The organism is Chryseotalea sp. WA131a (assembly GCA_025370075.1).
Classification (GTDB): domain Bacteria; phylum Bacteroidota; class Bacteroidia; order Cytophagales; family Cyclobacteriaceae; genus ELB16-189.
The window spans coordinates 1,903,162-1,960,832 of sequence record CP073016.1; the positions used below are offsets into that span (position 1 = coordinate 1,903,162).

Below are 57,671 nucleotides of genomic sequence, written 5' to 3' on the forward strand. Positions count from 1 at the left end.
TTAAAATCCACTTCGATGGAATTAGTAGCAGACGTTCCTGTTAAGCCCGATGATAACGTCCAGCTATAGCTGCTCGCAAACGCAACTGGAGAAACAGAATAGACTTCGTCTTGTGTGTTAGGACAGACCACTGTATTGCCCACCATGGCAGCGGGTTTTGCGGGTGGCTTTCCAGTGATTTCAACCAACAATCGGGCGGGCTCTTCACTTTTGCCGCACGCATTGTTTGCATACACCAAAATAGAATTGCTCGTTCCCGTTCCAAAATCAATGGTTACTGTTCGGCTTATGGTTGTAACGGTTGTTTGGTTGGGGAACCCCGCCATGGATGTGCCCAATGGAATGTCCCACGTATAAGATGTAGCGCCTGGCACTTCATCAACGGTATATGATTGAACGGTAGAGCCGCTACATGCCAATGCATTACCGCTAATCATGGATGGATTGGATGGCCGTGCTTGAATAAAAATAGTAGTAGAGCTAATGATTCCTTTGAAAGAGGGGCTGCTCGATACAACGCGCACCTTATAATTTGTTCCTGCCAAAACATTAGTAGGAATTTTTCCAACAATCACTCCCGATGTTGTTCCGGCCAACGTGCCAATTACAATTGGCGCAGTGAAATTACCATCGCGGTTTGAAAGTTGCGCAGTGAAAATATTCCGCGTGTCAAAAGTTCCCGTTGCCGTGAACGGGACATTTATTTCACTTCCCGGACAATAAGAGCTAGTGGTTAAGGCCAGTGTTTCAACGGTCACATCGGTAGGGCAGCTATACGTTGCCCAACAGATTGCTTGCTCTAAGAGTTTAATACCATCTGTGGTTAAATCCAAAACACCTTCATTGCTCATATAAAAACCAACCCTTCTGGCAGGTGAGGTGAGCCCGAATAGGGCTGTGCCTTGCTCGTATCCTACAATAGAAATTTTTTCAGGTGTGCCTTTGATGGTAGCTATTACAATGCCTGCTGTTGCGGGCTTGCCCCAGTTTACCGAATGGGGATTGGTGTACACCGTCACATCTCCGGTGGTTAGTCCTTTACCAAGTTCGTGCGTGTTGTCAACCATGTTTAACTGCGTTTGGTTGAGCTGCGTGCCCAAATGAACATCGGTGGTGCCATTAGTAAGGCCGAGCTCATCAAACAAAGAACCCAAATAGGAAATGATGGGAACAGTTGCATTGAGAAGTTGGTAGTTGATTAAAAGCGGGTCGGATGAAGCCGAAATAATAATCATGGCGGCACAACTGCCATGCGCTTCGTTTATTTTTTCATCGGCAATAGGCAGCACAGAATATCCTAGTGTTTCTACTCTATTTTTAATGGATTGGTCACTTGCACTGAGCGTCTCATCACCCACCACCAATATGACCGTCTTTTCTGTGATGGGTATCACATTCACTGACTTTTGCTGCGGTGCGGTATTGCCACAGGGTGTTTTTGCCGCCACTGAAATCGTACCCGCTGCACTACCCCATGCCACTTCAATGGACGCACTGCCTTGCCCTTGCAAAATGGTTACTCCGGCTGGCACTGTCCAAGTATATTCATCTACACCAAATACAGGGTCAACACGATAGATTGCCTTTGTTCCGCTGCAGAGTAAATCAGGGCCCTGTATGGCAGCTAGTGCTTGGTCTGCCGGTAACACATTGATGTAATTATATTTTTGCTCGTAATCGCTCACGTTGGTTTTGAGCAGCACATTCAATTTTACGGTCTTCAAACCTGGTGTGGAGTAGCTTACCGTAAATGGGCCTTTTCCAAAAGTGTTAGGCGATAGCGAGGCACCCTCTCCAAAATTCCAAACCCAGTTGGTAGAATCGCCCACGGATGTATTCGTAAATGTTATCGAGCCCCCCACGCATGCTGTTGTGAAAGTGGCTTCAAAGTTTGCGCGGTAGTTCGCAGCTTCTTCATCGATTACGGGATTGCTATCAATCTTGCGCTCTTCCAGCGTGTCCTTCGGTGCCTGCCGCCAAACATCTTGGTACCATACCGCGAGGTAGGAATCATTCAATGGATTGGTGTCGGTCATATCCAAATTGAACGGTTCAGGGTTTAAGGCATTGCTTTTTTGAAAGTTTCCGTTGATTGTTCCACCTGTAATCATTTTGCCTTTGCTTGTTTCACCAATCGTGCTAATGATGTTGTCGCGAATACCGAAACCTCTTATCACACCCGTTCCCAATTCATCTGAAAATGTTCCCCAGAAAGTCCGAATGCTGTAATCAGGATTTACGATGAGCACTACCATATCTCCACCAGCATACTTGTCCACCAATATCCCATTCAAATGCTGTACATCACGGTCTGCAAACTGAGCGGCCGAAGCCCCGCCAATATATACATACCCTTTTTGGTCAGCATGGATGTAGCCATCTTTGATGCGGTAAGAGTTGCTGACACCACTTGACAAACGTGGAATAATGTATTGGCCGCGCTCTACTTCACCCGTGCGGGGATTTACTGTACAGAAAAAAGCAATGTGTGCCGATTTTGTATTGAAGGGCGTGTTGAAATTATCAAAGGTCACTAGTTTGGTTGGCGGGTTCGTGCACCCATTGTTGGCAATGGTTTCTTTTCCATTCCACCGAAATACGCTATTGCCACCGGCCGCCTCGCCAAGGAAATACAGTTTGCCATCTTTTCCAACATTGATTCGGTATCCCCGTGTATCAGCTTCATCTTTACCCAGTTCGCTTCCTGCAAAACCAAATGTTTTAAAGATAAAGCTTAGATTACCTGCTACTAATGCGTATGCTTTTATAAAAGCCGACTGCACGGGCAATCCATTGAACGGGTCGGCTAGGTCACAAGTGATGCCATCGAGCGTGCCATTATTAAAACCAGTCACATAAACGGAATCTCGTTTGATGGTAATGTCATTCACATAATTATCGGTGAGCGTAACCAATCCCGATAAGGAAACGCCATTGGCATTGAATACTTTAAATTGCTTGCTGCGAAGGACTACCACGTGACCGTTATCGTCAATATCAACATTGATTTCGCCCGAACCCCACAGACTGGATGGTGGAACATTCCATAGTTGATTCATACCTGTAGAATCCAAAACAGAAACCCCGAAATCGCCACCTACCACCATTCTGTACTGACCAAAATTCTGCACTTCATAATCATCAATCTGATTGCCCAAGTTGGTTACGCTGATGATGGTATCGCCAAACGTGTTGAAGTGAATCACGCGACCTCTACTACTGGCAGTTGCGCCATTAAAATTCTTGACGATAAATGGCCTCGGTGCTTTTACTTCACTAAAATTGCCGGCCACAAAAACATGGTGGCTGCCCGCGACACCGGTGTTAATAGGCGTGTTGTCTCCTGCACCACCCACGTAGGTAGCTGTTTCCACATGCAGGTTTCTTGTTTTGGCCGGTTTGTCGGGGTCGAACGTCAACCGATAGATGCCAAGCTGTGCGCTCTTGTCTGTTTGCCAATCGCATACCTGTGGGTCTTTCATTCCATCTTTTACCACATACAGCGTCTTGCCGTTATCAGGCGAGGTGAAATGGCGCAAAGTGTTGTGGACGCACGCCACATCAAAAAGTTCAGCTATGGGCACATTGGTGGTGGGGTTTAATTTTAATATCTCACCGCGTGGTAAAGTAAAAATGCCGTTGGCTGTTGGGTAAATGCCTGCATTGCCCCAGTAAGAGGCTATATAATAAAACTTGTCTCCCTCCCATCGATACACGCCTGTTTCAGATGAAGCATAGATATCGCGTTTGTCCCAACTGGCTGTCCATCCACCGCTCGGCCCCCAGTTGATAGGTGGCTTACTTGGATTGACACAGCTCTCGGGATTGCTGTTGCCGGTCATGTTTTTCCAGCTTACACCTTCCGAAACGTTCTCCCATTTTTGCGAGCGAGGGACCCATACCCACAGGTAGTTAGGGATACATTTCTCCTGCCCCCAGCGTGTATATGAAACAAAGTATTTGAAAATGCCACCGATGCGGTCGGCAAATACCAGCTTATAGCTCTTGATGTTTGACGCACTCATCAGTTGGTGCGGATAGGGACCAAATCTATCAAAAGTCCATTGACCTGAGACTGTACTGAACTTGCCAATTTGATTGTAATTCCAGCACCCCACTTTACCACTTTCCAATACTGTATAAATCGTGTCGCCAATGGCCTCTGAGTTTTGAAATTGATAGCCATCTGCAGGATTGCCTTCTGAACATGAACCGAACACGGATGATTTGGTAAGCTTGGCCGCGCTGATTTTTTTCCAGCCAGTAGGGTGGGCTGAATAATCTTTTGTAAATTCATATACCTCGCCTCTATCCAGCATGTAGAGGGTAGTGCCATTGGTAACCAACTGCAGACTATTGAGCGGCTTCTCTGCTACCTTAGTCCATTTGGCGCGCAACGTATCATGCCTGAATAGGCCACCGCTGCACGATGTAGTGTTGGACCCATTTAAACCATACTCGAGGGAGGCGTATACCTCGCCACGGAGATGAATCATGTTATTGACCTGAAAATCATCACGTTCCCAGCCAGCGTAGCCAGCACTTTGGCCGATCGCAGCACATTTGGCGAAGCCATCGTTCACTTCTACCCAAGTATCTTTTTGTGCGAATGAAACAGCGAATGGAATAACAAGCAGGAGACAAAAAACAAAAGCACGAATCATGAAATCAATTTAGCTTAAAAAACAAATGTAGTAACCTCCAGTCATCTATATCCAGTCCAGTCGATGAACAACCGCCTGCGCTAACTTGGGTAAAATGGAGATAGACAAGAAACGTGCAGAAAGTTCTAAATTCATGCCGCTTTTGTCATACGATTCATTACCCAAAAACAACTCATGTAATAAATGGAGCATACTTCCAATATTACTGCGACTAAAAAAAAAATCAATTCCGTTAAAGAAATTTTTGGTTTGAATCAATTGACCTATCAGCACTCGGTTACTTTTTCTCTGCGTCCTAAAAATCTTATCTCGAGTACTGATTGCCGTTCAACAACACCGATATACCTTTTGAACCCCAACGGGTACCAACGGATCATCCCCCAGCAACTGACACCTTGCGCTTTGGTGAATAACACCAACGCGGACGGAAATCCTTAATCGGAATTGAGATGAATCTCTTACCGTTGGAACAACTTGAATTTTCAATAGATAAAAGTATTGTCCATCGGTTGCGTTAAACTGAGTAAAATAGAAATCCGCCTGTTTAACAGGGTTTGCAAAAAAATTTTTATTCGTTAAGTCCAGTTTGGAAGTCACCCCTTATTCGATCACCAACTTAATCATCAATCGTTGCACGGGGTTAAACGGGTCAGTAGAGTAAATTGTAATCGCTTTGTTCTGTAAGCCTTCTCTACCTGTTGGATCGAAACTGATTTGCAATTGTGCCACTTCTCCAGGCTGCAGATTTTTGGCTTCAGGCTTAATCGTTAAACACGTACAGTTGCTTTGCATATGACGAATGATCAAAGGTTTTTTTCCACTATTGCGATACGAGATAGTAAGATTAGCAACAATACCCGGTTTAATTGTACCCATGTCAACCGAATAATTTTCTAACTTAAACGCAGCGGCTTTCGTCTGCTCATCGGGGGAAAGAGTAGGAAAAGCTTCTTCCACTGTGGCATACACCGAAAATGATTTATCCGGTTGCGATTCATCATTGGTTTTAAAAACAATGTTATCGGAAAGAAACCCGTATTGATTTTTTAGTTGCGCATCATAGGTGATTTTTATTTTCACTTGCGTGGAGGGAAAAACTTTAGCCGGAATTTGCACCTTGATATGTGTCGGGGCAATTACAGCTAAAATTTTGATGGTGTCTTTTCCTTTATTGAACGTTGGGAATTCGGCAGACATCGGTTCTTTGTTAATAAAAACTTTGCCCACATTAAAAGAGGTATTCCGAAAAAGCAAATGGCCATTCTCAATTAACAAATCGTATGGCGTATTGGTTGTTTTGGCTGTTACCACATTGCCCTTTATGCGAAGAATAATCGGACTGGCATCAAAATCTGTAGTGATGGAAAGGGTTTTATCAAAATATCCGGGGCGGTCTTTGGGGTTATAGCTTACACGAATAAAGCCTGTTTTTCCCGGAGGTGTTTGCTGCTTAGTCCAGTCGGGGATTGTGCAGCCACACGAAGGCTGTACGGTTAATATTTTTACTGGTCGCGTGGCACGGTTAGTGAATGTAAAATCAAAAACCGCCAAACCATTAACTTCTAGTATCTCACCAAAGTCGTGAACTTTCTCGATGAACTGAATGGGCTCTGCCAACTGCGACCATCCAAAAATGGGGCAAGCCACAATACACATCAACAACCATCTTTTCATCTTACCAGATTTACCCTATAATTCACAAATCTAAAATCTAAAATCACAAATCTAAAATCTATCTTTGCCCATATGTCTCGAATACTTACCGGAATACAAAGTAGTGGCAGGCCACATCTTGGTAACTTGCTGGGTGCCATCGTACCTGCTATTAAGCTTTCGCAACAAGCAGGCAACGAATCATTTTTCTTTATTGCCGATTTACACTCACTTACTTCTATAAAAGACGCGAAGCAACGGATTGATAACGTAAACGCAGTGGCATCCGCGTGGCTGGCGTTTGGATTTGATACGAAAAAAAACCTTCTCTATCGGCAGAGCCGCATCCCCGAAGTAACGGAACTGGCTTGGTATCTCAGTTGCTTTACGCCTTTCCCCATGTTGGCCAATGCACATTCGTTCAAAGACAAGTCAGAAAGGCTGGCGGATGTAAATGCCGGGTTGTTTACCTACCCCGTGCTGATGACCGCTGATATTATTTTATACGATGCCCATTTTGTGCCTGTTGGCAAAGATCAGCGACAACATTTGGAAATGGCCCGCGACATTGCCACGAGCTTCAATAACTTGTATGGCGAAATGTTTGTGGTGCCAGAAGCGCGCATTGAAGAAAGTGTAATGACCATACCTGGAACAGATGGACAAAAGATGAGTAAATCGTATGGCAACATCATCGACATCTTTTTGCCCGACAAAGAATTGCGCAAGCAGATTATGTCTATTGTTACGGACAGTACCTCGATGGAAGCGCCAAAAAATCCAGATACAGACAATGTATTTGGTATCTACAAATTAGTGGCTACACCTGAACAAACCGAAGTACTCAAACAAAAATACTTGGCCGGTAATTTTGGTTACGGTCATGCCAAGCAAGAGTTGTTTGATTTGATCATTGCCAAGTATGCTAAAGAGCGTGAGGCTTTTAACTTTTACATGAGCAATTTACCAGAGTTGGAGAAGAAATTAAAGACCAGTGAGGATAAAGCTAAAGTAATTGCTAACAAAGTGCTGACAAAGGTTAGAGGGAAGTTGGGGTTTAGTTAACTTACTTTCCTACCCACACCACCTGCTGCTTGTCTTTTAGATTTAATACAATTCGAAGCGGGTTGGGCACAATCACCAACTTAGTGTCTTTGCCTGGTAAAGAGTCAACCTCCACAAACACGCCTTCCGAGGTGGTTACTGAAAATTCATTTTTGTCGGTAACAGTATAGGCTTTGGCCATGTAGGCAATGGGTAGCAAAATATCCGTATCAGGGCAAAGTTTGTCGTGCACTTCTTGCAAAATCTTCTCCATTTCATCGCCATAATTATCCAGAAACTCATCTTCCAAGTCATGAAGTACTTCCTCAAGATCATCGTATTTGGGATTGTTATAGTCAATTTTCTTCAGTTCGTTGCGTTTGAGGGCAATCTCTAGTACTGCTTGGTCGAGAGCTTGGATGTCCATAGATGAAATTTTTGTCAAGATTGCCGAAAGTAAAAATAAAAACAAGGGAATTGCTAATTTTACCTAAGAAATGCTGTCAATCAAAGCAGCGAGGCATGCAGCATGAAGCCTTAAACCAGACACTAATATTTTATGTCACAAGACGACTTCCTCCCCATCAACGGCACAGACCACATTGAATTTTATGTAGGCAACGCCAAGCAAGCATCGCTCTTTTACCAACATTGCTTTGGTTTTGAATTGGTAGCCTATGCTGGCCCCGAAACTGGCGTGAGGGATCGTGCCTCCTATGTATTGAAGCAACACAAAATTCGCTTTGTGCTAACCTCCTCCTTGTTGCCGGACACCGAGATCAATCGTCATGTGCAAAAACATGGTGATGGTGTGAAAGTTTTGGCCCTGTGGGTAGAGGATGCCACCAAGTCATTTCAAGAAACGATTTTGCGCGGAGCAGAAGTTGCCGCTGAACCTAAAAAACTAAGTGACGAAAATGGTGAAGTGGTAATCTCTTCTATTAAAACCTATGGCGATACCATTCACACGTTCGTGGAGCGTAAAAACTACAAAGGTGTCTTTTTGCCGGGATACAAACCTGCAAAAAGTATTTTCAAGGCAATGCCTATTGGGCTGAAACATGTTGACCACTGCGTGGGAAACGTTGAGCTCGGCCACATGAATAAGTGGGTGAAATTTTACGAAGATGTGATGGGCTTTAAACTGCTCATCACCTTTGATGACAAAGATATTTCCACTGAGTATAGTTCTCTCATGAGCAAAGTGGTATCGAATGGAAATGGGTACATCAAATTCCCCATCAACGAACCAGCCAGCGGAAAAAAGAAATCGCAAATAGAAGAATACTTGGATTTTTACAAAGGCGCAGGGGTACAGCACATCGCCATCGCCACGGATGATATCATTTATACTGTAAGTGAATTGAAAAAACGAGGTGTAGAATTTCTGCACGTGCCCGAAGTCTATTACAACGATGTGAAAGAACGCGTTGGGCACATCAACGAAGATTGGAAGGAACTACAAAAACTCAACATCTTAATTGACCGAGATGAGGAGGGATATTTACTTCAGATATTCTCTAAGCCTGTGCAAGACAGGCCTACATTATTTTTTGAAATCATTGAGCGCAACGGAGCCAAATCATTTGGTAAAGGAAATTTTAAGGCATTATTTGAAGCCATCGAGCATGAGCAGGAATTGAGGGGGAATTTGTAATTTTGATTTATGGAAGCAATTAGAAAGAGAAGAGTAAAGAACTCAAACCAAACAATCACGGTTAATCTACCCAAATACTTTAACCCAAAAGAAGTGGATGTTATTATTCTTCCATCGGAAGAAGAATCTGTACAGGCTAAAGGCATTGACATTGATGAATGGCGTAAGGAGATTGCTGATTTCTATTCCAACTTTAATGTAGATTTATCGAACTACAAATTTAATCGCGATGAGCTCTACGACCGCCCGTAAGTGCTTCTTTGATAGTAATGTAGTCTTATATTTAGTAGGAGAAGATAAGGCTAAGAAAGAAAGGGCTGTTTCGCTGCTAAGCTTAGAATCAATCATTAGCACTCAAGTAGTTAATGAAAATGTAAACGTTTGCCTTAAGAAATTTAAATTCACAAAGGAAAAAACATTTTCTCATGCAAACTTTCTAATTAATCGATTAAACCTAGTTTTAATTGATGAAGCGACTATTACCACTTCGTTCGATATTTATTCAAAATATTCTATAAGCTACTGGGATAGTCTAATTGTTGCTTCTGCCCTAAATAGTGGTTGTGAAATCCTTTATTCCGAAGACATGCAGGACGGTCTAATCATTGAAGGCACACTTACCATAAAAAACCCCTTTACATGAATCACAATTTAAAAGACATACCCTCCAGAGAAGTCTTTCCAGGTTTTGTAGGCCAGTTCATCCACAGCGAACGAATGACATTTGCCTATTGGAAAATCAAAAAAGGAAGCGCTTTGCCGGAGCATTCTCATGTTCATGAACAAGTGGTGAACATGTTGGAGGGAGAATTTGAATTAACCGTGGAGGGGAAATCAAACATTCTAGCACCTGGTATGGTTTATACCATTCCATCCAATGTAAAGCACGCAGGGCGCGCCATTACTGATTGTAAAATATTAGATGTGTTCAATCCCCTCCGAGAAGATTATAAATAAGTTATGCTTTAATGACGAATGCCTTTGCGGCAAAATCAACCATGGATTTATTACAACAATCAAAACAAAAAGCTGAACGGTGGCTTTCGAGCACCGTCATCGATAACCACTCAAAAGAAGAAATCAAAAAACTATTGGGCGATAGCAACACCAAACATCTCATCGACAGTTTTTATAAGGACTTAGAATTTGGTACGGGTGGTTTGCGCGGCATCATGGGTGTAGGTGCCAACTGCATCAATCAATATACCATCGGTTCTGCTACACAAGGCCTTGCTAATTATCTTAAGAAAAGCGTTACCGACAATGAAATAAAAGTGGCCATCGCATATGACAGCCGAAATAACAGCCAGTACTTTGCACAAGTTACCGCCAATGTGTTTTCTGCTAATGGAATTACTGTTTATCTTTTTCCAGAACTGCGCCCTACTCCCCTTCTATCATTTGCCATCCGTTATTTGAAATGCCACTCAGGGGTGGTGATTACGGCATCGCACAATCCAAAAGAATACAACGGATACAAAGCCTATTGGAACGATGGTGCACAATTAGTGCCTCCACACGATAAAAATGTTATCAAAGAAGTAGAGGCTATTACCTCTTTTGAGCAAATAAAATTTGTTGCCAACACCAGTAAAATAAAATTCGTAGATGCTTCCGTAGAGAATGCATACTACCAAGAAGTAACGCAACTCATCCCCCAGAAAGAGAGCATCCAAAAACAGAAAAATATTTCACTGGTGTATTCCAGTATTCACGGAGCGGGCATCACCATGGTACCCGAATGTTTGAAGCGAATGGGTTTTGAAAACGTGAATGTGGTGGAGGAGCAACGCGAACCCAACGGAAACTTCCCTACGGTGCAATCGCCCAACCCTGAAGAGCACTCGGCAATGGAGTTGGCATTGAAAAAAGCACAACAACTAAATGCTGAACTGGTAATGGCTACTGACCCTGATACAGACCGAGTGGGTATTGGAATCAAAAATGATAAGAGAGAATTTTTTCTGTTGAATGGAAACCAGGCCTTTAGCTTGATGATGTGGTTTGTATTGAAAAATCTTTCGCAAAAGCAAAATGCCTACATCGCTAAAACAATTGTAACCACTGAACTGGTGGATGATATGGCCAAGCAGTTAGGTGTTGAGTGTTACAATACCTTAACGGGATTCAAATACATCGCGGAGTTGATGCGAGAACTGGATGGCAAGAAAAAATTCATTGCCGCAGGCGAAGAAAGTTATGGTTATATGGTGGGCGATTTTGTGCGCGATAAAGATGCCGTGAGTGCTTGTGCATTTTTTGCAGCCATGGCGGCAGCCGCTAAAGACGATGGCCAAACATTATATGGTTGGTTGCTTTCCATGTATGTGGAATTTGGTTTCTACAAAGAAGGGTTGATTAACCTCGTTCGCAAAGGCGCGGAAGGTGAGCAACAAATCAAAGACATGATGAAGAAATTTAGAGAAGCACCTCCTACTCAACTAGGGGGAGAAAAAGTGGTGCGCCTACTCGATTATAAAACCCGTGAAGAAAAGAATTTGTTGACAAACGAAAAGCATGCTATTTCACTTCCCTCGTCAGATGTACTTCAATTCTACACAGCCGATGGAACCAAAATTTCGGTTCGACCGTCTGGTACAGAGCCGAAGATTAAATTCTATGTGAGCGTTAAGTCAGTATTAAAGTCAAAATCGGATTTTGAAAGAGTGAGCAACGAGTTGGGTGCAAAGATTAAGATGATAGAGAAAGACTTGGTCGCTTAGTTGCTGCTAAGTACTGGATACTGGTTTCTAGGTACTGGTATCCAGAAACCAGTACCTAGAAACCATCTTCACCATTCAATCTCCTTCAACCCCTTACTCTTCAAATACTCGTTCACTTTACTAAAAGGTTTGCTACCGAAAAATCCTCGGTCAGCAGAAAAAGGTGAAGGGTGTGGCGACACGATCACTAAATGCTTGTTGCGGTCAATCACTTCCCCTTTCTTTTGGGCATACGCCCCCCACAAAACAAAAACCAAGTTCTTTTTCTGATCTGATAAAATTTTTATTGCCGCATCGGTAAAAGTTTCCCACCCTTTATTTTGGTGCGAACCAGGCGAAGAAGCACGAACCGTAAGCGTGGCATTCAGTAATAACACACCTTGACCTGCCCATCGCATCAAGTTACCCGAAGTTGGGATTGGTTTGCCTACGTCATTCTTAATCTCTTTGAAAACATTTACCAACGAGGGTGGCGGCTTAACTCCATCATTCACCGAAAAACACAATCCATTTGCCTGACCTTCTCCGTGATAAGGATCTTGACCAAGAATCACCACCTTCACCTCGTCAAACTTGCAATGGTCAAAGCACGCAAAAACATCCTTTGCCTTTGGGTAAATGGTATGACGGGCATATTCGCTTTTTACAAACTGGGTAAGTTCAACAAAGTAAGGCTTCTCAAACTCGTTGTTTAATCTTTCTTTCCACGAGGGGTCTATTTTTACATCCATTATTGCATCTGCTCTTTTATGCTAAAATTGCGAAGCTAACCCTACGGCTAAGTAAGGAAATTCTTTTCAGCACAAATTAGAAAAAAATCTTATTTTTGAAGTCATGGTAGCTGAAATTACCCAAGGCGTAAAAGTAATTGTGGAAACGGAGTATCAACCCTCCTACTCTAGTCCGAGCCAGCACCACTATGTCTTTACCTACAAAATTACCATCATCAACAATAGCGATTTTACCATTCAATTGATGCGAAGGCATTGGTTTATTCACGATGCAGGCTTCAACATGCGCGAAGTGGAAGGTGAAGGTGTGGTTGGATTACAACCGTTGTTGGAGCCGGGCGAATCGCACCAATATGTTTCTGGCTGCAATCTTAAATCCGGCCTTGGCAAAATGGTGGGCACCTACCAAATGGAACGTATTGTGGATGGGCATCACTTTCATGTTAACATACCTGAGTTTGTGATGGTTGCTCCGCTCCGGTTGAATTGAAGCCGTGAATTTCTTTCCCGTAAAATCATTTTTGCGTCATTGGCTTTTAAAAGTAGATGAACACTCCATTCACTCTCCATTTTTTTATGATTTTTATTTGAAAGTAATTAAAGGTGTTAGCCCCCATCAAAAGTTTGAAGAATTTGAACAAGTACGAACTAAATTACTTTCCAACAATGCAATCTTATCGGTAAATGATTTAGGTGCACGTTCAAGTCATTTCACAACCGCCCAGCGAACCATTGCGCAAGTGGCCAGCACTAGTTTGAGTCCTGCTTCGCTCTGCCAATTAATTGCTCGATTAATGGATTACATGGGCAGTCAAAAAGTAATTGAGTTGGGTACTTCCATGGGAATCCTTTCGTTATACATGGCCAGCAATGAGAATGTGCACCTGACCACCTTTGAAGGCAATCCCGATATGGTAAAAATTGCCCTAACGAATTTTGAATATTTTGATAAAAAAAATATCGATTTAGTGGAGGGTGCTATTGACGACACTCTACCCGCATTTTTACAATTGCCTACCAAAATTGATTTGGTGATTATGGATGCCAATCATCGATACCAACCCACCCTCCGTTATTTTGAATGGTTGATCAAACGCATGGCTGATAAAGGTGTAATGATTATCGATGACATCTACCATTCAGCCGAAATGGGCAAGGCATGGAAAGAGCTGAAAGCACACCAAACGGTATATGGCAGCATGGATCTATTTCGTTGTGGCATTCTTTTCTTTGATCCTGCCTTGAATAAACAGCACTTTGTTTGCTCTTATTCCTGAGAACGATTAATTCACTACATTTAGCTTTTATTTTAACTTATGTCAGCAAGTCCTGCCCCCAAAAAGTCTAGCAAGTCGGCCATTACCATTGTTATTTTGCTCATCATCATTGTGATCCAGAGCGTAAAAATTTATTTGGACTACCAAGAAAAGGTGCAAGTGAAGCAGCAACTGGTAACAACAGAAGAAGACCTAGCGGGCACGATGCAGCGGTTGAATGATGTAAAGGCCGAGCTTGATCAAAAAATTACGGAAATTCAAAAATTGGGTGGTGATGTGGAAGATTTAAAGAAGGCCAAAGCAGAAGTGGAAAAAGAATTGCGTAGAAGCAATGCCCGCAGTACCAAAGCACTCACTGAATTGAAAGACCGCTTGGAGGGATATGAAGAGTTACTGAAACTAAAAGACCAAGAAATAGAAAAGTTAAAAGAAGTAAACAAAGAATTGTTTACCGAAAACAAAACACTCAAAACCAAGCAAAATAAACTGAGCGACTCCATTGTATCGCTCGAAAAAAACAAAAAGGAATTGGCAAGCAAAGTAGCCATTGCTTCCCAGTTAAAGGCAGAAAACATTATTGTTAAAGCTCTCAACGAAAAAGGCAAAGAGCGTGATGCTCCATTTAAAAATCGGTGGTTCAAAAAACTTAAAGTGGAGTTTAACTTAGCGGATAACAAAGTAGCACCCATTGAAGGCAAAAAGATTTTGATCAGGGTGATAGATGCCAACAGTCAAGTAATTTTTGATGTGGCCCGAGGCAGTGGCACATTTATGCTCAACAACAAAGAAGAGTTTTATACTGCGGCACAAGAAATACTCTTCGATAACACCAAGCAGAAACTAACCTTCTTTTACGAAAAAGGAAGCGACTACGCAGAAGGAAACTACATCGTGGAAATATACGCGGAGGGATACAAAATTGGAACGGTTGGGTTTGAAGTCAAATAAATCCAATAGACGTTGAGAATGCATAAATCCCAGCAAACCAAAAACCTTTGCCATGAAAATCATACTCGTTGCTGCATTCTCTTTTATCGCCATTTTTTCTTTTGGCCAACCAAAATCTCCTTCGCACGAAATCTATGATCGATTACTAAAAAAGAATGTGACTGGGGATGGAAAGGTAAACTACAAAGCATTTATTAAAGATTCCACCGAGCTAAACAACTACCTGAAGCTACTTCAAGCAAACCCACCCGATGAAAAGACATGGTCGAAGTACGAACAAATGGCCTACTGGATGAATGCGTACAATGCCTTTACCATTAAGCTGATTACCAAATACTACCCTGTAAAAAGCATCAAGGATATTGGCAGCAAGGTTCAAATCCCTTTTGTAAATACTCCGTGGGATATCAAATTCATTTTTATCGGAAAAGATAAAATGGATTTGAACAATATTGAGCATGGTAAACTAAGAAAGCAATTTGAAGATCCACGTGTACACATGGCATTGGTATGCGCCAGCAAATCGTGCCCAATTTTATTGAATGAAGCCTACGATGCCAACCGCCTTGATGACCAATTGGCCAAACAGACCAAAGCCTTTCTCTCCGATCCGTTTCGAAACAAAATATCGGCAGATAAACCCCAGTTGAGCATGATATTCAAATGGTACGGCATGGATTTCAACAAAGGCGATGGCTCCGTTCGAAAATTCATCAATACGTATTCTACGATCAAAATCAAGCCTGAAGCTAAGATTTCGCATATCGATTATGATTGGAATTTGAACGAATAACTTTTGGGGTAAAATAGGCAGTAGGCAATTAGCAATACGCAAAATCAGCCCCAATCAAGTTTAACTATGGGCAATAATTAGGTTAAAAACAGCTTGTTAGCCTCCAGATTGGCTACTGCTGACTGCCTACTGCCTACTTTTTATATTTTGCCCATTGCCAATTCCCCAAATTTCCCTACCTTCGCGCCTCATTTTAAAACCATTTAACAACTCATGAAACATTACGAGACAGTATTCATTCTTAATCCCGTTTTGTCTGACGATCAGGCAAAGGATACTGTCGACAAGTTCGTGAAGGTGCTAACCAAGGCAAAGGCCAACGTTATCAATGTAGAACAATGGGGACTTAAGAAAATGGCTTACGAAATCCAGAAAAAGTCCACCGGTTTTTACAACCTCATCGAATTTTCGACAGAAGACACATCGCTCATCCACGCATTGGAGACCGAGTACAGACGCGATGAATCGATTATGCGATTTATCACTTTAGCACTTGACAAGCACTCGGTTTTATACAACGAGCGCAGACGCAAAGGAGAATTTAACAGAAACAAAAAGCAAGCAGCACGCAAGGAGGCGGCCACCACATGAGTACCAACCATCAAGCAACCACGCTCATGAACGAATCCGTGAAGCGTGCGGAAAACAAACCAAAGTATTGCCGTTTTAAGAAAAACGGTATCAAGTACATCGATTACAAGGATCCTGATTTCTTGTTGAAGTTCATCAATGAGCAAGGAAAAATCCTTCCTCGCAGATTGACTGGCAATAGCTGGAAATATCAAAATAAAGTAGCGCAGGCCGTAAAGCGTGCTCGCCACATGGCCATTCTACCTTACCTAGCTGACGGATTGAAATAACCTAACCCTGTATCAACCATGGAAATAATATTGAAACAAGACGTAACAGGACTCGGTTACAAGAATGACATCGTAAAAGTAAAGCCAGGGTATGGGAGAAATTACTTGATCCCCAATGGCGTGGCATTGATTGCCAATGAGTCGAATAAAAAAGTGGTAGCGGAAAACGTGCGCCAAGCTGCCCACAAAGCGGCTAAGGTGAAGTTAGATGCTGAAACCTTAGTGGCCAAGATTGGTGAACTTACCATCGAAATCGGAACGAAGGCTGGCGAAAGCGGCAAGATATTCGGTGCGGTTACAGCCGTGCAGGTATCCGATGCTTTAAAGGCAAAAGGTTTTGAGGTAGATCGTAAGAAAATCAGCTTCAAAGAGCAGCCTAAGCAATTAGGTACGTATACTGCCTATTTAGATTTACACAAAGAAGTAAAACATTCTATTACAGTGAATGTAGTGGGAGAGTAATCTCTCTTTGGTCAAAAAAAGGAAAGCCTCACAGCAATGTGGGGCTTTTTGTTTTTAGTTAATTCTACCCCGGATTCTACCCCGGTCTAGACTTTCTCAATCTTCACCACCAACTCCTCATACCACCCCTCTCCATACTTCCTAATCAACGGGTCTTTCAAAAACTTATACAGCGGTACTTGCAGCGATTTGCCTAACGAGCAAGCTGCCGAACAAATGCTCCACTTATGATAATTCACGGCTTCAAATCCTTTCTTGTTTTTGGTGATGCGGATGGGATACAGATGGCACGAAATAGGTTTGCGGTAAGTGATCTTTCCATCTAAATAGGCTTGCTCAATGCCGCACTTCAGTATCCCTTGTTCGTTGTAGTGTGCATAGGCACACTCTCGCCCTTCAATGGTGGGCGTAGAAAAATCGCCATCTTCATCTAAAATATAGGGGCCTTGAGCCTCAATGGCTTTCAATCCGTCTGCTGTGAGATAAGGCTTTACTTGTTCTTGAATGTCCTTCATCACTTGCAGTTCATCTTCTTCCAGTGGGGCGCCCAAATCGCCTTCTACACAACAGGCACCTTTGCATTTTTCTAAATGGCAGACAAACTCAACCTCTTTGATATCGTCTGAAACGAGTATCTCTCCTACTTTAATCATTTACACTAACTTAAGGTTTGACAAAAGCAAATTAGAAAATTCATCAATGGTAATTACAGATATGGCAGGAAATGGAATACTTTTTAAGATGTCAAAATGCCTATCATTCGTAACGAGATAAGATGATTGACTAGCAATGGCGCAATCACAATATTTGTTGTCGTCTTTGTCTACTTCTATTAAATTCCAGTTGTAGTATGGGTAAACAAACTTAACGTTGGGTAATTCTAACAAAACAGCTACAAGAGAATTTGCTGCCGTTACACTATACTTTTGTTGTAGAATTTCTTCGTATTCCAGTATAATCTCCGATGTAATGGCTAGATTAAATTTGTTAGCTATTAATGATTTGTAAATAAGATGATACGGGGAATGTGATGAAAAGCATCTAATTACAATGTTACAGTCCATTACAACTGTCATCCTATTTAGATTTGCGGAAATGTTCGTTCTTCCATGATTCAAAAACCTCAGGTGTATAGCCCTTTTCAACAAAAGCCTTATCTGCTTCTGCAACTGCCTTATTTGAAAGATAGTTAATCAATAAAGATTTTATTTCTTGAAGTTCCTCCTCCGATTGATTATTCCTGAACATTTTCAAGATTTCTAACTGGATGCTATTGAGTGCGGCCGGCATATTCTTTTTTTTCAAAGATAAGAATTATTGCTTTCTCCTAACGAATTCCAGTTTAGCCTCTTGGCTATCGCCCTTTTTCTTTTGATAATGATCTTTGTCGGCAATATAACACAGGCGCTCAATTTCAGCGTGAACCACTTGATCCTTGTCCACCCATTGAATCGTAAATGTTTTGGTGATTTCTGATTTTTCTTTGACGGATGCTTTTATCTCCTGCAAGTCTGTTTCTGCAAGTACGTACTTGGCATACAACGTCTGCTTGCCTGGTTTGCGAAAGCGTATGCTTGCCGATTTGTCCCACACTACATAGCGAGGGCCTAACGCTTTGAACAACATTAGCATATAAAACGGATCGGAGGCCGAAAACATGCTGCCCCCAAAGATGGTGCCCACATAGTTGTAGGTCCATATATTTAACCGCAGGCGCAAATGAACTTCGCTATGGTCTGCTGCCCAAAACAAAATCTTTCCGCCCGAGCCGAAATACATGGGATACCAATTCATGAGCGTGCGAAACTTCCATGTAGCGAATGATTCTTTCTTTGCAGTGGCTAAAAATGGAGGCATTATAAAAAGTACTTAAACCATTGGTTGAACAAGCTCAAAATTAAACTTAATTTCTTAACCTATTTCGACTAATCAACAGTAACTTGCCTTTTGATTTTATGGACAATTACTTACAAACCCTCAACGAACCCCAACTCGAAGCCGTTCTCAATACCGATGGCCCCTGCATGCTGATTGCAGGAGCTGGTTCGGGTAAAACACGTGTGCTTACCTACCGCATTGCCCATCTACTACAAGAACATCAAGTTGATCCTTTCAACATCATGTCGCTTACGTTCACCAACAAGGCCGCCAAAGAAATGCGCGACCGTATTGAGAAAGTAGTGGGTGCGGAAGCGCGCAATCTTTGGATGGGTACTTTTCACTCGGTGTTTGCTAGAATCCTTCGCGCGGAAGCACACCACATTGGCTACCCAAACAATTTTACCATTTACGATACCGATGACTCGAAGTCGCTCATCAAATCGATTGTGAAGGAGATGGGGCTCGATGAAACCCAATACAAAGCCAATACGGTTTACAACCGAATTTCTTCCGCTAAAAACAAGCTCATTTCCTGGCAAGATTATTTGGCCAACCCGATGGTGATGGGCGATGATGCGGCCAACATGCGGCCAGAGATTGGAAACATTTACAAAGCGTATGCGCTTCGCTGCTTCAAGTCGGGCGCAATGGATTTTGATGATCTGCTTTTCAATACCGACAAACTTTTCAAGGAACATTTAGAGGTGCTGAACAAATACCAGCAACGCTTCCGCTATGTGTTGGTAGATGAGTTTCAGGATACCAACCTGTGCCAATATTTTATCATTCGCAAACTGGCAGCCGTTCGTCAAAACATTTGTGTAGTGGGCGATGATGCGCAAAGTATTTATGCTTTCCGCGGAGCAGACATCAGCAACATCTTGAACTTCGAAAAAGATTACGAAGACTTAAGAATTATTAAGCTCGAACAAAATTACCGATCTACACAAACCATTGTGGAAGCAGCGAATTCCGTTATTGCAAAAAACAAAGCGCAATTACCCAAAAAAGTTTGGACGGCAAACGAAGAAGGCAATTTGGTAGAGTTGATCAAGTCGGTTTCGGATAATGAAGAAGGTAAATTGGTTGCTTCTTCCATCTTTGAAGAAAAGATGCAGCACCAATACAAGTTCAGCGATTTTGTGGTGCTCTACAGAACTAACAGCCAGTCACGCTCCATTGAAGAGGCCTTGAGGCGCATGAACATCAAATACAAAGTGGTGGGTGGTCTCTCCTTCTATCAACGGAAGGAGATCAAAGACTTATTGGCCTATTTGCGGTTTTCACTCAATCAGCAAGACGAGGCTTCCTTTCGCAGAATTATCAACTTACCCAAGCGCGGTATTGGCGATTCCACCATCGATAAAATCATTGTGGCGGCCAATGACCACGCCATCTCCATCTGGGAAGTAGTTCAAAATGCCAATTCGTTTTTGGGTGGTCGCGCTTCGGGACCAATTGATGACTTCGTCAATAAAATCAAACGCTTTGGGATTGAAATCCAAACCAAAGATGCCTACGAGGCTGCGGCCGAAATAGCAAAGTCATCTGGCTTATTGAAAGAATTGTACGAAGACAAGACGGCCGAAGGATTGAGCCGATACGAAAACGTGCAAGAGTTGCTCAACGCGATAAAAGAATATGTGGACGATCCCGAAAAGGAAGACAAAAGTTTAGGGGCTTTCTTGCAAGAAGTTTCGCTGATTACCGGCCAAGACGAAAACAAAGACAACGATCCCGACAAGGTAACACTGATGACCATTCACATGGCCAAAGGATTGGAATTCAAAAATGTGTACATCGTGGGCATGGAGGAAGATTTGTTTCCTTCGCAAATGATGCTAAGCAGTCGAGCGGAATTGGAAGAAGAGCGAAGGCTGTTTTATGTAGCGATTACGCGAGCACAAAAAAAACTTTTTCTGTCTTACGCACTTACTCGTTATCGCTTCGGTCGATTGAAGAATTGCGAACCCAGCCGCTTCTTAGATGACATCGATAAGCGTTACATCAAAACCAGCACCAAGTTTGGGGGCATGGATTCGGTAGCACCCAACCCCAACTATGCCAAAAGTTTTGTCACAGGCATGAAAAAGACAGTGAGTTCCCAGCCTGTGGCAAAGCCTACCGCTTACAAACCAGCGGCCGACTTTGTTCCTAGTGATACTAGAGGATTGGTAGCAGGCATGAAAGTCGAGCATCCTAAATTTGGCTTTGGCACGGTGGTACTATTGGAAGAAGTAGGCGCTGAACGCAAAGCCAAAATACATTTTGCTGATTTTGGGGAGAAGACATTATTACTTAGCTTTGCTAAGTTGAAGATACACTGAATTGCATTGCAAATGCGAAACCTTGCCGAGATAATGGATGATATAAATAAACTTTCTGCAAAAGAGAAAGTTTCAATCTATTCCCATCTTGACTCGACCTTAACCAAAAAAGAAAAAGCACTTGCGCTATTTGAAAGACTAGGAAAAAGGAAGCAAGGCACATGGGGTGAGGACGCACAGGAGTACGTAAATCGTTTGCGCGCTGATGATAGATTCTGAATTAATTTTTCTCGACACCGCTCCGATTATTTACATTGTCGAGAATAATCCGAACTACTACTCAAGAACTTCATCCTATTTTACGAAAATGATTCAGAATAACGCAAACTTTGTTACCAGCGTGATTTCAATTGCTGAATTTGGAGTAAAACCTAAGCGGATAAAAAAACTTGAGCTGATAGAGGAAATGGAGGAAATGCTAAAAGTCTTTGAGATACAAACTAAGGAGATCACCCGTTCAATAGCCGAACTCTCATCAACCATAAGAGCTAACTATCCTTTTTTACAAAATTTTGATGCACTTCAACTTGCGACAGCAGTTGAATTCAACTGCACTGTATTTCTTACCAATGACAAAAAACTCAAAAACATTAAGGATTTAAACGTTCAACTTTTAGAAGATTTATCTAACGATTACTAAATGATAGCAGAATACAACACCCAACGTGAAGGCATTATTCTAAAAGAGTACGGCCGCAACGTACAAAAACTCGTCAACTACATCCGCACCATTCCCGATAAGGAGAAGCGCACAAAAATGGCCACCACCTTGATCGAACTGATCAAACAATTGGCGCCCGTGGTAAAAGAAGCCCACGAAAACCCACAACGTATGTGGGACGACCTCTACATCATTGCTGACTTCAACTTAGACATCGATAATCCGTTTACCACACCCGATCGAACCATTCTGTTCAAGAAGCCTCGTAAGATGGAGTATCCACAGAGCGATGTTCGGTTTAAGCATTATGGCAAAAACGTAGAGCGTTTGGTGAAAGAAGCGATTAAAAAAGAAGACCCTCAAGAGCGCGAAGAAGCCACGATCTATTTGGGTAAGTTGATGAAGACTTTTTACAGTAACTGGAACAAAGAAACGCTCGATGATTCGGTGATTGTAAAAGATTTGCAAATCATGTCGCAAGGAAAATTGCAATTGAACTTGGACAAAGTACGTGAAGACAATTTATTTGAGAAATTATACCGCGATCGCAAAGGCCCACGTCCCGGCCCCAATGGCGATGCCCGCGAAAATGGCACACGCGATCGCAACCATCGCAATCAGCGATTCAACAAAAACAGACGCAACAATCCCCACCGCAGAAGAGATTCATGAGCTCGTTTAAAATCAAAGGCGGAATAAAATTAAAAGGAGAGATTATCCCGCAAGGTGCCAAAAACGAAGCCCTTCAAGTTATTTGCACGCCCCTACTCACGGCAGAGCCCGTTACTATTCATAATATTCCAACTATTGTTGATGTCAACAAACTGATTGAATTGGTGGGTGACTTGGGTTGTAAAGTAGAAAACCTAGGAAAGGGTTCGTATCGCTTTACAGCCGCTAACATCAATACCGATTTTCTAAAAACAGACACGTACAGAAAAAAAGCAGCGGCCCTGCGCGGCTCAGTTATGCTGCTCGGCCCCATTTTAGCAAGGTTTGGCGAAGCTAACATTCCAAAACCGGGTGGCGACAAAATCGGAAGAAGGAGATTAGACACGCACTTCATCGGCTTTCAAAATTTGGGCGCAAAATTCAATTACAATCCTGACGAAAATCTATACAACATCGATGCCTCGCACTTGCAAGGCTGCTACATGTTGCTGGATGAAGCTTCTGTAACCGGTACAGCCAACATTGTGATGGCTGCTGTATTGGCGAAAGGGACAACCACCATCTACAATGCTGCATGCGAACCCTATTTGCAACAGCTCTGCTCCATGCTCAACCGCATGGGTGCAAAAATAAGTGGCATCGGCTCAAACTTATTGACGATTGAAGGGGTAGAAAAATTAGGCGGAACAGAGCATACTATATTGCCCGACATGATTGAGATTGGCAGCTTCATTGGCCTCGCTGCCATGACGCAGTCGGAAATCACTATCAAAAATTGCCGAATTGATATGCTGGGGATCATTCCAGAAATATTCAGACGACTTGGAATTAAAATGGAATTCCGTGGGGATGATATTTACATACCCGCACAAGAGCGATACGAGATTGAAACATTTATTGATGGATCTATCCTTACCATCGCAGATGCTCCGTGGCCAGGTTTTACTCCCGATTTATTAAGTATTGTATTGGTGGTAGCAACACAAGCCAAAGGCAATGTGCTCATTCATCAAAAAATGTTTGAGAGCCGTTTGTTTTTTGTTGATAAGCTGATCGACATGGGTGCTCAAATTATATTGTGCGACCCACACCGCGCCAGCATCATGGGTTTAGATCGGAAGCAATCTTTACGCGGAATTAAAATGTCGTCACCTGATATTCGTGCGGGTGTTGCCTTGTTGATTGCTGCGTTATCTGCGTCAGGCGAAAGTGAAATTTCAAATGTAGAGCAAATTGACAGAGGGTATCAGGATATTGAAGGACGGTTGAAAAAATTAGGGGCGCAAATAGAGCGAGTTAGCTAGGCGATTTTAACACTTCTCAACTGATTGGGGCTTTCACAAAGGTGGCTATCGCTCGGGTTTAGGTTTGGCGCCTATCCGGTAGGCAGGTTAGGCTATTCATGGTTTCAGTTCTTCCCTGCAATGTTAGGGGGGGTTACCTCAGGCTTGCCTGCCGAAGCATTAAGATTTTAGTAAACAATGCTTGAATTACAAATTACGTCCACTTCCAAATAACCTATTTTTTGCTTGCAGTCCTACCTCCAAGGTGAAAAATCTGTTGGCACCAAAAACTCCGATTTGATGTCGGATGTGATTGGGCCGTTGGCCAATAGTTCTGATGCATCCTTCGCTTTCTTCCAACCTTCATCGGCCACAAAAGCGGTAAACGATGCTTTGGCCGCTTCCGCGGAAGCATGGCTTAAAAAGTAAGTCAGGTTGTTGTCTTTGCCAACGGGCGTCATATACAACAGGTTGGTCATGCCATATTTTGAAAACAATGCCAACGTGTGATTGCGAAAGCGCGCATTCAACAAGCCGAGGTTGTAGTGCGTGGTGGTGTATATCCTTAACTCGAACACGCGGCCAACTTGGCTGCTAAAATTCGCGGGCGAATAATCCGTCTCTAGAAAAAATGAAGATTCTATTTTGGTTACCAACCCACTTGGCTCCAACGCCAGTTTCGTTTTCTTCCATGCAGGATCTTTTCCCATGTTCTTCCAGGCGGTTTCTCGTGCCTCTACATTCGGGTAAGAAAACAAGCAAACCAACTTGCTCTCTTTGTTATCTGCTGGCACCCAATAGCCCACACTTTTGATGTGGTGCTTTTCTAAAAGTTTCACAATATTTTCCTGGTAGGCCTTTAACAAATCTGGCAACTTGCCCTCGGCCGCCCAGCAAACGCGCATTTCATAATAGGGCGTGTTTACTTTATGCTGTGCTTCCGCAAGTCGAGATGCGAATAGAGATACAAAGAATAAAAAGATCAAGTTCGTTTTCATCAGGTTATAAATTTATGTGAATTAATCTTCATTCCTTTTTTTCGCCTCTATGGCGGTGGCTTACTTAACTCTATCCTTAACTTTATAAAGATAATTTCTCTCTTAGTTATATTTCACCAACGCATCGTGGCCTAAAAGTAACCAGACTTTCTCGTTTTTTGCAAAACATAAATAAAGTCTGAGGCGAGATTCTTGGGACAATGATAGCTCTCCTTCATTTTAGAAGTACCATACAAGTCATTTAAAAAATCTTACCAGCACCATCTTTGGTGTCATTCAATACCGTATTTTTGAATCCTTATGAGGCTCAAACATTTCAATGTTGATTTAGGCGCACAGATTTTTTTGGCTGGCTCTGATACTTCGCGCTTGCGCATCCTCAACTTGATTATCAACAATGGTGAAATGTGCATCACCGACTTAGAACGAATTTTGGAGTTTACCCAAACCAAAACAAGTCGTCATCTACTCTACTTGAAAAATTCGGGCATCCTCACCGCGCGTAAAATCAACCAGTGGGCGTTTTACCAAATCAAAGACGAGGTGTTTGATATTGTAAAGCAACTCTTGCAATGGGTGAGTCGTGACCCCATTATGCAGCAAGACCAACAGATTTTTAAAAACATGTACAGCAACCGAGAGCTTTCCCTCAACAAATTAAATATCAAACCGCTTAGTATCTCGTAACATTATATTTCTAAATGCCCAACAAATACAAAGCCATCTTCTTCGATCTCGATCACACACTTTGGGATTTTGAAACCAATTCGGCTGAGGCTTTGCGAGAATTGCACCACGCGTATGAGCTTCGTCACAAAGGAGTTTCAATTGAAGATTTTTTGATCACTTTTAAGCGCATCAACACCGAGTTGTGGCATTTGTACGATACTGGTCAGATTCCGCAAGAGACCATTCGCACGCAGCGCTTCCACCGAATTTTGTTGGAACATAATGTGGATGAATATGAAATGTCGTTACAATTTTCAAAAGACTATGTGAGCGTATCGCCTAAAAAGAAGAACCTATTGCCACATGCCAAAGAGATTTTGGAATATCTTCATCCCCATTATCCAATGCATATCATTACAAATGGTTTCAGCGAGATACAGGCAATTAAAATGACAAGCTCGGGCATCCTGCATTATTTCACCAGCGTGGTTACTTCCGAAAAGGCCGGACATAAGAAGCCTGCAAAAGAAATCTTTGAATTTGCCTTAACAGAAAACGGTTTGCAGCCGCACGAGGTAGTCATGATTGGCGATAATTTGATAACGGATATCGGTGGTGCCAAAAATGCGGGATTAGATACAGTGTTTTATAATCCCCTCAAAATCAAACACGAAGCTACTGTTGATTTTGAAATTGAAGGACTGATTGAGCTAAGGAATATATTATAAATTAGACCCCTTTTGTAGCCACGTATTTAGAGACGCTGAACTCCATTAAAATCATTTCAATTTCACTAACTTCGCCCCTCGTTATAATCACAAATCACAAATCACAAATCACAAATCTTAATCTATAATCTAATATCTCTATATGTCTACTGGATTTTTCAACTTGCCCATTCCAAAAAACGAACCTGTATTATCGTATGCACCCGGCACCAAAGAACGAGCTGCATTAAAAAAAGCCCTGGCCGATGCGCGCGCCCAAGTGCTGGACATACCGATGTACATTGGCACTAGCGAAGTAAGAAATGGGAATAAAAAACCGCTGACTCCCCCACACGATCATCAACACGTTTTGGGTTACTATTACGAAGGCGACAAGCAGCATGTGGCACAAGCGATTGATGCTGCCATGGCCGCCAAAGAACTGTGGGCGAACCTGAGTTGGGAAAACCGGGCCAGCATTTTTTTGAAAGCCGCTGATTTGCTGGCAGGGCCATACCGTTACATCATGAATGCCGCCACCATGTTGGGGCAATCGAAAAATGCTTTCCAAGCAGAGATTGATTCAGCATGCGAGCTCATCGATTTCTTGCGCTACAATGTTCACTTCATGGGCGAAATCTACCGTGATCAACCTGAATCATCTCCGGGTGTGTGGAACCGGTTGGAGTACCGACCGCTGGAAGGATTTGTATTTGCATTGACACCTTTCAACTTTACGGCCATTGCTGGAAATCTTCCTACCAGTGCCGCGCTGATGGGCAATACGGTAGTTTGGAAACCCGCCAACTCTCAGATTTATGCTGCCAACGTGATCATGCAAATTTTAAAAGAAGCAGGATTGCCAGATGGTGTGATCAATTTGATTTATGTAACGGGCCCTGATGCTGGCGATGTGATTTTCTCGCACAAAGATTTTGGTGGCATTCACTTTACGGGAAGCACCGGTGTGTTTCAAAACATTTGGAAAACCATTGGTCAAAATATCCATCTCTACAAATCGTACCCACGCATTGTAGGCGAAACGGGCGGTAAAGATTTCATTATGGTGCACAAGAGTGCCGATGCCAAGCAGGTGGCTACAGCCATTGCGCGCGGTGCGTTCGAGTACCAAGGGCAAAAATGTTCGGCTGCTTCGCGATGCTACATCCCTTCTAACCTGTGGGAGGATGTGAAAAAATATTTGTTGGCCGATTTGGCCTCCATGAAAATGGGCGGCACGGAAGATTTTGGAAACTTCATCAATGCCGTGATTGACGAGAAAGCATTTAATTCCATCACTGGCTACATTGAAAAAGCGAGGCAAAACCCAATGAACGAAATTATTTCGGGTGGCAAGTACGACAAATCAAAAGGCTATTTTATTGAGCCAACGGTGGTGCTGACCAAAGACGCTTCGTCATTGACCATGTGCGAAGAAATATTTGGCCCTGTTGTAACCATTTATGTTTATCACGAAGAGAATTTTGAACAAACCTTGGAGCTTGTAGACAGAACATCGCCTTATGCGTTGACCGGGTCGATTCTAGCAAAAGATCGCTACGCGGTAGAAATGGCGACTAAAAAATTGGTTAACTCGGCCGGCAATTTCTATATCAACGATAAACCAACCGGTGCGGTAGTTGGGCAGCAACCTTTTGGTGGCGCAAGGGGAAGCGGCACCAACGACAAGGCCGGGGCAAAAGTAAATTTGCTGCGATGGGTATCCATGCGCACCATTAAAGAAACATTTGTGACGCCTACGGATTATAAATATCCTTTTTTGGAAAAGGAATAATTCAGTCAGCGAAACCTCTTTTAGAGGGTTTGGCATTACACCGCATTATCGTTTTTATTTACCTGAAAGGGAAGCCCTGCAAGGTGTTTACATCGCGCCTTTTCTTCGCTATCAAGATTTGAGCCTAGTTATTCTAACGGAACGCCTAAAGTTACTTCAGGAGCTGGTTCATTCACTACCAATGCTTTTGAAGGATTTGGCGTAAGAGCAGGCGTATGCTTTGGTTTCGCCTTCTAAAGGCTTATGATTGATTTTAAAAATAGGCCTTTTCGGTCTGTTTTTTTTGCTTCATAGAATTAAATCAGGTTTCACCCTCCTATCAAAGTAGTTTGCGGCAAGTGTTGGTGGGTGTTAAAACAATTTCGGGATAGAGCTAAAGCCCATTACGTGTGACCTACTACCGCTCGCCCATCGTGCGTTTGCTACTTCCCACAATTCTTATAATCTTCACGCAGAATCTAAATCTTTATGGCAGAAAATCGTGGACAATGGGGCTCAAAGTTTGGTTTTATCATGGCTGCGGCTGGCTCGGCCGTGGGCTTGGGCAATGTGTGGAGGTTTCCGTACCTCACAGGTGAAAACGGAGGGGCAGCCTTTGTGCTAGTGTACATCATTTGTGTGGTGCTGGTGGCGGTGCCCATGCTCATCAACGAAATTGCGCTCGGCCGACTGACAGGCAAAAATCCCGTGGGCGCCATTCAAACTTTGGGTGGAAATAAATTATGGATTTCGTTAGTGGGTGTATTGCCACTGATCGTAACATTTATCGTACTCAGTTATTACAGCACCATTGCCGGCTGGACGGTGGGCTACATTTTTACTTCGCTCTTTTCGATCAATATGCCGTTCACTAAATTTATTGCCACTCCAGAATATGTGATTCCACTAGGTGCGTTTGTAATTTTGGTTACGGCTTGGATTGTGTTAGGTGGGGTATCGGGCGGCATTGAAAAAGCGACCAAGATTTTGATGCCCATGCTTTTTGTTTTGTTGATCGTGGTGATTTTTAGAAGTGTAACCTTGCCGGGGGCAGGCAAAGGTATTGAGTATTACCTCGTGCCTGATTTTTCTAAAATCAATGGGCACGTGGTATTGGCAGCACTCACTCAAGCATTTTTCTCGTTAGGTGTGGGTTGGGGCATGATGATTACCTACGGCTCTTACTTGCCGAAAACACAAAACATTGTTTCATCTAGTTTGTGGGTGGGCGCAATGGATACTTCGGTAGCATTGCTCGCGGGCTTCATGGTTTTCCCTGCAGTGTTTGCGTTTAATCAATCGCCCACCGAAGGCCCCACATTGGTGTTCAATGTGCTCGCCAATATTTTTCAGCAGATGCCATTGGGCAACATTGCTGGTGCACTGTTCTTTTTGCTCTTGTTTTTTGCGGCCATCACGTCTACCATTTCAATGTTGGAAGCTCCATCGGCCTATTTTATGGATCAAAAGAAATGGAATAGAAAGAAAGCTGCTTGGACGGTAGCCATCGCAGCGTTTTTGTTCGGCATTCCTTCCGCACTGTCCACCGGAGCAATAGAAAGTTTATCAATCATGAAAGTGGATTTTTTAGGGGTTATCAAAACAGGCTTCATGGATGTGTTTGATTATCTCTTCGGGAGTTTGTTAATGATGCTCGTGGTGCTATCTACTTGTTTGTTCACTGGTTGGTTTATGAAAACAGAAAAATTGGTGGATGAAATTGAGCAAGGCATGCCATCCTTTAAAACAGGTAGTGTGTTGGGCATTGCTCCCTATAAAATCTGGCTCTTCATGGTTCGCTTTATCTGCCCAATCATTATTGGGATGGTGATCTTGAATATGTTTGGGGTGTTTGGGAATTAGAAGTTCGAAATTCGAAGTGAGACGTTCGAAGTTTAAGGTTAATCCAAAATCTCGGTAATCGGTTGCCCTGTACAGCCACTGGGGAATTTGATTTTCAACATTACCGAAAGCGTGGGGGCAATATCGGTAATGGTATGATAGGCAGAAGATTTTCCTTTTTTGATCCCTTTTCCGAAAAACAAAATCGGGACATGTGTATCGTACGAATAGGCTGAACCATGTGTGGTGCCTGTAGGATACGATGACGGAATCCACGAAGGCTCTAATTGAACCAACACATCTCCACTTCGCTTAAAATTGTAACCACGCACCATCATTCCTTTTACACCCGTCTCGTTGTAAATGCCTTGTTTGATGATTGACTTTGGGTACACTTGTGCGATGCCTTCCACGGATTGAAGAAAATTCACCGTCATTTCGGTGGCAATCAATAATTCAATGCCTGCACTTTTTGGGTCACCCGAAAACACATCATGATTGAAGTACACTTGCTCGTTGGTAATTTTATCAATCACCTTCTTGCCAGGAAATTGCTTTTGCAAATGTTCGGTCAACCCGGCCTCTACATTGCTCCACGAAAAATTACCTGCAGGCACTTTGTTGTCTTTCAGAAACTGAGGTACTTCTGCCACCGCATGATCGGCTGTTAAAAACACCACATAGTTGCTCTCACCAACTTCTTTATCCAATCGTTTCAATAAATCTTCCAGGTTTTTATCCAATCGCAAGTAGGTATCTTCCAGCTCTACAGAATTAGGCCCCATGGAGTGCCCCACATAATCAGGAGTCGAAAATGAGATAGCCAAGAAATCGGTAACATCATCTTTGCCCATCTGTTCGCCCATCAGTGCTGATTTTGCAAACTCAGTCAATAGGTCATCGCCAAAAGCAGTAACGCTAAGCAGATCGTAACCTCCGTTTTCTTTTTTAAGCTCTTTTAAGTGGTATGGAAAAACGGGTTTATCTTTGCCCTTAAACTTTCGTTCATAAGGTGAATCATCTGGGTTTGAATACTTTTCGATGGGTAACAAGGTTCTCCATTCTTGATTCAAATAATTATCTGCGAGTTTTAAATTATTAAAGTTGTCCACCCATTCTGGTAGGGTGTTCTTGTAATAGGTGCTGGTAATAAATTTTCCTGATTTGCTATCTAGCCAATACGCACCATCGGGCAAGTGGCCAGCAGGCAGCACCGCTCCACGGTCTTTGATCGAAAGTCCTACTACCTTCCCTTTTTTTTGCGTGCTGATTTTTAATTCATCGGTAATGGTAGAAGAAAGCAATCGCCACGGAGATACGTCTCCATTTCCTTCGGGGTTTCCCACCGGCTTGTAGCGGTCATCGTTAACACAGTTTACTTCTTTCTCTAAATTTTTGTCCCACCAATCATTGCCAATAATTCCATGCGTGGCAGGAGTTGTTCCTGAATAAATGGAAGCATGCCCGGGCCCGGTGTAGGTAGGCACGTAGTTGTAATGGGCATTGGTGAGAATAAATCCATTTCCCATCAATCGCTTAAAGCCACCCTCGCCAAACTTCGATTCGAAGCGATACAGATATTCTTGCCGCATTTGGTCAACCACAATGCCTACCACTAGTTTAGGCTGGGTGTTTTGAGCATAACTAAAATTCAAACAAAGCAATAGCAATGGAAACAGGTGTTTTTTCATAACTTAAATTGAATCGAAAAATAGCTAAAAAACAGATGGGGTTATGTTACTATTTTGTGAAGACCGCTCAGGATTATTATCCGTGTAATGGTCGTTAACCTACTGCTCACATGCTACCTGCTCAAACTCCTCGTCTTCATATACCTGCTTCCGCAAAAACTTTCCGTTTTGGTTATAGTAAATCACCACATGCACGCCTGCTTCTTCCACTTCTTTATCCGTAAAGTATAGAGGCACTTCATTACTTCCTACATTCAAAATCATTGAAAAAGTAGGTGGAATAATTACTCCTTTGGACGAACTAATTACTCCAAAGAAATTCTCCCGTTGAATACGATACAATTTTTCCGTCTCACCATCCAGCCATGTATCGAACCGTTTGATTCGATCGATAATCACTTTGCTCGTCACATAATCGAACAACGTCCAGCTAAAATTTTTCTTGACCCAAATCGTGTTTTCTTTCCAAGGCAAAATTTCGTCATACTCAAATTCGGTCACGGATTTGCCACTCCAATCCATCAATCCGTAAAAACCATCTTTAAAGACAATCAAAGTGCTTTTGTTTAAGATCGACAAACCTTTGGTGGATACTGGTTTAATTACTTGTCCGTTTTGCACATCCACCAATCCAAATTTCTTGTCTTTAAAGGTTGACCAATAGTGTGTTTGATTGAGTGCTACTGCTTCATATTCAACCAGTAATATAATTTTACCTGCCCGATTGATAATTCCTTTTTTTGATTTGCGCACAATCATAAACAAATCTCGGTTCAATGATTCGATGCCATCGCATTCAATGAGAAACAATTTTTTGCCATTCACCACTTCATAAACGGTTTTCTTTTGCTTGGCATCGGTAACAAAAAAAGCATGTACCGAATCGCGTGAAGGAATAATCGTGATTTTATTCTCACCAAAAAAAGAAAGCTCATTCGATGAGTTAAAGTAAACCGTGCTGGAATCTCCTCGCTTCGCAAACAACAACCCCGCAGCAAACCAACTGCTGTCATGCAAGGGCAAAAAACGCTTGGCGCGAGTATCCCATATTCGTTGGTTTGGATGGCTGTTCAACAAAAGCCATTGACGATTGAAACTGTAGTTTTTAAATTTTTGATTTGCTAATTGGAGGTCGACAGCATCCAACAGAAATTCGTTATTGATTTTGCGCACTAATCCAAATGATTCGAGCAGAAGAGTTTGTCGGCTGAGCGGAACGATGAATTGCTGTTGTGAATCGATCAAACCTTCCAGCGAACCGTTTCGTACCAGTAAACGTTCTTTGCCTACGGCCCGTACTTCGTCAAACACTTGTTGCTGCTCAAGCGCCTCACCCTTCACAATTTTTTCTAAAGCCGAAAGACTATACACTGTTTTTTTTTCCAAACGGGTCAACACCAGTACGTTTTCCAACCATTCAGCATCGTCCCACGTTTCAGACAGTAATTGCTTACCGTGTAGGGTGTAAATGACTCCGCCCAATTTCTTCACGACAAACAAAAATCGATTGCCAATCAGTTGAATGTCATTGAAACAATCTGAAATTACTTTTTCTCCGCTGGCATGTACCAACTTCAGGCAAGTGGAGTCGCCCACTTTCCAAAAGCCTAACCCCAGTGCTTGACGGATCGGTGTGAAATCAAAAATCTTTTTTCCGTTGCGCCCAAACAATCCTTCGCTGGTGCTTAACATGTCTGATTCCACCAAACCGCATTTGTATGTCGCTTCGACATCAGTAAATTGAGGAGGTATTACTTCTTCACCTGACGAATTGATAAATGCGTATTTTCCCTTCGCCAATACAGGCACCCAATAATCGTCATTTAACTTATGAACAGCCGCCAGCGAATCGGTCATCAACTTTTGTGGAAAAGGTTTTTCTATTTCTTGATAGAGATAATACAATCGGTCGATTGCTTTTTTCCGATAAGCGCTAGTGGGAAATCGTTGCAAAAAATTGAAGTAACTCGCAGTATCGCCCAATGCAGTGGATCGCTCATAAATTACAGCCTCCGCCATTTTTCGGAAAGGGCTGTTAGGATAGGCTTCGATAAATGAAATGTAACTGTTGAGTTTATCATCGCGTGTTTTGGCTTCAAATAACAATTTCTCATACCGATAGGTTGCCTCTGAAATCCGGTGCGATTGAGGGTAGCTCTGAATGTATTGTTGAAAACTTTGATATGAGTTTATCTTAAGGGCATCCAGAAATGCAACCTCATTGCGCAACTCAATAGCCATGCCCACTTCTTTGGCTGAAGGGTATTGATTGATAAAGTGATTGTATGCAACTTCAGAATTAATTTGCTTTGCGTTTACAAAAGCGAGGCTATCAATGCTACTTTCAAGCCGAGATAATATATTCTCGTCAATGCCCCACCGGTTGGCACGTTCGCGAAGCTTTATTGGCAATTGCTGGTAATAGGTTTTTGATTTATCTAAATAGTGTTTTGCAGAATCAATTTGATAGCCTGGGTTAACGGCCGATACATACCACTTCGTTATCAACAAATTCAACTGAAGGTTAGCTGAATCACGATGAAGTGCTTTTTGAAGAAGCTGCTTAGATGCCGACCAATTGGCCTTTTCAATTTTTGATTCAATTTGTCGCACCGATTGTGCCCAAGAGTTGAAATGGAGTACCCCTATAAGCCAACTGAGAACAATGATTTTACTGCCTCTCATTTATCTGATTATCAAATGTCCACACTCTTCAAAAGTTGATAAGAAAGTTCAACTAAAAAAAACTGAAGGAGTGTATTTCGTTAGTTGGACTTTAAAACACCATCCACCACACTCCAAAATTGAGTTGGCAGGCTGGGTGGATTTTCTTGCAGGTGTAAGCCATCAGTACCCTTGCCACTTCCAGCTCGGATAAAACATTTGATGGCTTTTCCACTGTTGTCCCATTTTAATTTCTTCTGAGGCTCGCATTGATCAGGCAACTGATCGGCAAACAAAAAATAAGCATTTCCGGTACCAAACACAGTAGAAGCACCCGTTTCTTCAATGGCAACTGCTGTTTTTTCGTCCACGCCAATTCCCATTCCTGCACGCACATCAAAGTCTTTCATCATTCTGGCCATGAATACAACATGCCGTCCTTGACGGTCTCGTTGAGCATAGTGTTGATCGGCAATGGCGTTCTGAAGAAAAGGGACTTGTATAAAATTTTTGGTGACGCTCACTTGTGGATCAAAGGGGTTTGCAAGTGCCGCCTCGGTAGTTACTGATCCATTTTTTGCATCAAAAATATACCCGCTCAAAATGGCGCAGCCTGCACTGGTTCCACCAATGGGTACTTTTTTTACATCAATCAAATATTGAATGGCTTTGGATGTTTCGCTATCTTTCCAAAACTGAACATAATTACTCTGATCGCCCCCGGCAATAAAAAGTGCCTCCGCATTCATAATTGTATTTCGGGTAGACTCTAGGTTTGCCTTTTCCTTGGAGTCAATGAGCAGTGTCTCAACTGAATTTAATTTCCCTAAGCCTTTGATGTAGTCATTGTAGCCGGTAGAGCCGGTGGCTCGAATGACCACAAAATCCCCGCCTCCGCTTTTGCGGATCATCCATTGGATTGCTTCATCTACATCGGTGCTACCACCCATCAAAACAGTACCTGCGGAGGTCGCTGTCTGAATATCCAATGATGCCCCTACTCGACCGATGCTTGCCTGAATGAGTGGAGAATTGGTGGGTTGAGCACAACATTCCTTGTTTTCTTTACAAGAGGTGGCCATTAAAATGACCATCGAAAACAAAAATAAGATACTCTTCATCAGTCTATTTTTACGATAATGTTGAGCTCTTTTAGCTGTTCATTCGATAGAGTGGCGGGTGTATCAATCATCATATCCCGACCCGAATTATTTTTAGGGAAGGCAATGAAATCGCGGATGGAGTCTGCTCCACCAAACAAAGAACACAACCGATCGAACCCAAACGCGATGCCACCGTGCGGAGGGGCACCAAAATCAAACGCATCCATCAAAAATCCAAATTGCTTTTTAGCTTCTTCTTCGCTAAAGCCGAGTTTGCTGAACATCAATTGCTGCGTGGCACGATCATGAATACGAATAGATCCACCGCCAATTTCTGTTCCGTTCAACACCATGTCGTACGCATTGGCACGCACCTTACCGGGGTCGCTATCCAACAAGTTCATGTCTTCTGGTTTGGGTGAGGTAAACGGATGGTGCATGGCGTGCCAGCGGCCTGCCTGTCCGGTAGGCAGGTTGGTTTCCTCATTCCATTCCAACAATGGAAAATCAACTACCCACAGTGGAGCAAATTTATTTTTATCGCGCAAGCCCAATTGATTGGCCACATGCAAGCGAAGTTCACCCAAGGCTTTCAAGGTTCTTTCTTTTTCTCCTGCCAGTATCAAAATTAAATCGCCTGCATCTGCATTGAATTTTTGTGCAAAGCGACTGAGCTCCATCTCATCAAAAAATTTATCGACCGATGATTTGAAGGTGCCGTTTGCTTCGCAACGCAGGTACACCAAACCTTTCGCACCGATTTGTGGCTTCTTTACAAAATCAGTAAGCTCATCAATTTGTTTGCGCGTATAACTTGCGCAACCTTTTGCACAAATTCCACCTACCAACTGTGCCTCTTCAAAAACCGTAAAGCCTTTTCCTTTTGCCACTTCTTGCAAGTCTACAATCTTCATATCAAAGCGTGTGTCGGGCTTATCAGAGCCATAGTGTGCCATGGCATCGGCATAACTCATGTGTGGCACCGAAGGCATGTCAATTCCTTTTACCGTTTTGAACAAGTGGCGCACCAAGCCTTCAAAGGTTTTTAAAATATCTTCTTGCGTAATGAAGGCCATCTCGCAGTCAATCTGTGTAAACTCGGGCTGACGATCGGCACGCAAGTCTTCATCGCGAAAGCATTTTACAATTTGATAATAGCGGTCGAAGCCACTCACCATCAGCAATTGTTTGAACGTTTGTGGCGATTGCGGCAGCGCATAAAATTCTCCGGGGTTCATGCGCGAAGGAACCACAAAATCGCGCGCGCCTTCGGGTGTTGACTTAATCAAGACCGGGGTTTCCACTTCAATGAAATTCAAGCTATCTAAATAGACGCGCGTTTGTTGCGCCATCTTGTGGCGAAGTTGCAGGCTTTCCCGCACGGGGGCTCTGCGCAAATCCAAGTAGCGGTACTTCATCCGTAAATCATCTCCCCCATCCGTTTGGTCTTCAATGGTGAACGGAGGTGTTTTAGAGCTATTCAATACGTCAATAGAAGTAACTTTTATTTCAATTTCACCTGTGGCCATTTTATCATTTTTCGACATCCTTTCAGCCACTGTGCCTTGTACCTTTACCACAAACTCGCGACCCAAACCACGCGCTGCTTTTAGCAAAGCCGCCTCTGATTTTCCTTCTTCCAAAAAAAGCTGGGTGATCCCATAGCGATCGCGCAAATCAATCCACAATAAACTGCCCTTATCACGCAGGCGCTGCACCCATCCCGTAAGGGTAACTTGTTTGTTTACATCCGTTATTCGCAATTCACCGCAGGTATGAGTTCGAAGCATAGAAAATAGTTAAATTTGGGATCGCAAGTTAGTAAGTAGAGTTGACAGTTGACAATCGATATGAAAAAAGTACTCCTACACTAATGAACAGAGGATAAATAGGCAAAGAAAGCTGACACTAAACAATAGCTATCCTGACGGCATCGTTAGGAATATATTCTAAATTTTTCTCCATGAAACCTGTAACATTCTGCCTTATCTTGATAGTAACCCTAACCGGCTTTGCTCCGCCCAAACTCACCAAAATAAAAATAAGTGATGGCGTTACCGTATCGATTCCAAAATCACTTTCGCTGATGACGCCCGAAGATATTGTGCAACGCTATCCGTCCGTCCGTTCGCCTTTGGCCGCGTTCACAAACAAAAATCGCTCGGCAGATTTCAGCGTAAATATTTCGGCCACGCAATGGCCTGATGGCAATATTGAACTGGCAAGAAAATTCTTTCGTGCGGGGATCACCAACTTATACGACCGTGTAGATTTTATAAGCGAGGGCATTCAAATTATTAATAAAAAAAAATTCATCTACTTCGAATTCCAATCGCGTGTAAACGGAAACAAAATGGCGTTGGGCGAGCAATCACCCGTCTATCGCTACACTTATATTCAATATTTTGTTGAGAAAGACAAAGCCTTGGTGTTTTCGTTCAATTGTCCTAAAGATTTAAAAGAAGAGTGGCAACCCACCGTTCATGCCATGATGAAGACAGTGAAGGTGAAGTGACTTTGGGATTTAGGTGTTAGGACTTGGGAGGGTAGGTGGTAAGTAGTATTAGTATTGATGTTCGGCAACCATTCTAACTTCTAAATTACAACTTCTGACTTCTTTTGCTTTGCTTAAGTAACAATGTCATCTAATGCACCTATTTCACTAATCAAACCTGACTATTTGGCCTAAACTTTTGCTGGTATGTTCATTGTTATGGTTGCGTTAAATTTTTAGGCAATGAGAACAAGAAAAGAAATACCAACCGAAATATTGCAATCCATCAATGCTTTGAATACGATTCACGGAGGAATCAGCGAGCCTTGGATTAATCTACAACAACTAAAAGATCATCGGCAAATAAATGCAAAAGTGCCGGGCGTGGATGTGCACGATATTCAAATTGAGGTAGTCAACAATGTGTTGAACATTTTCCACTTTTTTCCCATTAAAACGAATGGTCAAATTATGCAAACACCGCGCATATTTTATAGTAAACAAATACCATATTTTATTGATCAAGAAAACATAGAGGCTACTGTTGAGGATAATCAATTGAAGGTATTCCTTCCTTTTAACAATTTAGCACAGGGTTATAAACGCAAAATAGAGTTAAACTAACTCCGCCTAACTTATTTTTTGCGCAATTTGATTACTAGCTCTCATCCATTTGTCAAATACGAAGTTTCACCAGTTTCGTAACAAAGCCGCATACCATCTCTATGCCTGTGGCCTAAGTGACCCAGACAACAATGGTAGTCAATGCTTGGCTACACCCTGCCGATACATCGGCAAGTAACAGTTGTAAATCATTCACGGAAGAGACTTTTAACCAAGCATTGATGGAAAAATAGCGCTCTTTAAAACACTAACAGCATTAGCCTGACAAGCTATGCCGGATAGGAAAGGCGCAAAGCAGGCATTTGTTCCGTGGGTATGTTAAAAACCATTTTCACCCAAATACCATCTGTTCTGTAACTATCTCAACTTTATTTAGTTAATTTCCAGCTCCTAAACCGCGCACCTTGCATTACCTCATCGCTGTTGATATTGGCACGACTAGCGCAAAGGCATTGGCCGTCACACCTAATGGATCAGTATTGGCTTCTCATCAAGTTTTTTATCCCACTCACTATTCCACCAACGGGTTTGCAGAACAAAGCCCCATTGAAATTTTTGAAGCAGTGGTCACGCTGCTGAAAAAGACCCAACAAGCAAATAAGCATTATTTGCTGCAAGCAATTTCGTTCAGTGCCGCCATGCACAGTCTGATGGCAGTTGATGAAATGAATCAGCCCATCACATCTTTGTTGATTTGGGCGGACACGCGAAGCAGCGAGCAAACCAATAAAATAAAAGAATCGGGTGCGGCTACCCGCTTAACGCAAATCACAGGCACGCCCGTTCACCCCATGTCGCCTTTGTGCAAGTTGATGTGGTGGCAAGACCATCAACCCGATGTTATCGCGAAAGCAAAGAAGTTCATCTCGATCAAAGAGTATGTGGTTCATCAATTAACAAATCACTATTTGATTGATTATTCAACCGCTTCTGCCACCGGACTTTTTGATATTGAAAAATTGCAATGGAGCCAAGACGCAGCCCAATGGCACCGCATTCCATTTCGCAAATTCTCGCAGCCAGTTTCAATTTATTATTCTATCGAAATAACAGAAGAAGTTTCGCGCAAACTAGCATTACCAGCAAACACAAAACTGGTAGTGGGAGCCAGCGATGGGTGCAGTGCGCAATTGGGAAGCGGTGCGATAAAGCCAGGAGACGTTTCCATAACGGTAGGCACCAGTGCTGCTGCACGAATGGTGTCCTCATCCGGATTACACGATGCGGAAGGTCGGCTGTTTAATTATTTGCTTGACGAAAAAATGTTTGTGAGTGGCGGTGCTTCTAATAATGGCACTGCTCTTATCAACTGGTTTCAAAAACTTCATCCGCAAAGTGCAGAGGATATTTCTGAATTTGTAAAGGAGATAAGGAATATTTCTGCTGGTAGCGATGGCCTGTTGATGTTGCCGCTTTTGTTGGGAGAACGAACTCCCGTTTATGATGCAGAGGCTAGGGCTGCGTATCTAGGCATTTCGGTTAACCATACTCGTTTTCATTTTCAACGTGCTTTGTTGGAAGGTATTTGTTTTCAACTGAAAAGTATAGTGAACGTAGTAGAAGAAAATGCAGGGCGGGGTAATCGGATTTTGGTAAGTGGTGGAATTACCCGTTCGCCCGAGTGGGTGCAACTCATGAGCAACGTATTGCAACGTCAGTTACAGGTTTCTGATCAACCGGATGCTTCTGCCATGGGTGCAGCCATGATTGGATTCAAATCATTGGGTGGTAGTCTGGAATTTAATGAAACCCAACCAAAATTATTTTTGCCCGATGTTTCTGTCAAATCAGTTTACGAAAGGCAATTTTTGGTGTACGAAAATTTGTACAGTAAGTTGAAAGATGTTTTTTATGAGCTAAACCGAATGAAATTGTGATTGCCATGCGAGTCATTGTATTCTTCTAAAAAAAGTAAAATGCCTTTATTGATCGTTGCGCTTGGAGTTTTGGTGTTGTTAGCACTCATCCTGCTTAAAGTAAAACCATTGTACGCCTTGCTCCTCGTATCCGTTTTGGTTGGACTAGCGCAGGGTCTTTCGATTATCCAAACTTTTCAATCTTTAGGGTTGGGCATTTTCGATACGTTAAAAAATATAGCACTCGTTCTTTGCTTGGGCGCGATGCTGGGTAAAATGATTGAAACCAGTGGGGCTGCCCACCAAATCACCCATACATTATTAAAGTGGTTTGGTAGGGAAAATATTTCATGGGCCGTAATGCTTACCGGTCTGATTGTGGGCATACCGCTTTTTTACAATGCCGGTTTTGTCATTTTAATTCCACTGGTTTTTTCGATTGCCCTTTCGGCCAACGTACCGATTTTGTTGGTGGGCATTCCGATGGCGGCTTCGTTATCAGTAACACATGGATTTTTACCCCCGCATCCTGGCCCCACCGCCATTGCTGCTATTTTTCATGCCGATTTGAACAAGACTTTAATGTATGGATTGATCATCACAATTCCGTCCATCATTTTGGCGGGCCCTGTTTTTTCCAAAACTTTGAAAAGAGTAAAAGTATCACCCTCCATTTCAAAGCCACCACATGAGAAAATAGCCATGCCGATACCATCATTGAGTTTTTTTATTGCACTCTTTCCGGTGGCCCTCATTGCAGCGAGTGGGTTGTTGGGATACTGGTTTCCTTCATACGCTGGCGTTTTCAAATGGATCGGTCACCCCGGGGTGGCGTTAAGCATTGCCTTGGTGCTGGCAATTTATTTTTTTGCCGTCAAACAAAACCAATCCGTCCAATCGGTAGGCAAAGATTTAGTACAATCCATTAAAGACATAGTATTGATTGTATTGGTGATTGCTGCTGGCGGTGGTTTTAAACAAGTGCTGATTGACAGCGGAGTGGGTGGCTACATTAAAGAACTCACCACGGGCCTTATGCTTTCGCCACTTCTTTTGGCGTGGAGCGTAGCCGCTCTTTTGCGTGTTTCGCTGGGTTCGGCTACGGTGGCGGGGCTAACCGCATCTGGCATTGTGCTGCCATTTGCCATGCAAGCAGGCGTGCATCCTGAATTAATGGTATTGGCCGTTGGGGCAGGCAGCTTATTTTTTTCTCATGTAAACGATACAGGTTTCTGGATGTTTAAAGAATACTTTAATTTGTCCCTGAAACAAACCTTACTTTCTTGGACGATGATGGAGACCATTGTTTCATTAGCAGGATTGGGAGGCGTATTGATTTTAGATAAAGTGATTTAATTGAACTTAAAATGGATGTTTATACCCCATGAATAGACAAATCGCTATCGTGTTTGCCGTAACGGCCAGCGCCTTGACATATTCTTGTAATTTCAGACCAAATAAAAAAAATGAGAATACTGAAATTGAATCTAAGAAAGGAGTAAACCCAGTTGTATATTTTGAGATTCCAGTGAATGACCAAGAACGCGCCATGGAGTTTTATTCGGCAGTATTTGATTTCACTTTTGAGAGAAGCATCATTGATAAAAATGAAATGGCTTTGTTTCCATTCAAAGATGAAAACAGAGGGATTTCGGGGGCATTGGCAAGAGGAGAGATTTATAAGCCAACCAAAGATGGTGTTTTGATTTATTTCACCACCAATGACATTGATAGATGCCTTCAACTTGCAATAAAAAATGGCGGTAAACTTCTGTATCCTAAAACTTCGAATGGCGATTTGGGGTATGTGGCTGAATTTGAAGATAGTGAAGGCAATCGAATTGCTCTACATCAATCAGCTGAATCAAATTGATGAATTAAATACTACATTACCATATCAAACATAAAGAACTAAAAATGCAAATTGGATTGGTAGGACTAGGCAAAATGGGGTACAACCTCGCGCTGAATTTTAAAAGAAATGGCTTACAGGTGCATGCCTTTGACGTGAACAAAGCAGCGGGCGAAAAAATTTCCAAAGAAGGAGTGGCAACCTACTCGATGGTGAGTGATATGGCACTGGCGTTGGGCGGACGGAAAGTTATTTGGATAATGGTGCCTGCCGGGAATGTGGTGGATGTAATCCTTAACAACCTGAAGCAATACCTAAATCCCAACGACATAATTATTGATGGCGGAAATTCGCACTACAAGGACACACAAACCCGTGCGCGCGATTTGGAAAAAATGGGCGTTCACCTATTAGACAGCGGTACTAGTGGTGGCCCTTTGGGTGCATTGCACGGAGTCTGCACCATGATTGGTGGCAAACGTGAAGCATTTGATTATTGTGAGGCTATTTTTAAATCTATTTCTGTTGAGAGTGGATATCTCTATTGTGGTAAATCCGGAAGTGGTCATTTTACGAAGATGGTGCACAATGGAATTGAATACGGCATGATGCAATCCATTGCCGAAGGTCTAGAAGTTCTGAACAAATATGACGCTGAAATGGATTTGGCTAGCGTGAGCAAAGTTTGGAACCATGGATCGGTGGTGCGCAGTTGGCTGATGGAACTTACCCAGCGAGCTTTAGAGAAAGATAAAAACTTAGAGTCCATTATAGGTGTGATGAATAGTAGTGGCGAAGGCAAATGGACGGTAGAAACCGCCCTGGAATTAGGTGTGCCGACTCCAGTTATCACCATGTCGCTATTGATGCGCTATCGTTCACAGCAAGACGATACGTTTTCAGGCAAAGTTGTGGCCGCCCTTCGCAACGAGTTTGGTGGACATGAGGTAGAAAAAAAGTGATAAAATACCCCTACCCTATCTGCCCAATGATAGGATGAATGCCTTTTTCTTTATAAAGTTCGTGATTTTAAATCCTCCTTCATAGTAATTGAGTGAGTCTATATATTTAACTCTTCTTACTTCACTTTCGTGGTAATCAATCTGATATTCCTTATGTCCAAGAAGAAGTTGGGTATAAATCGGTGATAATGAGCCATGAGCGAAGCCGCTTTTTCGTATTGAATCATTTTTGACTGTAAACTCGATGTAAGGGGGAAAAAATGAATTAAACTCTTGGCTCCCTGATTTGACTACGCACTTGTAAGTAATATTCCCCTCGAAGAATTGAGCATTGACAAACCTAGCTGCAAAAACGAATGTGATACACAGGCAACAAAAAATCTTTTCTTTCATATCAAGTTTAGTTTCCCAACTATTTTGTTAGAAATGGGGTCTAAGAGAAAAAAACCAAAAGTCATGAAAAAATTTGTTTATATTCTATGTTCATTTTTTATACTGTCATGTGAAAAAAATAGCATTGATCCTTTGTTGGAAAAAGAAAAAGAGCAAAACGGACAATGTGTTACTGTTTCTTACCTCACTGGTATTTGCCGACAAGCTGTTCTTAAGATTGAAGATCCAGCCTTCTATGGTCTTGGTGAACAGTGGAATGACCATAAAAACGTTTTCTTTACGGTTTTAGGCTGCGAAATTGATGAAGCTAGTTTGAAGGGTAAGGTATTCAAAGTTACTATCAGCACCACAGATACTTCCAATAGAAATTGTGTTGTGTGCCAAGCGGCATTAGACTATAATGGCAGTAAGAAGTACTTTGTTACCCTGTGTGAATAAATTGAAGGCATCTCTTAAAAACCCATGGTTTATTAAGAACGTGAGTAAAGCGATCGATAGCTTCATATTTTTTATAAAACTCAGTTGGTTAGGTAGTTTCTAATCCATAGAACTAGAAACCAATTGAATAACAAATACTTACTGCAACGGAAAAAATCCTATTGCATTAATTTCGGTTCAACTTCAAAAACTATAATTTTCTCTCAGATTGTGAAGGTATCAACATGCGCAGCGTGCCTGGTTGAATGCTGATTTCAAATTTTTCTTCCGGCTCGTGGGGCTCACCATCGATGTGGTAAGGCATGGGATGCGAAAATTTTAATTCTACTTTTTGTGCTTTGATGATATCCACAAAAGCGGATTTGTTGAGATTGCCAGTGAACATTTTTTGCCCGAAGCCTACCGCTTGGGCAATCGGCACTTTTTTGATGAAACTAACATCCATCCACTCATCACACACAGATGCATGGGGAGCCACGCGCGCGTTATTGCCAAACTGCGATGAATTGGCTAGCGCAATGATGAACGATTTTCGTTGCTGCTCTTGACCATCTATTATCACCGAAAACGAAAATTCCTTGTACGATAAAAATTCCTTGAGCACCAACTTGGTGTAACCGATTAGTCCACGCTTTCCATTTTTTCCAAACATGCCCGCCACGTGCCCATCAAATCCTACACCCGATATGTTAACCGATAGTTTGCCATTTACAGATAGAGTATCCATGGCAAAGGAGTTAGATGAACCGATGAGGCCCAACGCTTTTTTAAAGTTTACCGGAATGCCCAAGTGACGCGCCAACCCATTGCCCGAACCTTTTGGCAAAATGCCCATGATCACTTGAGACCCCACCAAGCCTTGGGCCACTTCGTTTACTGTGCCATCGCCACCCACGGCAAACACCGTACTGAAATTATTTTCGATAACAGCCGACTTCGCTAACTCAATGGCATGACCACGGCCTTGTGTAAATTCAATAGAGCATTCTTTATTCAATAACAAACAGGTGTCGATAATGCGCCCTTCCAACTCGGGCCGATAACCACCGCCTGAGAATTTATTGATAATGAAAAGTATTCTGTTGGAGTCGGCCATTTCCTGATTGGTAAAATTAGGAATTTTAGACGAGCCGTTAATCTTATTGACTGCTTACTGCCAATTGCCTACTAACTTATTACTTCGGCTTTTCAATTGATCTGAATTTTTTCGGCTTGGTCTAAAACTTTGTTCACTGCCAATTGCCTTTTGACAAACTTACACCTGACCGTTGTTTATTACCCACCTTTTATCTCTTCAACTTACCCTCAATATAACTCACCGCCTGTCCAATGGTCTGCATTTTCTCGGCATCTTCATCGGGAATTTTGATGTCGAAGGTTTGCTCAAACTCCATCACCAACTCCGCATAGTCAAGCGAGTCGATTCCTAAATCCTTAACAAAGCTTGCGTCAGGTGTAATTTGCGAGTCGGGTACACCGAGTTTTTCGATGAGAATGCTGGTTACTTTCTTTTGTACGTCCGCCATGAGTATCCGTTATGTTTGTCAAATCTAAAAAACTTTTTTGATAATTTAGGTATTGGGACTTAGGACTTGGGCCGTTCCACCCAACACCTAATCCCTAGAATCTTAACACAAACTCAGTTCCTTCACCCATTTCCGACTTCACCGCGATGTTGCCCTCGTGCTGCCGCATAATTTGGCGTGAAAGACTGAGGCCAATGCCTGAACCTGTCTTTTTGGTGGAGAAGAAGGGGATGAATATTTTTTCCAACGCTTCAGGTTCAATGCCTGTCCCGTTGTCTTTTACCGAAATCAGCACATTGCCCGTTTCATTTAAATGCGCATACAGACTGATTTTCTTATCGGTCTTTTCGCCAAAAGCCTGGATGGCATTTTTGATAAGGTTGATAAGTACTTGTTCAATCAATGTTTTATCCGCCATCACCATCATGGTTTCAGGTTCTACCAAAACGGAAATCGCAATATTGTTATCGGCCAACTCTTTCTTGTGCAGCATGGCCAACTCATCCAGCAATGGCTTCACCGCCACCTGCAACACTTTTGGTTTGGGTATGTGCGTCAAGCTGCGGAATTCTTTCACGAATTTTATCAACCCTTCGCTGCGTTTGCTGATGGTTTGCACCGAAAGATGCATGTCTTCCGCTTCATCACGCTGCATACTCAAATGGTTGGTCTCCAATTTTTTTTGAAGTTCCTCTTCCACCACTCCCGCCAAGGAAGAAATGGGCGTTACCGAGTTCATGATCTCGTGCGTAAGCACGCGCACTAAATTTTGCCAGGCCTCCATTTCTTTTTCTTCCAACTCACTTTGAATGTTGCTCATGCTGATCAACTTCACCTCTTCTCCGCGAAGCGTAAGTTCAATGGCAAAAATGGAAAGCTGAATGGTTTCGTCTCCGGATTTTAACCGTATCAACTCACGCCCGCCAGTTTTTAATTTTAGGAAAGCTTCTACAAGCAGGTCGCTGGCCTCACGTAATTCGCTGATGCGCTCTACTTTATCTACACGCAGCAGCCGCTTGGCCGCATTGTTGATGATTTGAATGGCCCCATCTTTTTTAAACGTGAGAATGCCAATGCCCACGTGCTGCACAATGTTTTTGAAGAACTGATACTCGCTGTCTTTTTCTTTGCGGGCTACCTTTACTTTATTAAAGGCATCATTCATTTCTTTTTGAACTTTCAGCACCGCCTCCTCTTTGCTGTCTGTTTTAAAAGTTGTGGTCACTTCATCAAACCGAATCTGGTCAATGGGGGAATCTATTTTTACCATTGGGCCTTCCATTATTTTCACCAATTGCATTACCTGAAACCCAATCGCGCCAAGTAAGGCCAACAGCAAAATAAAACTTCTGTCTTTGTCTTGCAGTACAAAAACAAAAGCAAAAATGGTGAACACCAAAATTGCAATTCGTGTAACGATTGGCGAGCGCCAGTTAAATTCCATATTTCTCCATCCTGCGGTAGAGTGATGCACGCGTGAGGCCAAGTTCATCGGCAGCCTTTGATATGTTGCCGTTGTGTAGTTGAATCGCTTTTACCACAGCTGATTTTTCTACTTCATCCAAATTCAAGCTATCGCTCACCGGCTCACTGTTGCCTTTGCGGCTGAAGAGAAAATCGCTCTCTTGCAGTGTAGCCGAGTCGGCCATAATCAACGCACGTTCAATGGAGTGTTGTAATTCGCGCACGTTGCCCGGCCAGGCATATTTCTTCAACTTGTTCATGGCCTCGGGGGTAATTGAAAGCACTTCTTTGCGGTACTTTTTTGAGTAGTAATTCAAAAAGTGGTTGGCCAACATGGGTATGTCGTCAATGCGGTCGCTCAAAGGCGGAATATTTATTTCTACGGTGTTGATTCTGTACAACAAATCTTGACGAAATTTTCCTTCGGCCACCATTTGGTGCAAAGGCATGTTGGTGGCGCATATCAGCCGAATATCTACTTCCATCGGTTGGTTGGCACCAATGCGCGTTACTTGCCGTGATTGCAGTGCCGTCAATAATTTACTTTGCAGCGCCATGCTCAAGTTTCCAATCTCATCTAAAAACAAGGTGCCACCGTTGGCCAACTCAAATCTACCCGAGCGGTCTTCGCGCGCATCCGTGAACGAGCCCTTCTTGTGGCCAAACAGTTCACTCTCAAAAAGTGTTTCCGTTATCGCGCCCATATCTACCGATACAAAAGAGGCATCTTTGCGCAACGATTTTTGATGAATGGCCCGTGCCACCAATTCTTTACCTGTTCCGTTTTCGCCCAAAATCAAAATGTTGGCATCGGTCTTTGCTACTTTATCAATTAAGGCAAAAGTTTCTTTAATGGCCGAACTGCTCCCAATAATATCGCGAAAGGGTTGACTGATTTGCTCTTCCAACATTTCTTTTGCCTTGCGCAGCTTGTCCACTTCGTTGTACGATTTCTTCAACCGAATGGCCGTAGAGATAGTGGCAATCAATTTTTCATTTTGCCAAGGTTTTAGCACAAAATCCGTGGCACCTTCTTTCAGCGCGCGCACGGCCATCTCCACATCACCAAAGGCCGTAATCATAATCACCACCGCTTGTGGCTCGCGCTCTTTAATTACTTTCAACCACTCAAAACCTTCTTTTCCACTAGTGGTGTCTTTGCTGAAATTCATGTCCAGCAAAATCACATCATAGGTATCGTTGTTGAGCAAAAAAGGAATCTTGTTCGGGTTTTTTTCGATGATGACCTGATGATTGTTTTTTTTGAGGAGCATTTTGGCTGCCAACAGCACGTCCTCGTCATCATCTACCATTAAAATTTTGCCGCCTTCGTTCACGTAAGTTTAGGTTTAGTGTGTGTAGTACTAGGAAAAACTATGCCATTGCCAATACTGTTCGAAAATGCAGTTTTGGCGGTGTGGTTTGTTCTTTAACGTACAAAGATGTTCAAAAATGAACAGAGATGGAAGCGCAAATTGGCGATTGGTTGATTTATCATCCTCCTCTAGTTATTCCCAAACCATCCACTCACTTTTTTCGTACCTTTCGATAATGAAATTGAAGAAGAGATATTGGATATTCATTCTGGTGGTGGGCTGTGTGGTATTTGCCTTCACCCCTCCGGCCGACCGGTATTTTGAGATTGCGAAGAATCTCGAAATTTTTGCATCGATCTATAAAAACACAAACGAATTGTATGTAGATGAGGTGAGCCCCACCAAAATGATGCACAATAGTCTGGATGCCATGCTCAATTCGTTGGATCCCTACACCAATTATATTTCAGAAGATCAAGTAGAAGATTTCCGCACCATGAACACAGGGCAATACGGAGGCATTGGTGCGCTGACAAAAGTGTACAACAAGCGCACGGTGGTCACCATGGTGTACGAATCGTACCCTGCTTACAAAAATGGACTGCGCATTGGCGATGAAGTAATCAAAATGAACGATATCGAATTATCAAAACTGAGTTTAGAAGAAGCCAACCACTTGATGCGCGGCCAGGTTGGCACACCCGTAAAACTGTCGGTGAAGCGTTTTGGCACGGATAAACTCATCGAGTTGGAGTTTAAACGCGAGAAAATAAAAATCAGCAACGTGCCCTATTCGGGCATGATGGCCAACGATGTGGGCTACATTCAACTTACCGAGTTTACGAATGATGCCGGCAAAGAAGTAAAAAACGCATTGATTTCCTTAAAGGAAAAAGGTGCTAAGTATCTCATTTTGGATTTGCGCAGCAACCCGGGTGGGTTGCTCAACGAATCGGTGAACATCTGCAATATCTTTATCGCCAAAGACAAAAAAGTGGTGGACACCAAAGGGAAAATAGAAGAGTTCAACCAAACGTATGAAACCAAACAAGCACCCACCGATTTAGATATTCCAGTGGTGGTGCTCATCAACCGCAACAGTGCCTCTGCGTCTGAAATTGTTGCAGGCACCTTGCAAGATTATGACCGCGCAGTGATTGTGGGTGAAAAATCTTTTGGCAAAGGATTGGTACAGGTTTCTAAGCCCCTTCCGTATAATGCGTTGGTAAAATATACCACGGCCAAATATTACACCCCCTCAGGCCGATGCATTCAGGTGTTGGATTATTCGCACCGCAGGCCTGACGGCAGCGCAGGGCCCACACCCGATTCGGTAAAAAAAGAATTCAAAACCAAAAACGGAAGAACTGTTTATGATGGCGGGGGCGTTGACCCGGATATAAAATTGGAAGCAAAAGAAATGGCTTCGGTTACTGTTTCCCTGCTTTACAATGGTTATATTTTTGATTTTGCCTCCAAGTATTCGTTTGAACATAAAAGCATTGCTGAAGCGCGTAGCTTTTCGCTCACCGACCAAGAGTATGCCGAGTTTGTTCAATGGATGAAAGGCAAAAGTTATACGTACACATCCGAGTTGGAAAATGAATTGGCAGCGTTTGAAGAAGTGGCCAAACACGAAAAGTATTTGGGGGAATTGAAACCCCACGTGGAGCAAGTGCGTGCACGATTAAAAGATAGACGCAAAAACGATTTGATCCTTTTTAAAGACCAAATCAAAAAATTATTGGAAGAAGAAATTGCCTCTCGATACTATTTTGAGCGAGGCTATGTAGAGGCTGGTTTTAAGTACGATGAAGAAATCAAAAAAGCGGCCGACCTTTTGCACAATCCACAGCAATACAAAAAAATCTTGAACAACAAGTAAACCGATGGTGTGGAAAAAAAAGTACACCCGATGGATAGTTACCCTTTCCAGTTTCTTTGCTGTGTTGCTTCTGATGGATTCGTGCCTGCAATTCCGGATGAGCAAAAAAGAAGTGAATAAATTTTTTACCGATAAACCTCAGAAGGGAATTCTAGAATCGTACATCATCCATCAACAGAAAATAAATTACCTCACCGTTGGGCACGATTCGCTGCCACTGGTGATTTTTGTTCACGGTTCGCCCGGATCGCTGAGCGCCTTTATCGATTTCATGGCCGATACAGCATTGCTAAAAAGGGCCCAATTGATTTCGGTGGATCGCCCCGGCTTTGGTGATTCAAACTTTGGCTATGCTGAAAAATCCGTGAAGCAGCAAGCGGCCGTATTGAAACCAATTTTAGAAAACCATAAAAACCAACGGCCTATTATTTTGGTTGGGCATTCGCTGGGCGGCCCCGTCATTGCCCGGATGGCCATGGACTATCCTGAATTGGTGGATGGTTTGGTAATTGTAGCAGGCTCGATCGCTCCCGATTTAGAACCGCACGAATGGTTTCGTGGGCCGATGGCGTTGCCGTTTATTAAATGGATGATCCCGCGCTCTTTCCGCGCCAGCAACGATGAAATTTATCACCTGAAACCCGAACTGCAAGACATGCTCCCGCTGTGGAAAAACATTCGCGCCAATACGATTGTAATACAAGGCAAGAAAGATGTGCTGGTCGATCCAGGCAATGCAGCGTTCGCCAAAAAAATGATGACCAACGCAGACGTTACGTTGGTAGAAGTCGAGGGCATGAATCATTTTGTGCCGTGGAGCAACCCTGAATTGATCCGAAAGGCAGTGATCCAATTGGTAAGTCGAGAGAGGTAATTGGCGGTTGGTGATTGGTATTCGGTGGTTTTCCCCAATGCCTAATCCCCAATGCCCCAATCCCCAAATGCCATTGAATTATGGAGCCGGATTTAAAATCACTACTGCATTCAGCGGCTGCGGTGTAAAACAAAGAATGAAAATTAAGATGGTGAGCCACCCCAAAACAATGCGCGAAGTACTCAAAGGCTCTTCTATTTCGGATGGCGGATGCTGGATGCCTACAAATCTTCCCAAAATAAAAATAAATAACAACCAACCCGGATAACCGTGCAGGGTTGGGAAAAAATAAGTCAACGCATATTGGATTGTAAAAATGAGTAGTGCCGCCAAAATGTTATCGCGCAGGTTAAGGTGCAATCCTTTCAAAGCAAAAAACAAAAAACCAACATACAAGGGTATGTAGAGAAGCAAATCTTTTGCAGGTTGATAGGGGTTGATGTAACCCAGCCCAGCATAAAACAGAAAACCAATAAAAAAAAATGTGGCAATTCTCCGGTGCCATTTAAAACCTAGCAACCCATACACCACGTGGCCTCCATCCAATTGACCAATCGGCAGTAAATTCATGCTGGTAAAAACCAGGGAAAGAAATCCAGCAAGCAGATAGGGATAGTGCATCAACTCATGCACGTTGGGTACGCGAGCAGGATCACCCACAAACTTTTCAAAAAACAAGAGCAACAAATTTTTGCCTACCGTAATATCGAGCACATTTTTGGGCATGTTGTTTATGTCGTAAACATAATCGGCATACTCCAAGCCGTATTGCTGATACTCTGGGTAAAATTGAAAAACATATTCAGGAGGAGGCAAGTGTGTAAACCCATACCACAAAACACCAAGCGACACCACAAATCCCGCCAAGGGGCCGGCAATGCCAATGTCAAAATTTTCCTTCGTGGAACGGATGGGGCTTTTCATACGAATGAGTGCCCCAAGGGTACCTAACATAAACGGTGGCGGCAGCGGAATAAAATAGGGCAGCGTAACCTTTACTCGGTAATAGAGCGCAACAAAGTAGTGACCAAATTCATGTGCTGTTAAAATCAACAAAAACGGAACTGAATAATGCATCCCCACCAAAAAGTCTTGCCAATTGTATGCACCCGACAAAATGGATTTACCAGTTGTCCACTCGGTGCCAGCAAATGTGGTGGTAAGAAAGGTAATAGCAAACAAAGCAAAGTGAAGCAAATAAGTTTTGGTGCGTTGCATGAATGAGAGCAGGCGTAAAGATGAAAGTGATTTGAATATGTATATTAAGAAGGCCCAAAGATACTCAGAAACTCAATCGATAAAGCCTCAATAAGTGTTAGAAAATTAATTAAACGGTCATTTTGGGTTCGGGAATTTCTCCTATATTTACCATGTACCTAACCCATTTCTATGGAAACCATAGTCATTCTCGTATTTGTTGTAGGATACATAGCCATTGCGCTTGAGCATCCCATCAAAATAAATAAAACAGCATCGGCATTGCTTACGGGTGTGCTTTGCTGGACCATTCATGCCCTTACCTCGGCCGAAGGACCCGATAAGGTAGTAGGGCAACTCTCCCATCATTTGGCCAACGTTTCAGAAATACTTTTCTTCTTGATGGGCGCCATGACGATTGTGGAATTGGTAGATGCCTACCAAGGGTTTCGCCTCATCACCGACCGCATCAACACCAAAAACCCAAAAATTCTTTTGTGGCTTATTTGCTTTGTTACGTTTTTTCTTTCCTCTATCCTTGATAACCTCACCACTTCTATTGTGATGATTTCCCTCATTCGCAAACTCATTCCCAATAAAGAGATGCGGATGTTTTTTGCCGGCATGATCATCATTGCAGCCAATGCCGGTGGCGCATGGACACCGATTGGCGATGTTACTACCACCATGCTCTGGATTGGTGGACAGATCAGTACCTTCAATATTATGAAAGTTTTGTTTGTGCCCAGCATCATGTGCTTATTAGTGCCATTGATTTATTTAAGTTTTACACTAAAAGGTGAATTGGGTGAAGCACATAATACGGCACACATGCACACACATGGGCATGGAAACGAAAAAATAAAGGGCAGCACAGTGATGTTAATTTTAGGAGTTGGTGCGCTGGTTTTTGTTCCTGTGTTTAAAACCGTTACCCATTTGCCACCTTATATTGGCATGTTGTTAGGACTGGGTGTGCTGTGGGTAATTTCAGAAATGATCAACCCCCATGCAGATGAAGCTGCACGCAGGCCCTTTTCAGCCGCAGGTGCATTGTCTAGGATTGATTCTTCGAGCGTTCTTTTTTTCTTAGGAATTTTGTTGGCCGTGGGCGCATTGGAGTCGATGGAGATTTTGACCCACTTTGCTACTTTGTTAAATACAACTTTTGGGGACAATCGAATCATTGTTACACTCATCGGATTGCTTTCAGCCATTGTTGACAACGTGCCATTGGTGGCAGCCAGCATGGGCATGTATAGCTTAGAAATGTATCCACAAGATCATTTGATTTGGGAATACCTCGCCTATTGTGCTGGCACGGGCGGAAGTATATTAATTATTGGATCGGCTGCTGGGGTAGCTGTGATGGGCATGGAAAAAATCGACTTTATCTGGTACCTGAAAAAAATAAGTTTGATCGCCATGCTCGGCTACTTTGCCGGGGCTGCTTGCTATTTGGCAATCGATATTTTTATGGGGTATTGATTTAGCATCAGTCAATTTTGCTGTTCAGAATCTTGATGGATTTTTAGCTATTTTCATGGCTTGAATCCTTTTTAATGCCATTAAGCCTAAACGAAATTCGCAAGCGAGCTACAGAATTCTCCAAAGAATGGGAGAATGTGGTTGATGAGCGCGCAGAAGCACAATCTTTTTGGAATAGCTTTTTCAACATATTTGGTGTTGCGCGAAAACGGGTAGCAAATTTTGAGAAGCCCGTAAAAAAAGCAGATGGCCATCATGGCTTTATTGATCTCCTTTGGAAAGGGGTGGTGCTAGTTGAGCACAAAAGCAAAGGAAAAGATCTCCATTCTGCTTACCAACAAGCGAAAGACTATTTTCCTGGCCTCAAAGATGAAGAGCTTCCTCGATACATCATTGTTTCCAACTTTCAGGAGATCAAGCTCTTCGATTTAGAAAGCGAGACGGAGGCAGAGTTCAAACTGAAAGATCTTTACAAGAATATCAATTTGTTTGGTTTTCTCAGCGGCTACCAACAAAGGATTTACAAAGACCAGGAGCCTGTTAACATCAAGGCGGCAGAGTTAATGGGTGGTTTACACGATGCCCTGTTGGCGAATGGCTACCAAGGCCATGAGCTTGAGGTAATGTTAGTAAGACTCTTGTTCTGCCTTTTTGCAGAAGACACCACAATTTTTGAGAAGAGGCAGTTTACCGAATACATTGAGTTGCGAACCAAAGAAGATGGAAGTGATTTAGGAATTCATCTCGCTCAACTGTTTCAAACACTCAATACTTCCGAAGATAAGCGTCAAAAAAATTTAGACGAACAAGTTGCAGCATTTCCATACGTAAATGGTTTGCTGTTTGCTGAGCCGCTAAATCTTGCTTCCTTTAATAGCACCATGCGGAGCAAACTCTTAACTTGCTGTTACTTCGATTGGAGTGTAATATCTCCTGCCATTTTTGGATCCATGTTTCAAAGTGTGATGAATCCAAAGGAAAGGAGAAATCTAGGTGCGCACTATACAAGCGAAAAAAATATTCTAAAACTAATTCACGGCTTATTCTTAGATGAGTTACGTCAAGAGTTTGAATCTGTTAAAATCAATAAAAACAAACTTGAAAGGTTTCACGAAAAGATTTCCAAGTTGAAATTCTTGGATCCCGCATGCGGGAGCGGAAATTTTTTGATTATTACCTATCGCGAGTTGCGCTTGTTGGAGTTAGATATTCTCAAGATACTTTTCAAGGGGCAATTTGTAACTGACGTAAGTGCGCTAAGCAAAATTGATGTTGATGCGTTCTATGGAATTGAGTATGAAGAATTCCCAGCACAAATTGCAACGGTGGCTTTGTGGCTAATCGATCATCAAATGAATATGAAGCTTTCTTCTGAATTTGGAGAGTACTATAAAAGGCTTCCACTGAAGAAAAGTGCAACAATTGTACACGGCAACGCATTAAGGCTTGATTGGCAAAGTTTACTGAATCCCTTAAATAGTTATGACATAGAGGCCAATCATGTCAATATCTATGAGGTGAAAGAGCCTACCTTTCCATATGGCGAAGTCAATATTAAAGCGAAAAGCAGCACAGTTATCAAGGGCGAACGTCCGCCAACAAAAGAAGATGTTAAATTTGATTTTATTCTTGGCAATCCTCCGTTCATAGGTACGGCCTATCAAAATACAGAACAAAAGGCAGATATGATAAAAGTTTTTCAAGGTGTTAAATCATTTGGCATGCTTGACTACGTTTGCGCATGGTACATTACAGCTGCAAAATATATTCAGAACTCCAACACACAAGTAGCTTTTGTTTCAACTAACTCGATCTCGCAGGGAGAACAGCCAGCGATACTTTGGGCGGAATTATTCAAGTTAGGAATTAAGATTAAGTTTGGTCACAGAACATTTAGGTGGAACAATGAAGCGAAAGGAAATGCAGCTGTACATGTGGTTATTATTGGATTTCAAGTTGGCGATTACCAAAACAAATTCCTGTTTGAATATAATGATGTAAAAGGGCAGTCTCTTTCAAGGAAGGTAAAAAACATCAACCCTTATCTTGTTGCAGGAGATGATATCACCCTTTCATCCGTAAACAAACCGATTGTAAATGCTCCGGCAATGCAGTCAGGGAGCGCATTACGCGATGGTGGTTTCTTGATAATCTCTGATGAAGAAAGGAAAGCGTTTATAGAGAAACATCCTGAAGCAAAACGTATTATAAAGAAATTCTTTAGCGGAGATGAATTCATCAATGGCTTTCACAGATGGTGTTTGTGGCTTAAAGACGTGAGTCCATCCGACCTGAGGAAATACCCCGAAATCCTACTAAGGATTGAGGCTGTAAAGAAATTCCGAGAAGCAAGTACAAGAGAAAACACCAAAAAAATGGCTGCACTACCTTACCTGTTCGCTGAGGAACGTCAACCTACTTCTGATTTTCTGTTGATCCCAAAAGTCAGCTCTGAAAATCGAATTTACATACCCATCGGCTATATGGGAAAAGATGATATCATCACAGATAAAAACTTCTTTATACCAAAAGCATCGTTTTTTCATTTTGGCATCTTAACTTCTCTAATTCATATGACTTGGATGAGATATGCTTGTGGTCGGTTAGAAAGCAGATACAGTTATTCTAACACCATTGTATACAATAACTTCCCTTGGCCACAAAATTTACCTAAACAAAAAGTGATTGGTGTAGAGAAACTTGCTCAACAAGTTCTAAAAGTAAGGGAACGATACCCAAAAAGCACGTTAGCAGATCTGTATGATCCACTAACAATGCCTGCTGACCTGTTAAAGGCTCATAGGGACCTTGATAAATTTGTTGATAGCTGTTATCGTCCTCAGCCCTTCGAAAATGAAATGCAACGCATTGAGTTTTTGTTTGATCTATACAAACAATACACACAACCACTTTTTGGCTCTGAGAAGAAAAAGCGATCAAGAAAAAGTCAGTAAATCTCATTTAGACTATTTATTAAAAATTTCCGTCTATCCGTGTAACAATTTCACGGTTTTTACGCTTTACCTACGGGTTTCCTTAAACAATTCTATGCGACAGATCTTTACTGGCTTCTTTTTGCTGCTTTCTTTTGCCCTTTATGCCCAACCAACGGGCAAATTCACCATCAGTGGCTACATCAAAGATGTAGCAAACGGTGAGGCACTTATCGGTGCAACCGTTTACATCAAAGAAACGGGTACGGGAGCGATCACCAACGAATACGGCTTTTACTCCATCACGCTCCCCCCTGCCACCTACAATTTGAATTACAGCTACGTGGGCTACTCCAGTTTGCCCAAAATCCTTGAGCTCAATAAAAACGAGCGGCTAGATATAGAATTAACGGGCGATGCGCAGCAGTTGCAAGAGGTGGTGATTCAAGGTGAACTGGAGCAAGCCAACGTGCAAAACTTAGAAATGAGCACGAACAAATTAGAAATCAAAACCATTCAAAAGATCCCAGCCTTTTTGGGCGAGGTTGATATCATCAAAAGTTTGCAATTGTTGCCGGGAGTTAGCACCGTGGGGGAAGGAGCCAGCGGTTTCAACGTGCGGGGCGGTAGCGTAGGTCAGAATTTGATTTTGTTGGATGAAGCACCTGTTTACAATTCATCGCACCTGTTAGGTTTCTTTTCGGTGTTCAATCCAGATGCAGTAAAAGATGTGAAACTCTATAAAGGAGGAATCCCCGCTCGCTATGGCGGACGTTTATCTTCGTTGCTCGATGTGCGTATGAAAGAAGGCAACAGCAAAAAACCTGAAGTTACCGGTGGTATCGGAACGATTTTTAGCCGCATTGCTGTTGAAGCTCCCATTGTTAAAGACAAAGCTTCCTTCATTATTGCTTTGCGCAGATCGTATATCGATGTGTTGGCCAGGCCATTTGTAAAACTTTTGCAGGATGGCGGTGCATTGAATTTTTATGATATCACGTTAAAAGCTAACTATAATATCAATCCAAAAAACAGGGTGTACTTATCAGGCTACTTTGGTCGCGATAACTTTAAGTTTGATAGAGGCCAAGGTTTTAGCTGGGGAAATGCTACGGGCACGTTACGCTGGAATCATATCTTTAATGATCGGTTGTTCTCCAACTTTACTGCCGTGTACAGTAACTATGATTACAGCTTGCAATTTGGTCGCGATGAAAGAGATTCTTTCAAATGGAATTCACTCATCTCAAACTATATTTTAAAACCACAGTTCACTTATTTCATC

General features: G+C 42.6%; 54 protein-coding genes (2 of these 54 only partly in view). 34 read left to right on the top strand and 20 right to left on the bottom strand.

What is annotated here, in order from left to right:
- The 3 genes from KA713_08535 to KA713_08545 all read right to left on the bottom strand — a co-directional run.
- Window positions 1-4,664 carry the 5' portion of a gliding motility-associated C-terminal domain-containing protein gene (locus KA713_08535; GenBank protein UXE68600.1) on the bottom strand. 2,452 nt of this gene lie to the left of the window's left edge, so the window shows 4,664 of its 7,116 coding nt (coding positions 1-4,664); the start codon lies at window positions 4,662-4,664; its stop codon lies off the left edge, out of view.
- A gap of 45 nt (window positions 4,665-4,709) precedes the next feature.
- Window positions 4,710-4,856 carry a hypothetical protein gene (locus KA713_08540; GenBank protein UXE68601.1) on the bottom strand — a complete coding sequence of 49 codons (147 nt, stop codon included), beginning with the start codon at window positions 4,854-4,856 and terminating at the stop codon, window positions 4,710-4,712.
- Window positions 4,857-5,264: 408 nt separating this feature from the next.
- On the bottom strand, window positions 5,265-6,338 hold the full coding sequence (locus KA713_08545) for a DUF1573 domain-containing protein (GenBank protein UXE68602.1): 1,074 nt from the start codon (window positions 6,336-6,338) through the stop codon (window positions 5,265-5,267).
- Between the two features lie 72 nt (window positions 6,339-6,410).
- On the opposite strand from KA713_08545, the gene trpS reads away from it, so the two are divergent.
- The gene (trpS, locus tag KA713_08550) at window positions 6,411-7,382 is read left to right on the top strand and encodes a tryptophan--tRNA ligase (protein UXE68603.1); all 972 of its coding nucleotides are present in this window, start codon (window positions 6,411-6,413) and stop codon (window positions 7,380-7,382) included.
- A 1-nt stretch (window position 7,383) separates the two neighbouring features.
- Here trpS and KA713_08555 read toward each other — a convergent pair whose 3' ends face one another.
- Window positions 7,384-7,788, bottom strand: a complete 405-nt coding sequence (locus KA713_08555) for a hypothetical protein (GenBank protein ID UXE68604.1) — start codon at window positions 7,786-7,788, stop codon at window positions 7,384-7,386.
- A 132-nt stretch (window positions 7,789-7,920) separates the two neighbouring features.
- Here KA713_08555 and hppD point away from each other — a divergent pair, with 132 nt between their 5' ends.
- Genes hppD through KA713_08580 form a run of 5 tightly spaced genes read left to right on the top strand, consistent with a single transcriptional unit; the run spans window position 7,921 to window position 11,741 of the window.
- On the top strand, window positions 7,921-9,018 hold the full coding sequence (hppD, locus tag KA713_08560) for a 4-hydroxyphenylpyruvate dioxygenase (GenBank protein UXE68605.1): 1,098 nt from the start codon (window positions 7,921-7,923) through the stop codon (window positions 9,016-9,018).
- Between the two features lie 9 nt (window positions 9,019-9,027).
- Complete coding sequence (locus KA713_08565) at window positions 9,028-9,270, top strand: hypothetical protein (protein ID UXE68606.1); 243 nt, start codon at window positions 9,028-9,030, stop codon at window positions 9,268-9,270.
- Entirely contained in the window at window positions 9,248-9,661 is a 414-nt protein-coding gene (locus KA713_08570; GenBank protein UXE68607.1) for a PIN domain-containing protein, read from the top strand. Before KA713_08565 ends, KA713_08570 begins: the two co-directional genes overlap by 23 nt.
- A complete protein-coding gene (locus KA713_08575) occupies window positions 9,658-9,975 on the top strand; it encodes a cupin domain-containing protein (GenBank protein ID UXE68608.1) in 318 nt (105 codons plus the stop codon). Before KA713_08570 ends, KA713_08575 begins: the two co-directional genes overlap by 4 nt.
- Window positions 9,976-10,016: 41 nt before the next feature.
- Window positions 10,017-11,741 (top strand): phospho-sugar mutase, encoded by a 1,725-nt coding sequence (locus tag KA713_08580; protein UXE68609.1) that lies wholly within the window; start codon window positions 10,017-10,019, stop codon window positions 11,739-11,741.
- 68 nt (window positions 11,742-11,809) lie between these two features.
- On the opposite strand, the gene KA713_08585 is transcribed toward KA713_08580, so the two are convergent.
- Complete coding sequence (locus KA713_08585; protein ID UXE68610.1) at window positions 11,810-12,472, bottom strand: uracil-DNA glycosylase; 663 nt, start codon at window positions 12,470-12,472, stop codon at window positions 11,810-11,812.
- A gap of 103 nt (window positions 12,473-12,575) precedes the next feature.
- On the opposite strand from KA713_08585, the gene apaG reads away from it, so the two are divergent.
- The 7 genes from apaG to rplI all read left to right on the top strand — a co-directional run bounded on the left by apaG (window position 12,576) and on the right by rplI (window position 16,812).
- A complete protein-coding gene (gene apaG, locus KA713_08590; GenBank protein UXE68611.1) occupies window positions 12,576-12,962 on the top strand; it encodes a Co2+/Mg2+ efflux protein ApaG in 387 nt (128 codons plus the stop codon).
- A 4-nt stretch (window positions 12,963-12,966) separates the two neighbouring features.
- The gene (locus KA713_08595) at window positions 12,967-13,749 is read left to right on the top strand and encodes a class I SAM-dependent methyltransferase (GenBank protein ID UXE68612.1); all 783 of its coding nucleotides are present in this window, start codon (window positions 12,967-12,969) and stop codon (window positions 13,747-13,749) included.
- Window positions 13,750-13,788: 39 nt separating this feature from the next.
- Entirely contained in the window at window positions 13,789-14,697 is a 909-nt protein-coding gene (locus KA713_08600) for a chromosome segregation protein SMC (protein ID UXE68613.1), read from the top strand.
- A gap of 52 nt (window positions 14,698-14,749) precedes the next feature.
- The gene (locus tag KA713_08605) at window positions 14,750-15,490 is read left to right on the top strand and encodes a DUF547 domain-containing protein (GenBank protein UXE68614.1); all 741 of its coding nucleotides are present in this window, start codon (window positions 14,750-14,752) and stop codon (window positions 15,488-15,490) included.
- A 213-nt stretch (window positions 15,491-15,703) separates the two neighbouring features.
- A complete protein-coding gene (locus tag KA713_08610; GenBank protein ID UXE68615.1) occupies window positions 15,704-16,081 on the top strand; it encodes a 30S ribosomal protein S6 in 378 nt (125 codons plus the stop codon).
- A 26-nt stretch (window positions 16,082-16,107) separates the two neighbouring features.
- Window positions 16,108-16,350 (top strand): 30S ribosomal protein S18, encoded by a 243-nt coding sequence (locus tag KA713_08615; GenBank protein ID UXE68616.1) that lies wholly within the window; start codon window positions 16,108-16,110, stop codon window positions 16,348-16,350.
- An 18-nt stretch (window positions 16,351-16,368) separates the two neighbouring features.
- Entirely contained in the window at window positions 16,369-16,812 is a 444-nt protein-coding gene (gene rplI, locus KA713_08620; protein UXE68617.1) for a 50S ribosomal protein L9, read from the top strand.
- Window positions 16,813-16,898: 86 nt separating this feature from the next.
- Here the strand turns inward: rplI and KA713_08625 are convergent, their stop codons facing one another.
- Genes KA713_08625 through KA713_08640 form a run of 4 tightly spaced genes read right to left on the bottom strand, consistent with a single transcriptional unit; the run spans window position 16,899 to window position 18,669 of the window.
- Complete coding sequence (locus KA713_08625; protein UXE68618.1) at window positions 16,899-17,465, bottom strand: DUF3109 family protein; 567 nt, start codon at window positions 17,463-17,465, stop codon at window positions 16,899-16,901.
- Window positions 17,466-17,876 carry a putative toxin-antitoxin system toxin component, PIN family gene (locus tag KA713_08630; protein UXE68619.1) on the bottom strand — a complete coding sequence of 137 codons (411 nt, stop codon included), beginning with the start codon at window positions 17,874-17,876 and terminating at the stop codon, window positions 17,466-17,468. It abuts the gene before it with no gap.
- A 13-nt stretch (window positions 17,877-17,889) separates the two neighbouring features.
- Window positions 17,890-18,102, bottom strand: a complete 213-nt coding sequence (locus tag KA713_08635) for a hypothetical protein (protein UXE69083.1) — start codon at window positions 18,100-18,102, stop codon at window positions 17,890-17,892.
- Window positions 18,103-18,126: 24 nt separating this feature from the next.
- A complete protein-coding gene (locus KA713_08640; GenBank protein UXE68620.1) occupies window positions 18,127-18,669 on the bottom strand; it encodes a DUF4442 domain-containing protein in 543 nt (180 codons plus the stop codon).
- Window positions 18,670-18,767: 98 nt separating this feature from the next.
- Between KA713_08640 and KA713_08645 the strand changes: the two genes are divergently transcribed.
- Genes KA713_08645 through murA form a run of 5 tightly spaced genes read left to right on the top strand, consistent with a single transcriptional unit; the run spans window position 18,768 to window position 23,657 of the window.
- Window positions 18,768-21,020, top strand: a complete 2,253-nt coding sequence (locus KA713_08645; GenBank protein ID UXE68621.1) for a UvrD-helicase domain-containing protein — start codon at window positions 18,768-18,770, stop codon at window positions 21,018-21,020.
- Window positions 21,021-21,032: 12 nt separating this feature from the next.
- Complete coding sequence (locus KA713_08650; protein ID UXE68622.1) at window positions 21,033-21,239, top strand: hypothetical protein; 207 nt, start codon at window positions 21,033-21,035, stop codon at window positions 21,237-21,239.
- Window positions 21,226-21,660 (top strand): PIN domain-containing protein, encoded by a 435-nt coding sequence (locus KA713_08655; GenBank protein ID UXE68623.1) that lies wholly within the window; start codon window positions 21,226-21,228, stop codon window positions 21,658-21,660. Before KA713_08650 ends, KA713_08655 begins: the two co-directional genes overlap by 14 nt.
- Window positions 21,661-22,353: a DUF4290 domain-containing protein gene (locus KA713_08660; protein ID UXE68624.1), complete on the top strand. Its 693-nt coding sequence runs from the start codon at window positions 21,661-21,663 to the stop codon at window positions 22,351-22,353. It begins immediately after the preceding gene.
- On the top strand, window positions 22,350-23,657 hold the full coding sequence (murA, locus tag KA713_08665; GenBank protein UXE68625.1) for a UDP-N-acetylglucosamine 1-carboxyvinyltransferase: 1,308 nt from the start codon (window positions 22,350-22,352) through the stop codon (window positions 23,655-23,657). Before KA713_08660 ends, murA begins: the two co-directional genes overlap by 4 nt.
- 233 nt (window positions 23,658-23,890) lie before the next feature.
- Here the strand turns inward: murA and KA713_08670 are convergent, their stop codons facing one another.
- Complete coding sequence (locus KA713_08670) at window positions 23,891-24,634, bottom strand: NIPSNAP family protein (GenBank protein UXE68626.1); 744 nt, start codon at window positions 24,632-24,634, stop codon at window positions 23,891-23,893.
- Window positions 24,635-24,934: 300 nt separating this feature from the next.
- On the opposite strand from KA713_08670, the gene KA713_08675 reads away from it, so the two are divergent.
- The 4 genes from KA713_08675 (at window position 24,935) to KA713_08690 (ending at window position 29,647) form a co-directional block, all read left to right on the top strand.
- Window positions 24,935-25,321, top strand: a complete 387-nt coding sequence (locus KA713_08675) for a helix-turn-helix transcriptional regulator (protein UXE68627.1) — start codon at window positions 24,935-24,937, stop codon at window positions 25,319-25,321.
- 14 nt (window positions 25,322-25,335) lie between these two features.
- Window positions 25,336-26,031, top strand: a complete 696-nt coding sequence (locus KA713_08680) for a YjjG family noncanonical pyrimidine nucleotidase (GenBank protein ID UXE68628.1) — start codon at window positions 25,336-25,338, stop codon at window positions 26,029-26,031.
- Window positions 26,032-26,173: 142 nt separating this feature from the next.
- Complete coding sequence (pruA, locus tag KA713_08685) at window positions 26,174-27,805, top strand: L-glutamate gamma-semialdehyde dehydrogenase (protein ID UXE68629.1); 1,632 nt, start codon at window positions 26,174-26,176, stop codon at window positions 27,803-27,805.
- A gap of 468 nt (window positions 27,806-28,273) precedes the next feature.
- The gene (locus tag KA713_08690) at window positions 28,274-29,647 is read left to right on the top strand and encodes a sodium-dependent transporter (GenBank protein UXE68630.1); all 1,374 of its coding nucleotides are present in this window, start codon (window positions 28,274-28,276) and stop codon (window positions 29,645-29,647) included.
- A gap of 38 nt (window positions 29,648-29,685) precedes the next feature.
- Here the strand turns inward: KA713_08690 and KA713_08695 are convergent, their stop codons facing one another.
- The 4 genes from KA713_08695 to aspS form a co-directional block, all read right to left on the bottom strand.
- Entirely contained in the window at window positions 29,686-31,317 is a 1,632-nt protein-coding gene (locus tag KA713_08695; protein UXE68631.1) for an alkaline phosphatase family protein, read from the bottom strand.
- 99 nt (window positions 31,318-31,416) lie between these two features.
- Entirely contained in the window at window positions 31,417-34,002 is a 2,586-nt protein-coding gene (locus KA713_08700; GenBank protein UXE68632.1) for a WG repeat-containing protein, read from the bottom strand.
- Window positions 34,003-34,082: 80 nt separating this feature from the next.
- Entirely contained in the window at window positions 34,083-35,102 is a 1,020-nt protein-coding gene (locus tag KA713_08705; GenBank protein ID UXE68633.1) for a cyanophycinase, read from the bottom strand.
- Window positions 35,102-36,874 (bottom strand): aspartate--tRNA ligase, encoded by a 1,773-nt coding sequence (gene aspS, locus KA713_08710; GenBank protein UXE68634.1) that lies wholly within the window; start codon window positions 36,872-36,874, stop codon window positions 35,102-35,104. Before aspS ends, KA713_08705 begins: the two co-directional genes overlap by 1 nt.
- 173 nt (window positions 36,875-37,047) lie before the next feature.
- Between aspS and KA713_08715 the strand changes: the two genes are divergently transcribed.
- The 6 genes from KA713_08715 to gnd all read left to right on the top strand — a co-directional run bounded on the left by KA713_08715 (window position 37,048) and on the right by gnd (window position 42,872).
- Entirely contained in the window at window positions 37,048-37,599 is a 552-nt protein-coding gene (locus tag KA713_08715; protein UXE68635.1) for a hypothetical protein, read from the top strand.
- Between the two features lie 222 nt (window positions 37,600-37,821).
- The gene (locus tag KA713_08720) at window positions 37,822-38,202 is read left to right on the top strand and encodes an Hsp20/alpha crystallin family protein (GenBank protein UXE68636.1); all 381 of its coding nucleotides are present in this window, start codon (window positions 37,822-37,824) and stop codon (window positions 38,200-38,202) included.
- 404 nt (window positions 38,203-38,606) lie between these two features.
- A complete protein-coding gene (locus tag KA713_08725; GenBank protein ID UXE68637.1) occupies window positions 38,607-40,079 on the top strand; it encodes a gluconokinase in 1,473 nt (490 codons plus the stop codon).
- 39 nt (window positions 40,080-40,118) lie between these two features.
- Entirely contained in the window at window positions 40,119-41,414 is a 1,296-nt protein-coding gene (locus tag KA713_08730; protein UXE68638.1) for a gluconate permease, read from the top strand.
- A 28-nt stretch (window positions 41,415-41,442) separates the two neighbouring features.
- Window positions 41,443-41,931, top strand: a complete 489-nt coding sequence (locus tag KA713_08735) for a VOC family protein (protein ID UXE68639.1) — start codon at window positions 41,443-41,445, stop codon at window positions 41,929-41,931.
- A 44-nt stretch (window positions 41,932-41,975) separates the two neighbouring features.
- Window positions 41,976-42,872, top strand: a complete 897-nt coding sequence (gene gnd / locus KA713_08740) for a decarboxylating 6-phosphogluconate dehydrogenase (protein ID UXE68640.1) — start codon at window positions 41,976-41,978, stop codon at window positions 42,870-42,872.
- A 15-nt stretch (window positions 42,873-42,887) separates the two neighbouring features.
- Here gnd and KA713_08745 read toward each other — a convergent pair whose 3' ends face one another.
- Complete coding sequence (locus KA713_08745) at window positions 42,888-43,265, bottom strand: hypothetical protein (GenBank protein ID UXE68641.1); 378 nt, start codon at window positions 43,263-43,265, stop codon at window positions 42,888-42,890.
- 63 nt (window positions 43,266-43,328) lie between these two features.
- On the opposite strand from KA713_08745, the gene KA713_08750 reads away from it, so the two are divergent.
- Window positions 43,329-43,703 (top strand): hypothetical protein, encoded by a 375-nt coding sequence (locus KA713_08750; GenBank protein ID UXE68642.1) that lies wholly within the window; start codon window positions 43,329-43,331, stop codon window positions 43,701-43,703.
- 190 nt (window positions 43,704-43,893) lie between these two features.
- Here KA713_08750 and KA713_08755 read toward each other — a convergent pair whose 3' ends face one another.
- The 4 genes from KA713_08755 to KA713_08770 all read right to left on the bottom strand — a co-directional run bounded on the left by KA713_08755 (window position 43,894) and on the right by KA713_08770 (window position 48,006).
- On the bottom strand, window positions 43,894-44,799 hold the full coding sequence (locus KA713_08755; GenBank protein UXE68643.1) for a YegS/Rv2252/BmrU family lipid kinase: 906 nt from the start codon (window positions 44,797-44,799) through the stop codon (window positions 43,894-43,896).
- A gap of 190 nt (window positions 44,800-44,989) precedes the next feature.
- Window positions 44,990-45,229, bottom strand: coding sequence for an acyl carrier protein (locus KA713_08760; protein UXE68644.1), 240 nt, complete (start codon window positions 45,227-45,229; stop codon window positions 44,990-44,992).
- A gap of 94 nt (window positions 45,230-45,323) precedes the next feature.
- Window positions 45,324-46,673: an ATP-binding protein gene (locus tag KA713_08765; GenBank protein UXE69085.1), complete on the bottom strand. Its 1,350-nt coding sequence runs from the start codon at window positions 46,671-46,673 to the stop codon at window positions 45,324-45,326.
- On the bottom strand, window positions 46,663-48,006 hold the full coding sequence (locus KA713_08770; protein UXE69084.1) for a sigma-54-dependent Fis family transcriptional regulator: 1,344 nt from the start codon (window positions 48,004-48,006) through the stop codon (window positions 46,663-46,665). Before KA713_08770 ends, KA713_08765 begins: the two co-directional genes overlap by 11 nt.
- Before the next feature lie 238 nt (window positions 48,007-48,244).
- On the opposite strand from KA713_08770, the gene KA713_08775 reads away from it, so the two are divergent.
- Both KA713_08775 and KA713_08780 read left to right on the top strand, forming a co-directional pair.
- Entirely contained in the window at window positions 48,245-49,894 is a 1,650-nt protein-coding gene (locus tag KA713_08775; protein UXE68645.1) for a S41 family peptidase, read from the top strand.
- Window positions 49,895-49,898: 4 nt separating this feature from the next.
- Window positions 49,899-50,768 (top strand): alpha/beta hydrolase, encoded by an 870-nt coding sequence (locus KA713_08780; GenBank protein UXE68646.1) that lies wholly within the window; start codon window positions 49,899-49,901, stop codon window positions 50,766-50,768.
- Between the two features lie 78 nt (window positions 50,769-50,846).
- Here the strand turns inward: KA713_08780 and KA713_08785 are convergent, their stop codons facing one another.
- Complete coding sequence (locus KA713_08785) at window positions 50,847-51,986, bottom strand: site-2 protease family protein (protein UXE68647.1); 1,140 nt, start codon at window positions 51,984-51,986, stop codon at window positions 50,847-50,849.
- Window positions 51,987-52,157: 171 nt separating this feature from the next.
- On the opposite strand from KA713_08785, the gene nhaD reads away from it, so the two are divergent.
- The 3 genes from nhaD to KA713_08800 all read left to right on the top strand — a co-directional run.
- Window positions 52,158-53,453, top strand: a complete 1,296-nt coding sequence (nhaD, locus tag KA713_08790; protein ID UXE68648.1) for a sodium:proton antiporter NhaD — start codon at window positions 52,158-52,160, stop codon at window positions 53,451-53,453.
- Window positions 53,454-56,035: 2,582 nt separating this feature from the next.
- Window positions 56,036-56,407 (top strand): DNA methylase, encoded by a 372-nt coding sequence (locus KA713_08795; GenBank protein ID UXE69086.1) that lies wholly within the window; start codon window positions 56,036-56,038, stop codon window positions 56,405-56,407.
- 94 nt (window positions 56,408-56,501) lie between these two features.
- On the top strand, window positions 56,502-57,671 hold the start of the coding sequence (locus tag KA713_08800) for a carboxypeptidase-like regulatory domain-containing protein (protein UXE68649.1). The gene runs 1,212 nt beyond the window's last position; 1,170 of the gene's 2,382 nt are visible here — the first part of the coding sequence; the start codon lies at window positions 56,502-56,504; its stop codon lies off the right edge, out of view.

What these genes read in the sequence shown, in the direction of transcription:
- KA713_08610 (UXE68615.1), top strand. Translation starts at nt 15,704, where the DNA reads ATGAAACATTACGAGACAGTATTCATTCTTAATCCCGTTTTGTCTGAC.
- KA713_08675 (UXE68627.1), top strand. Translation starts at nt 24,935, where the DNA reads ATGAGGCTCAAACATTTCAATGTTGATTTAGGCGCACAGATTTTTTTG.
- KA713_08690 (UXE68630.1), top strand. Translation starts at nt 28,274, where the DNA reads ATGGCAGAAAATCGTGGACAATGGGGCTCAAAGTTTGGTTTTATCATG.
- nhaD (UXE68648.1), top strand. Translation starts at nt 52,158, where the DNA reads ATGGAAACCATAGTCATTCTCGTATTTGTTGTAGGATACATAGCCATT.
- murA (UXE68625.1), top strand. Translation starts at nt 22,350, where the DNA reads ATGAGCTCGTTTAAAATCAAAGGCGGAATAAAATTAAAAGGAGAGATT.
- KA713_08715 (UXE68635.1), top strand. Translation starts at nt 37,048, where the DNA reads ATGAAACCTGTAACATTCTGCCTTATCTTGATAGTAACCCTAACCGGC.
- KA713_08565 (UXE68606.1), top strand. Translation starts at nt 9,028, where the DNA reads ATGGAAGCAATTAGAAAGAGAAGAGTAAAGAACTCAAACCAAACAATC.
- KA713_08720 (UXE68636.1), top strand. Translation starts at nt 37,822, where the DNA reads ATGAGAACAAGAAAAGAAATACCAACCGAAATATTGCAATCCATCAAT.
- KA713_08635 (UXE69083.1), bottom strand. Translation starts at nt 18,102, where the DNA reads ATGCCGGCCGCACTCAATAGCATCCAGTTAGAAATCTTGAAAATGTTC.
- KA713_08730 (UXE68638.1), top strand. Translation starts at nt 40,119, where the DNA reads ATGCCTTTATTGATCGTTGCGCTTGGAGTTTTGGTGTTGTTAGCACTC.
- KA713_08695 (UXE68631.1), bottom strand. Translation starts at nt 31,317, where the DNA reads ATGAAAAAACACCTGTTTCCATTGCTATTGCTTTGTTTGAATTTTAGT.
- KA713_08585 (UXE68610.1), bottom strand. Translation starts at nt 12,472, where the DNA reads ATGGATGTAAAAATAGACCCCTCGTGGAAAGAAAGATTAAACAACGAG.
- KA713_08540 (UXE68601.1), bottom strand. Translation starts at nt 4,856, where the DNA reads ATGCTCCATTTATTACATGAGTTGTTTTTGGGTAATGAATCGTATGAC.
- KA713_08655 (UXE68623.1), top strand. Translation starts at nt 21,226, where the DNA reads ATGATAGATTCTGAATTAATTTTTCTCGACACCGCTCCGATTATTTAC.
- KA713_08750 (UXE68642.1), top strand. Translation starts at nt 43,329, where the DNA reads ATGAAAAAATTTGTTTATATTCTATGTTCATTTTTTATACTGTCATGT.
- KA713_08735 (UXE68639.1), top strand. Translation starts at nt 41,443, where the DNA reads ATGAATAGACAAATCGCTATCGTGTTTGCCGTAACGGCCAGCGCCTTG.
- rplI (UXE68617.1), top strand. Translation starts at nt 16,369, where the DNA reads ATGGAAATAATATTGAAACAAGACGTAACAGGACTCGGTTACAAGAAT.
- KA713_08700 (UXE68632.1), bottom strand. Translation starts at nt 34,002, where the DNA reads ATGAGAGGCAGTAAAATCATTGTTCTCAGTTGGCTTATAGGGGTACTC.
- KA713_08745 (UXE68641.1), bottom strand. Translation starts at nt 43,265, where the DNA reads ATGAAAGAAAAGATTTTTTGTTGCCTGTGTATCACATTCGTTTTTGCA.
- KA713_08580 (UXE68609.1), top strand. Translation starts at nt 10,017, where the DNA reads ATGGATTTATTACAACAATCAAAACAAAAAGCTGAACGGTGGCTTTCG.
- KA713_08785 (UXE68647.1), bottom strand. Translation starts at nt 51,986, where the DNA reads ATGCAACGCACCAAAACTTATTTGCTTCACTTTGCTTTGTTTGCTATT.
- KA713_08625 (UXE68618.1), bottom strand. Translation starts at nt 17,465, where the DNA reads ATGATTAAAGTAGGAGAGATACTCGTTTCAGACGATATCAAAGAGGTT.
- KA713_08650 (UXE68622.1), top strand. Translation starts at nt 21,033, where the DNA reads ATGCGAAACCTTGCCGAGATAATGGATGATATAAATAAACTTTCTGCA.
- KA713_08605 (UXE68614.1), top strand. Translation starts at nt 14,750, where the DNA reads ATGAAAATCATACTCGTTGCTGCATTCTCTTTTATCGCCATTTTTTCT.
- KA713_08770 (UXE69084.1), bottom strand. Translation starts at nt 48,006, where the DNA reads ATGGTAGATGATGACGAGGACGTGCTGTTGGCAGCCAAAATGCTCCTC.
- KA713_08615 (UXE68616.1), top strand. Translation starts at nt 16,108, where the DNA reads ATGAACGAATCCGTGAAGCGTGCGGAAAACAAACCAAAGTATTGCCGT.
- KA713_08795 (UXE69086.1), top strand. Translation starts at nt 56,036, where the DNA reads ATGAGATATGCTTGTGGTCGGTTAGAAAGCAGATACAGTTATTCTAAC.
- KA713_08570 (UXE68607.1), top strand. Translation starts at nt 9,248, where the DNA reads ATGAGCTCTACGACCGCCCGTAAGTGCTTCTTTGATAGTAATGTAGTC.
- trpS (UXE68603.1), top strand. Translation starts at nt 6,411, where the DNA reads ATGTCTCGAATACTTACCGGAATACAAAGTAGTGGCAGGCCACATCTT.
- KA713_08765 (UXE69085.1), bottom strand. Translation starts at nt 46,673, where the DNA reads ATGGAATTTAACTGGCGCTCGCCAATCGTTACACGAATTGCAATTTTG.
- KA713_08555 (UXE68604.1), bottom strand. Translation starts at nt 7,788, where the DNA reads ATGGACATCCAAGCTCTCGACCAAGCAGTACTAGAGATTGCCCTCAAA.
- KA713_08760 (UXE68644.1), bottom strand. Translation starts at nt 45,229, where the DNA reads ATGGCGGACGTACAAAAGAAAGTAACCAGCATTCTCATCGAAAAACTC.
- KA713_08660 (UXE68624.1), top strand. Translation starts at nt 21,661, where the DNA reads ATGATAGCAGAATACAACACCCAACGTGAAGGCATTATTCTAAAAGAG.
- KA713_08545 (UXE68602.1), bottom strand. Translation starts at nt 6,338, where the DNA reads ATGAAAAGATGGTTGTTGATGTGTATTGTGGCTTGCCCCATTTTTGGA.
- KA713_08780 (UXE68646.1), top strand. Translation starts at nt 49,899, where the DNA reads ATGGTGTGGAAAAAAAAGTACACCCGATGGATAGTTACCCTTTCCAGT.
- KA713_08755 (UXE68643.1), bottom strand. Translation starts at nt 44,799, where the DNA reads ATGGCCGACTCCAACAGAATACTTTTCATTATCAATAAATTCTCAGGC.
- hppD (UXE68605.1), top strand. Translation starts at nt 7,921, where the DNA reads ATGTCACAAGACGACTTCCTCCCCATCAACGGCACAGACCACATTGAA.
- aspS (UXE68634.1), bottom strand. Translation starts at nt 36,874, where the DNA reads ATGCTTCGAACTCATACCTGCGGTGAATTGCGAATAACGGATGTAAAC.
- KA713_08705 (UXE68633.1), bottom strand. Translation starts at nt 35,102, where the DNA reads ATGAAGAGTATCTTATTTTTGTTTTCGATGGTCATTTTAATGGCCACC.
- KA713_08645 (UXE68621.1), top strand. Translation starts at nt 18,768, where the DNA reads ATGGACAATTACTTACAAACCCTCAACGAACCCCAACTCGAAGCCGTT.
- KA713_08630 (UXE68619.1), bottom strand. Translation starts at nt 17,876, where the DNA reads ATGGACTGTAACATTGTAATTAGATGCTTTTCATCACATTCCCCGTAT.
- apaG (UXE68611.1), top strand. Translation starts at nt 12,576, where the DNA reads ATGGTAGCTGAAATTACCCAAGGCGTAAAAGTAATTGTGGAAACGGAG.
- pruA (UXE68629.1), top strand. Translation starts at nt 26,174, where the DNA reads ATGTCTACTGGATTTTTCAACTTGCCCATTCCAAAAAACGAACCTGTA.
- KA713_08775 (UXE68645.1), top strand. Translation starts at nt 48,245, where the DNA reads ATGAAATTGAAGAAGAGATATTGGATATTCATTCTGGTGGTGGGCTGT.
- KA713_08680 (UXE68628.1), top strand. Translation starts at nt 25,336, where the DNA reads ATGCCCAACAAATACAAAGCCATCTTCTTCGATCTCGATCACACACTT.
- KA713_08670 (UXE68626.1), bottom strand. Translation starts at nt 24,634, where the DNA reads ATGAAAACGAACTTGATCTTTTTATTCTTTGTATCTCTATTCGCATCT.
- KA713_08600 (UXE68613.1), top strand. Translation starts at nt 13,789, where the DNA reads ATGTCAGCAAGTCCTGCCCCCAAAAAGTCTAGCAAGTCGGCCATTACC.
- gnd (UXE68640.1), top strand. Translation starts at nt 41,976, where the DNA reads ATGCAAATTGGATTGGTAGGACTAGGCAAAATGGGGTACAACCTCGCG.
- KA713_08640 (UXE68620.1), bottom strand. Translation starts at nt 18,669, where the DNA reads ATGCCTCCATTTTTAGCCACTGCAAAGAAAGAATCATTCGCTACATGG.
- KA713_08575 (UXE68608.1), top strand. Translation starts at nt 9,658, where the DNA reads ATGAATCACAATTTAAAAGACATACCCTCCAGAGAAGTCTTTCCAGGT.